Source organism: Pelosinus sp. UFO1 (assembly GCF_000725345.1).
Lineage (GTDB): Bacteria > Bacillota > Negativicutes > DSM-13327 > DSM-13327 > Pelosinus.
On sequence record NZ_CP008852.1, the window covers coordinates 3,181,370 to 3,239,040 of the forward strand.

At 39.1% G+C, this 57,671-nt stretch carries 54 protein-coding genes and 9 tRNA genes (2 of these 63 running past the window's edge); 4 read left to right on the forward strand and 59 right to left on the reverse strand.

Annotated features, from left to right (window positions below):
* The 4 genes from clpX to UFO1_RS15115 form a co-directional block, all read right to left on the reverse strand.
* Nucleotides 1-635, reverse strand: partial view of an ATP-dependent Clp protease ATP-binding subunit ClpX gene (gene clpX, locus UFO1_RS15100; protein ID WP_038672116.1) — the 5' portion only. It extends 628 nt beyond the left edge of the window; only the first 635 of its 1,263 coding nucleotides appear in the window; it begins with the start codon at nt 633-635; the stop codon falls past the left edge of the window.
* A 12-nt stretch (nt 636-647) separates the two neighbouring features.
* Nucleotides 648-1,253: an ATP-dependent Clp endopeptidase proteolytic subunit ClpP gene (clpP, locus tag UFO1_RS15105; protein WP_038672118.1), complete on the reverse strand. Its 606-nt coding sequence runs from the start codon at nt 1,251-1,253 to the stop codon at nt 648-650.
* A 34-nt stretch (nt 1,254-1,287) separates the two neighbouring features.
* On the reverse strand, nt 1,288-2,577 hold the full coding sequence (tig, locus tag UFO1_RS15110; protein ID WP_038672120.1) for a trigger factor: 1,290 nt from the start codon (nt 2,575-2,577) through the stop codon (nt 1,288-1,290).
* Nucleotides 2,578-2,804: 227 nt separating this feature from the next.
* A tRNA-Gly gene (locus tag UFO1_RS15115) sits at nt 2,805-2,879 on the reverse strand.
* Nucleotides 2,880-3,039: 160 nt separating this feature from the next.
* On the opposite strand from UFO1_RS15115, the gene UFO1_RS15120 reads away from it, so the two are divergent.
* Entirely contained in the window at nt 3,040-4,290 is a 1,251-nt protein-coding gene (locus UFO1_RS15120; protein ID WP_038672122.1) for a radical SAM protein, read from the forward strand.
* A gap of 10 nt (nt 4,291-4,300) precedes the next feature.
* Here the strand turns inward: UFO1_RS15120 and UFO1_RS25280 are convergent, their stop codons facing one another.
* A complete protein-coding gene (locus UFO1_RS25280) occupies nt 4,301-4,666 on the reverse strand; it encodes a hypothetical protein (protein ID WP_038672124.1) in 366 nt (121 codons plus the stop codon).
* A 406-nt stretch (nt 4,667-5,072) separates the two neighbouring features.
* Between UFO1_RS25280 and UFO1_RS15130 the strand changes: the two genes are divergently transcribed.
* Both UFO1_RS15130 and UFO1_RS15135 read left to right on the forward strand, forming a co-directional pair.
* Entirely contained in the window at nt 5,073-6,917 is a 1,845-nt protein-coding gene (locus UFO1_RS15130; protein WP_038672126.1) for an APC family permease, read from the forward strand.
* 266 nt (nt 6,918-7,183) lie between these two features.
* Complete coding sequence (locus tag UFO1_RS15135) at nt 7,184-7,672, forward strand: spore coat protein (protein ID WP_038672128.1); 489 nt, start codon at nt 7,184-7,186, stop codon at nt 7,670-7,672.
* 117 nt (nt 7,673-7,789) lie between these two features.
* On the opposite strand, the gene mce is transcribed toward UFO1_RS15135, so the two are convergent.
* The 48 genes from mce to UFO1_RS15360 all read right to left on the reverse strand — a co-directional run bounded on the left by mce (nt 7,790) and on the right by UFO1_RS15360 (nt 50,864).
* Nucleotides 7,790-8,197 (reverse strand): methylmalonyl-CoA epimerase, encoded by a 408-nt coding sequence (gene mce, locus UFO1_RS15140; protein WP_038672130.1) that lies wholly within the window; start codon nt 8,195-8,197, stop codon nt 7,790-7,792.
* A 17-nt stretch (nt 8,198-8,214) separates the two neighbouring features.
* On the reverse strand, nt 8,215-9,156 hold the full coding sequence (meaB, locus tag UFO1_RS15145) for a methylmalonyl Co-A mutase-associated GTPase MeaB (RefSeq protein WP_038671995.1): 942 nt from the start codon (nt 9,154-9,156) through the stop codon (nt 8,215-8,217).
* A 65-nt stretch (nt 9,157-9,221) separates the two neighbouring features.
* A complete protein-coding gene (locus UFO1_RS15150) occupies nt 9,222-9,614 on the reverse strand; it encodes a cobalamin B12-binding domain-containing protein (RefSeq protein WP_038671997.1) in 393 nt (130 codons plus the stop codon).
* Between the two features lie 19 nt (nt 9,615-9,633).
* The gene (locus tag UFO1_RS15155) at nt 9,634-11,280 is read right to left on the reverse strand and encodes a methylmalonyl-CoA mutase (protein WP_038671999.1); all 1,647 of its coding nucleotides are present in this window, start codon (nt 11,278-11,280) and stop codon (nt 9,634-9,636) included.
* Nucleotides 11,281-11,299: 19 nt separating this feature from the next.
* Complete coding sequence (locus UFO1_RS15160) at nt 11,300-12,805, reverse strand: acetyl-CoA hydrolase/transferase family protein (protein WP_038672132.1); 1,506 nt, start codon at nt 12,803-12,805, stop codon at nt 11,300-11,302.
* Nucleotides 12,806-12,858: 53 nt separating this feature from the next.
* Nucleotides 12,859-13,401, reverse strand: coding sequence for a hypothetical protein (locus UFO1_RS15165; RefSeq protein ID WP_038672134.1), 543 nt, complete (start codon nt 13,399-13,401; stop codon nt 12,859-12,861).
* A 124-nt stretch (nt 13,402-13,525) separates the two neighbouring features.
* Nucleotides 13,526-14,902: an SLC13 family permease gene (locus UFO1_RS15170; RefSeq protein ID WP_038672137.1), complete on the reverse strand. Its 1,377-nt coding sequence runs from the start codon at nt 14,900-14,902 to the stop codon at nt 13,526-13,528.
* A gap of 108 nt (nt 14,903-15,010) precedes the next feature.
* Nucleotides 15,011-15,145 carry a hypothetical protein gene (locus UFO1_RS26025; RefSeq protein WP_256380518.1) on the reverse strand — a complete coding sequence of 45 codons (135 nt, stop codon included), beginning with the start codon at nt 15,143-15,145 and terminating at the stop codon, nt 15,011-15,013.
* 19 nt (nt 15,146-15,164) lie between these two features.
* On the reverse strand, nt 15,165-16,322 hold the full coding sequence (locus tag UFO1_RS15175) for a sodium ion-translocating decarboxylase subunit beta (protein WP_051788962.1): 1,158 nt from the start codon (nt 16,320-16,322) through the stop codon (nt 15,165-15,167).
* Nucleotides 16,323-16,402: 80 nt separating this feature from the next.
* A complete protein-coding gene (locus UFO1_RS15180) occupies nt 16,403-16,825 on the reverse strand; it encodes a biotin/lipoyl-containing protein (RefSeq protein ID WP_038672139.1) in 423 nt (140 codons plus the stop codon).
* 18 nt (nt 16,826-16,843) lie between these two features.
* The gene (locus UFO1_RS15185) at nt 16,844-17,122 is read right to left on the reverse strand and encodes a hypothetical protein (protein WP_038672141.1); all 279 of its coding nucleotides are present in this window, start codon (nt 17,120-17,122) and stop codon (nt 16,844-16,846) included.
* 23 nt (nt 17,123-17,145) lie between these two features.
* Entirely contained in the window at nt 17,146-18,675 is a 1,530-nt protein-coding gene (locus UFO1_RS15190) for an acyl-CoA carboxylase subunit beta (protein ID WP_038672143.1), read from the reverse strand.
* A gap of 319 nt (nt 18,676-18,994) precedes the next feature.
* Complete coding sequence (locus UFO1_RS15195; RefSeq protein ID WP_038672145.1) at nt 18,995-19,699, reverse strand: response regulator; 705 nt, start codon at nt 19,697-19,699, stop codon at nt 18,995-18,997.
* Nucleotides 19,692-21,302: a DcuS/MalK family sensor histidine kinase gene (gene dcuS / locus UFO1_RS15200; protein WP_038672147.1), complete on the reverse strand. Its 1,611-nt coding sequence runs from the start codon at nt 21,300-21,302 to the stop codon at nt 19,692-19,694. Before dcuS ends, UFO1_RS15195 begins: the two co-directional genes overlap by 8 nt.
* A gap of 293 nt (nt 21,303-21,595) precedes the next feature.
* Nucleotides 21,596-21,793: a hypothetical protein gene (locus UFO1_RS15205; protein WP_038672149.1), complete on the reverse strand. Its 198-nt coding sequence runs from the start codon at nt 21,791-21,793 to the stop codon at nt 21,596-21,598.
* Between the two features lie 245 nt (nt 21,794-22,038).
* Nucleotides 22,039-22,122 (reverse strand) — tRNA-Leu (locus tag UFO1_RS15210).
* A gap of 14 nt (nt 22,123-22,136) precedes the next feature.
* Nucleotides 22,137-22,212 (reverse strand) — tRNA-Lys (locus UFO1_RS15215).
* A gap of 4 nt (nt 22,213-22,216) precedes the next feature.
* Nucleotides 22,217-22,292, reverse strand: a tRNA-Gln gene (locus UFO1_RS15220).
* A gap of 24 nt (nt 22,293-22,316) precedes the next feature.
* Nucleotides 22,317-22,393, reverse strand: a tRNA-His gene (locus UFO1_RS15225).
* 435 nt (nt 22,394-22,828) lie between these two features.
* Entirely contained in the window at nt 22,829-24,796 is a 1,968-nt protein-coding gene (locus UFO1_RS15230; RefSeq protein WP_038672151.1) for a methyl-accepting chemotaxis protein, read from the reverse strand.
* A 224-nt stretch (nt 24,797-25,020) separates the two neighbouring features.
* A tRNA-Arg gene (locus UFO1_RS15235) sits at nt 25,021-25,097 on the reverse strand.
* A gap of 95 nt (nt 25,098-25,192) precedes the next feature.
* Nucleotides 25,193-26,128: a cysteine synthase A gene (cysK, locus tag UFO1_RS15240; RefSeq protein WP_038672154.1), complete on the reverse strand. Its 936-nt coding sequence runs from the start codon at nt 26,126-26,128 to the stop codon at nt 25,193-25,195.
* Between the two features lie 325 nt (nt 26,129-26,453).
* On the reverse strand, nt 26,454-27,392 hold the full coding sequence (locus UFO1_RS15245) for an N-acetylmuramoyl-L-alanine amidase (RefSeq protein WP_038672157.1): 939 nt from the start codon (nt 27,390-27,392) through the stop codon (nt 26,454-26,456).
* 160 nt (nt 27,393-27,552) lie between these two features.
* The gene (locus tag UFO1_RS25285; RefSeq protein ID WP_158442834.1) at nt 27,553-27,699 is read right to left on the reverse strand and encodes a hypothetical protein; all 147 of its coding nucleotides are present in this window, start codon (nt 27,697-27,699) and stop codon (nt 27,553-27,555) included.
* Nucleotides 27,700-27,768: 69 nt separating this feature from the next.
* Entirely contained in the window at nt 27,769-27,891 is a 123-nt protein-coding gene (locus tag UFO1_RS26030; RefSeq protein WP_256380519.1) for a hypothetical protein, read from the reverse strand.
* Between the two features lie 131 nt (nt 27,892-28,022).
* Nucleotides 28,023-28,955, reverse strand: a complete 933-nt coding sequence (locus UFO1_RS15250) for a hypothetical protein (protein WP_038672159.1) — start codon at nt 28,953-28,955, stop codon at nt 28,023-28,025.
* 446 nt (nt 28,956-29,401) lie between these two features.
* Nucleotides 29,402-29,478 (reverse strand) — tRNA-Arg (locus UFO1_RS15255).
* A 21-nt stretch (nt 29,479-29,499) separates the two neighbouring features.
* Nucleotides 29,500-29,573: transfer RNA gene (locus UFO1_RS15260), tRNA-Gly, on the reverse strand.
* A gap of 22 nt (nt 29,574-29,595) precedes the next feature.
* Nucleotides 29,596-29,672 (reverse strand) — tRNA-Pro (locus UFO1_RS15265).
* Between the two features lie 228 nt (nt 29,673-29,900).
* On the reverse strand, nt 29,901-30,659 hold the full coding sequence (sdhB, locus tag UFO1_RS15270) for a succinate dehydrogenase iron-sulfur subunit (RefSeq protein WP_038672161.1): 759 nt from the start codon (nt 30,657-30,659) through the stop codon (nt 29,901-29,903).
* A gap of 17 nt (nt 30,660-30,676) precedes the next feature.
* Nucleotides 30,677-32,383 carry a succinate dehydrogenase flavoprotein subunit gene (gene sdhA, locus UFO1_RS15275; RefSeq protein ID WP_051789118.1) on the reverse strand — a complete coding sequence of 569 codons (1,707 nt, stop codon included), beginning with the start codon at nt 32,381-32,383 and terminating at the stop codon, nt 30,677-30,679.
* A gap of 67 nt (nt 32,384-32,450) precedes the next feature.
* The gene (locus tag UFO1_RS15280) at nt 32,451-33,065 is read right to left on the reverse strand and encodes a succinate dehydrogenase (protein ID WP_038672165.1); all 615 of its coding nucleotides are present in this window, start codon (nt 33,063-33,065) and stop codon (nt 32,451-32,453) included.
* Between the two features lie 305 nt (nt 33,066-33,370).
* Complete coding sequence (locus UFO1_RS15285; RefSeq protein ID WP_007930657.1) at nt 33,371-33,928, reverse strand: Fe-S-containing hydro-lyase; 558 nt, start codon at nt 33,926-33,928, stop codon at nt 33,371-33,373.
* Nucleotides 33,929-33,942: 14 nt separating this feature from the next.
* Complete coding sequence (locus tag UFO1_RS15290) at nt 33,943-34,788, reverse strand: fumarate hydratase (RefSeq protein ID WP_038672167.1); 846 nt, start codon at nt 34,786-34,788, stop codon at nt 33,943-33,945.
* A gap of 264 nt (nt 34,789-35,052) precedes the next feature.
* The gene (locus UFO1_RS15295; protein WP_038672169.1) at nt 35,053-36,456 is read right to left on the reverse strand and encodes an aspartate ammonia-lyase; all 1,404 of its coding nucleotides are present in this window, start codon (nt 36,454-36,456) and stop codon (nt 35,053-35,055) included.
* Between the two features lie 119 nt (nt 36,457-36,575).
* Complete coding sequence (gene citC / locus UFO1_RS15300; RefSeq protein WP_038672171.1) at nt 36,576-37,625, reverse strand: [citrate (pro-3S)-lyase] ligase; 1,050 nt, start codon at nt 37,623-37,625, stop codon at nt 36,576-36,578.
* Between the two features lie 2 nt (nt 37,626-37,627).
* The gene (citF, locus tag UFO1_RS15305; RefSeq protein ID WP_084159844.1) at nt 37,628-39,169 is read right to left on the reverse strand and encodes a citrate lyase subunit alpha; all 1,542 of its coding nucleotides are present in this window, start codon (nt 39,167-39,169) and stop codon (nt 37,628-37,630) included.
* Nucleotides 39,169-40,041, reverse strand: a complete 873-nt coding sequence (locus UFO1_RS15310) for a CoA ester lyase (protein ID WP_038672175.1) — start codon at nt 40,039-40,041, stop codon at nt 39,169-39,171. The genes citF and UFO1_RS15310 overlap by 1 nt, the downstream gene beginning before the upstream one ends.
* Complete coding sequence (gene citD, locus UFO1_RS15315; protein WP_038672177.1) at nt 40,041-40,334, reverse strand: citrate lyase acyl carrier protein; 294 nt, start codon at nt 40,332-40,334, stop codon at nt 40,041-40,043. Before citD ends, UFO1_RS15310 begins: the two co-directional genes overlap by 1 nt.
* A gap of 112 nt (nt 40,335-40,446) precedes the next feature.
* Entirely contained in the window at nt 40,447-41,352 is a 906-nt protein-coding gene (locus tag UFO1_RS15320) for a lantibiotic ABC transporter (RefSeq protein WP_038675273.1), read from the reverse strand.
* 30 nt (nt 41,353-41,382) lie between these two features.
* A complete protein-coding gene (locus UFO1_RS15325) occupies nt 41,383-42,633 on the reverse strand; it encodes a methylaspartate ammonia-lyase (protein WP_038672179.1) in 1,251 nt (416 codons plus the stop codon).
* A gap of 89 nt (nt 42,634-42,722) precedes the next feature.
* Entirely contained in the window at nt 42,723-44,177 is a 1,455-nt protein-coding gene (locus UFO1_RS15330; protein WP_038672181.1) for a methylaspartate mutase subunit E, read from the reverse strand.
* Nucleotides 44,178-44,182: 5 nt separating this feature from the next.
* Nucleotides 44,183-45,565, reverse strand: coding sequence for a methylaspartate mutase accessory protein GlmL (gene glmL, locus UFO1_RS15335; protein WP_038672183.1), 1,383 nt, complete (start codon nt 45,563-45,565; stop codon nt 44,183-44,185).
* Between the two features lie 13 nt (nt 45,566-45,578).
* Nucleotides 45,579-45,995, reverse strand: a complete 417-nt coding sequence (gene glmS, locus UFO1_RS15340) for a methylaspartate mutase subunit S (RefSeq protein ID WP_038672185.1) — start codon at nt 45,993-45,995, stop codon at nt 45,579-45,581.
* 48 nt (nt 45,996-46,043) lie between these two features.
* Nucleotides 46,044-47,000 carry a GntR family transcriptional regulator gene (locus UFO1_RS15345; protein ID WP_038672187.1) on the reverse strand — a complete coding sequence of 319 codons (957 nt, stop codon included), beginning with the start codon at nt 46,998-47,000 and terminating at the stop codon, nt 46,044-46,046.
* A 290-nt stretch (nt 47,001-47,290) separates the two neighbouring features.
* Nucleotides 47,291-48,370 (reverse strand): type II asparaginase, encoded by a 1,080-nt coding sequence (locus UFO1_RS15350; RefSeq protein WP_038675275.1) that lies wholly within the window; start codon nt 48,368-48,370, stop codon nt 47,291-47,293.
* 186 nt (nt 48,371-48,556) lie between these two features.
* Nucleotides 48,557-49,414 carry a response regulator gene (locus UFO1_RS15355; protein ID WP_038672189.1) on the reverse strand — a complete coding sequence of 286 codons (858 nt, stop codon included), beginning with the start codon at nt 49,412-49,414 and terminating at the stop codon, nt 48,557-48,559.
* A gap of 103 nt (nt 49,415-49,517) precedes the next feature.
* Nucleotides 49,518-50,864: a HAMP domain-containing sensor histidine kinase gene (locus UFO1_RS15360; RefSeq protein WP_236639215.1), complete on the reverse strand. Its 1,347-nt coding sequence runs from the start codon at nt 50,862-50,864 to the stop codon at nt 49,518-49,520.
* A gap of 295 nt (nt 50,865-51,159) precedes the next feature.
* Here UFO1_RS15360 and UFO1_RS15365 point away from each other — a divergent pair, with 295 nt between their 5' ends.
* Nucleotides 51,160-52,413 (forward strand): dicarboxylate/amino acid:cation symporter, encoded by a 1,254-nt coding sequence (locus tag UFO1_RS15365; protein ID WP_038672191.1) that lies wholly within the window; start codon nt 51,160-51,162, stop codon nt 52,411-52,413.
* A gap of 83 nt (nt 52,414-52,496) precedes the next feature.
* On the opposite strand, the gene UFO1_RS15370 is transcribed toward UFO1_RS15365, so the two are convergent.
* The 6 genes from UFO1_RS15370 to UFO1_RS15395 form a co-directional block, all read right to left on the reverse strand.
* Nucleotides 52,497-52,976, reverse strand: coding sequence for a metallophosphoesterase (locus tag UFO1_RS15370; RefSeq protein ID WP_038672193.1), 480 nt, complete (start codon nt 52,974-52,976; stop codon nt 52,497-52,499).
* Nucleotides 52,973-53,569: an XTP/dITP diphosphatase gene (locus UFO1_RS15375; RefSeq protein WP_038672195.1), complete on the reverse strand. Its 597-nt coding sequence runs from the start codon at nt 53,567-53,569 to the stop codon at nt 52,973-52,975. Before UFO1_RS15375 ends, UFO1_RS15370 begins: the two co-directional genes overlap by 4 nt.
* Complete coding sequence (rph, locus tag UFO1_RS15380) at nt 53,566-54,309, reverse strand: ribonuclease PH (protein ID WP_038672197.1); 744 nt, start codon at nt 54,307-54,309, stop codon at nt 53,566-53,568. The genes UFO1_RS15375 and rph overlap by 4 nt, the downstream gene beginning before the upstream one ends.
* Before the next feature lie 29 nt (nt 54,310-54,338).
* Entirely contained in the window at nt 54,339-55,655 is a 1,317-nt protein-coding gene (locus tag UFO1_RS15385; RefSeq protein ID WP_038672200.1) for a histone deacetylase, read from the reverse strand.
* On the reverse strand, nt 55,655-57,313 hold the full coding sequence (locus UFO1_RS15390; protein ID WP_038672202.1) for a hydantoinase/oxoprolinase family protein: 1,659 nt from the start codon (nt 57,311-57,313) through the stop codon (nt 55,655-55,657). The genes UFO1_RS15385 and UFO1_RS15390 overlap by 1 nt, the downstream gene beginning before the upstream one ends.
* Before the next feature lie 174 nt (nt 57,314-57,487).
* Nucleotides 57,488-57,671, reverse strand: the end of a protein-coding gene (locus UFO1_RS15395; protein ID WP_038672204.1) for a coenzyme F420-0:L-glutamate ligase. Its footprint extends 485 nt past the window's final position; only the last 184 of its 669 coding nucleotides appear in the window; the start codon falls outside the window, past its right edge; the stop codon is at nt 57,488-57,490.

Below are 57,671 nucleotides of genomic sequence, written 5' to 3' on the forward strand. Positions count from 1 at the left end.
AAAATTTTAAGTAAGGCTTGCTGCACACCTTCCCCTGATACATCGCGAGTTATGGATGGATTCTCCGATTTACGGGCAATCTTATCAATCTCATCAATGTATACAATACCCTTTTCGGCTTTTTCTACATCATAGTCAGCAGCTTGAATGAGTTTTAGCAAGATATTTTCCACATCTTCTCCAACATATCCAGCTTCTGTAAGTGAGGTAGCATCTGCAATGGCAAAAGGTACATTTAACAATTTTGCTAAGGTCTGCGCTAATAGTGTCTTACCACTACCTGTTGGCCCAAGCATCACGATATTGGACTTTTGAAGTTCAACATCATCATTTTTACTACCGAAATTGACACGCTTATAATGGTTATACACCGCTACAGCTAATGTTTTTTTCGCAGAATCTTGACCAATAACGTATTGATCTAGAATATCTTTAATTTCTTTAGGCTTTGGAACATCACGAAGCTCAATATCAATATCTCCGCTTAGTTCTTCCTCAATAATCTCATTACATAGCTCAATACATTCATCGCAAATGTATACCCCAGGACCTGCTACCAATTTCTTGACTTGTTCCTGTAGCTTACCGCAAAAAGAGCATTTGAGTTGACCTTTGTCATCCCCAAATTTTAACATACTATCACCTCTTTATTTGGGACTTTCAAGACGCCTATCTCCCCGAACAACCACAGAATCAATAATACCATACTCTTTAGCTTGTTCAGCAGACATGAAGTAATCTCTTTCCGTGTCATGTTCGATTTTTTCTTTACTTTGACCAGTCTGATTGATCAGAATTCCGTTAAGAAGTTCTCTGGTTCTTAATATTTCTCTGGTATGGATTTCAATATCAGTAGCCTGACCTTGCGATCCACCCAAAGGCTGGTGAATCATCACACGTGCATAAGGAAGTGCATAGCGCTTACCTTTTGCACCTGCTGACAACAATAAGGCTCCCATACTTGCAGCTTGCCCCATACAAATTGTAGAAACATCTGGTTTAACATACTGCATGGTATCGTATATAGCCATACCTGCAGTCACAACGCCACCTGGGCTGTTAATGTACATATGGATATCCTTATCTGGATCTTCCGATTCCAAAAACAGAAGTTGGGCAATGACTACATTTGCCACATTATCATCAATGGGACCACCAATAAATATAATACGATCTTTTAAAAGTCTAGAATAGATATCATAAGATCGTTCTCCACGACTAGATTGCTCTACTACTATTGGTACAAAATTCATAGTATCACACCTCTATTGGTTTATTATTTTTTTATTACTCTTTTTCTACACTACTAATAATTAGCTCAGCAGCTTTTTTGCGTAATATGGAATCATATACAGTAGACATTTTTCCTTGTCCGCTGATAATTGCTTTCACATCCGCAACTTCAGCACCGTATCCTTTAGCGATAGTAGCAATTTCGAAATCTACTTCGTCAGGGCTTACTTCTAATGCTTCTGCTTTTACGATTGCTTCTAAAAGCAAATCAGTTTTAACATTTGCAATAGCAGACTCTTTGTAATTTTCGCGTAGTGCTGCCATGTCTGTATTCATGTATTTCATATAATGATCAAGCTGCATTCCGCGACTTTCTAAGTTAGCACCTAAATCTTCAATCATTTTAGAAATGCGTTCTTCTACCATAACTTCTGGAATATCTACAGTTGCGTTTTCAACAGCTTGCTTAATTGCTTCATTACGGAAATCGCGTTCTGCTTTTTCTGCAGCAGCCTTTTCTAACTTATTCTTAATGTCGGCCTTTAATTCCTCAACTGTGTTAAATTCGCTTACATCTTTTACAAATTCATCATCAAGCTCTGGTAATTCTTTACGTTTTACGTCGTTAACTTTTACCTTAAAGACAGCGTCTTTACCTGCTAAATCAGGAGCATGATATTCTGCTGGGAAGGTTACCTTAACATCCACTTCAGAACCAGCTTTTGCACCAATTACCTGCTCTTCAAAGCCAGGGATGAATGTATTAGAACCTACTTGTAATGGATACGCTTTGCCTTCTCCACCTGGGAAAGCTACGCCGTCAACAAATCCTTCAAAATCAATAATAGCAAAATCGCCATCTTCAACGATTGCGTCTTCTGCAACTACCATTTTTGCATGACTATTACGCATAGTTTCTACTTCGGCATTAATTTTTTCTTCTGTAACAGCTTCTGCTTCTACAGCAATTTTTAAACCTTTATATTGTCCTAAAGTAATTTCTGGTTTGGCAACTACAGTGGCTTTGAACACTAAATCTTTGTCTTCTGCCAATGTTACAACATCAATTTGAGGACGGCTTACTGGTTCAATATTATTATCTTCAAGAGCTTTCGCATAGGCAGGACTTGCCATGATTTCAAAAGCTTCATCTAATAATGCTTCTTTACCAATATGTAATTCTAAAATACGACGAGGTGTCTTTCCCTTACGGAACCCCGGAATGTTCACTTTATTAGCTAATTTACGATATGCCTTATCAACCGCTTTTGCTACTTCCACCTGAGGTACTTCAATTTCAAAAACCACTTTATGATTGTCTATTTTTTCTACTGTTGCTTTCATTTTGTATTGTATCCTCCCTATGTAATTACTTGGCGACATTTATGTGTAACGCCAAAAATAGTATTACCATTTTTAACATGCTTGCTATGTTATTACTAATGATTTTCTTACTTTGGACATAAAAATCACACTTTAGAATGTCATAGCCCATATGATACCATAATTATATAACAAAAACAAGATATATGCAAAAAACCCAGCAGTATCTGCCGAGTTCAATAATTCTATGGAGCGGAAGACGAGATTCGAACTCGCGACCCTCGCCTTGGCAAGGCGATGCTCTACCGCTGAGCTACTTCCGCATGTTTTGTTTTTTATCACCAACAACGTTATTAATTATATATTTAATCATTTTTTTTGTCAAGATCTCATATAATTTAACTTTTGTCTTTTTTAATAACGCACACCTCGCCCCCTTAATTGCATATTATGTAATAAATCACCGTAAAGGGGGATGAACTGTTGTATTATTGCTTACAAGATCATTGTAAATTGGTGAAAGGCGCCAGTAGAGGTGCAATTTATAATTTTAAAACAGGAAAGGTGCACTCAATCAACCCCAGTGCCACTCAATTACTTAGTGCCTGCCAAGGTAATGCCATCGAAACCCTGTGGGATATTACCTCTCCTGATAGCGAGCAGTATATGAATTTCTTAGAGAAACTAACAAAAACAGAATTGGGTTTGTTTCAGGAAACTGCTCCCACTTCTCTACCCGAGATTTCCTCACCCGCAGATCCTATAAAACTTGGTTTTCTTTGGTTAGAATTAACCTCGGCCTGCAATAGCAAATGCCTACATTGTTACTCAGAAAGTGGTCCTTCCCGTAAAGAGCTTGACAAAGTACCTCATGAGCGTTGGCTCTCGCTTATCGATGAAGCTAAATTAGCAGGTGCCACGGATATTCAATTGATTGGAGGAGAACCCCTCCTTTACCCTAAATGGCGGGAATTAGTTATTAAAGCCCATCAGGTTGGCTATGAATACATTGAAATTTTTACTAATGCTACTTTAATAGATGACGACTGCATTGACTTTTTTAAGCAATATAATGTTAATATTGCAACTACGATTTATGCCAATAATGCGCTTGTCCATGACCGTGTTACATTGCAACCCAATAGCTTTAATAAAACCATGAATGCGATAAAAAAATTGATGGCCGCAAATATTCCTTTACGAATTGCTTCTATTATTATGAAGGCAAATGAAGATGAAGTTGAGAATATTCTTGCATTATATGACGAATTAGGTATGACAGATTCCTATCCAGATGTTGTTCGTCCTACTGGTAGAGGAGATGATCAAGACTTACTCCCAACAACCTATTCAAAACCTCCTATTAGGCCCCCCTTTTATACAGATGAAACCTCCTTTACCACTGCGCATACTTATTGCCAATGCCTTGCAGGGAAGATTGCGGTAACTTCTACAGGCGATGTCATCCCCTGCATCTTCGCAAGAAATCAACTCTGCGGTAATATCTTGACAAATTCTCTGGCTGATATATTAGAAGGTCAGCCTCTGTTACAATGTTGGCATACAACAAAGAATCAGATCCTCAAATGTAAAGACTGTGAATATCGTTATTCCTGCTCGGATTGCCGCCCCTTAGCCCAAGGCAGTGACCTTGAAAAGCGCTGGTTAGCCTCGCCAACTGATTGCTCCTACAACCCTTATACGGGCACGTGGGAAGACGCAAAACCAACGTAACCCAATATACTTAAAGGAGGATCATAACATGTATTATGATGATGATGATGGTAATGAAAGAAAACCTAAATGGGACAGACCAGAAATGGATGATTGGGACGATGATTACAATGATGACGATGACGAACGTGTCATAGTAGGATGCAATCCCTCTAGTTTTTGCTTCCCTCGCCAAAGCTGTTTCCCTCGCCAAACTTGTTTCCCCCGTCAAACTTGTTTCCCCCGCCAGACTTGTTTCCCTCGCCAAACTTGTTTCCCTCGCCAAACTTGTTTCCCTCGCCAAACTTGTTTCCCTCACCAAACTTGTTTCCCTCGCCAAACTTGCTTCCCTCGCCAAACTTGCTTCCCTCGCCAAACTTGCTTCCCTAACCAGCATTGTTCCCCCCGCTTTTGCAACCCGACTTCTTCTTGCTGGCCTCGATAATATACATTTTTTCAAAAAGGCACCGGTTTTTCCGGTGTCTTTTTAATGAATTTCTCCCATCTTTTCTTATTAGAACCTCTAATATTCTACCAACCTGCTCCTATTTGCTACTTTACTGCTAAAAAAGCTAGAAAATACCGCTAATCAGGAGTATATTAACCACAAATCGCATTCTTGAACAAATACATTACTTTTTCCTACAAAATGCGTCAAAATGCTACTTTCCTTTTACTATAAGTACTGTATAATTGATTTCATGCCCAATTTTATAATTTTCCAAAAGATGGCTATACTATGTCGAGCATATTCCGCTACTATGCACAAGCACACACAATAAATATCGGAGGTAGATTCAACTATGATGCGATTCGTTCGGCGAATCCTTATTGGCAAACCCTTACATAATCAAGAGATGAGCCACGAAAAACTCCCAAAGTGGAAAGCACTTGCTATCTTTTCTTCAGACGCCTTATCCTCAGTGGCTTATGGCCCAGAGCAGATTATGCTGATGCTGACACTTCCAGGAATTTTAGCCTACGGTTATTTAGCACCAATCTCGATCGCTATTTTAGCTCTTTTAGCAATTGTAACTTTTTCTTATGTACAAGTAGCCAAGGCGAATCCAGGGGGTGGCGGTTCTTACTCCGTTGCTATTACTCACTTGGGCGAATTACCAGCCCTTACGGCAGCAGCTGCCCTATTTGCAGATTATACACTGACCGTAGCGGTAAGCGTATCTGCAGGAACAGCTGCTATTATTTCAGCGTTTCCTACACTAGCGCAACATGAAGTTCCCATCGATTTAGCTATTTTATTTGGCATTTTAATGCTAGTGAATTTACGGGGCGTTCGGGAATCTTCTACTGCATTTGTGTTTCCAACTTATGCATTCATTTTTGGTATTATTGCGTTGATTGTTACGGGAATTTTCCAAACAATTACCAACCATACACCTGTTATCCCTCCTGAATCCCTAACAAAACAAATGGATTGGACCGTTGTCGTACTTATTCTACGTGCTTTTGCAAATGGTTGCAGCTCGATGACTGGAGTTGAGGCTATCTCTAATGGCGTTCCTATGTTTCGCTCCCCTGAGGTACGCAACGCTACATTAACAACTTATTGGATGTCAGGAATCCTTGGACTTATGTTTATTGGTACTTCTTTCTTAACCATGCATTTTCACATTTTACCTTTAGAAGATGTAACGGCTTTATCACAAATCGCAGAATTAACTTTTGGACGTAATTGGGCTTATTATTACATACAAATTACTACTATGCTGGTATTATATCTGGCTGCTAATACTTCCTTTAACGGTTTGCCTCCCCTGCTATCTATTCTAGCAAAAGATGGTTATATGCCCCGCTATTTAGGGGTGCGTGGTGAACGTTTAAGCTTCTCTAATGGTATTGTACTCCTTAGCATTATTGCCGGCATTTTAATCGTTATCTACCACGGCAATACGGAACATTTAATTTCCTTATATGCCATTGGCGTTTTCCTTTCCTTTACCATTGCTCAGGTAGGGATGGTGGTTCACTGGCGAAAAGAACGAAGCCCTGGCTGGATTGTACGATCTACTGTAAATTCAGTAGGTGCCCTTGTAACTGGAATTGTTGTACTTATTATTGCTATCACGAAATTTTTCTATGGTGCCTGGTTAGTTCTTGTATTTATACCTGTGATGATTTTCATCTTCAAAAAAATTCGTTCTCATTATAATGATATGGCTGAACAGCTGCACTTACCAGTAGAAGATTTCAATCCAGAAGAGGAAGCAAATCTTAAAACTGGTAGAAATGTAGTTATTGTGCCTATTTCTACCCCTACTGGTGTAGTAGCGCAGACCCTTAAATATGCGAAAAGCATTAGTAATGATGTCATCGCTCTGCACATTGCAACGGATGAAGAAGTTGGTAAAAGAGTAGAAGTAAAATGGCAGGGATGGAATCCTGGTGTTGAATTAGTCACCATTTACTCTCCTTATCGTTTAGTGATCCAACCCCTCTTAGATTATATAAGTAATTTAGAACGTCAAAGGAATCCAGAAGACTATATTACAATCTTAATTCCTGAATTCCAAACTAAAAAATTGTGGCATCGTCTTTTGCACAATCAAACAGGCTGGATTCTTCGGACCTTACTAATTTTGAAGGAGAACGTTATCGTAACCACGATTCCCTTCCACTTAAAAAAATAAAAATTTTATAAAAGTTAAGCTGTACAACAAATTGTACAGCTTAACTTTTTTTACGGAATCAGAATTTATAAGTTTCTAGTTAAAAAGATTGAACCACAAAGACACAATGCCGCTATCGCGGCACACAAAAAAGATGGGAATGAAATGGATAGAACCCCTTTGTGACCTTTGTGTCTTTGTGGTTCAAAAAGGACGCGTAGCGTTTTTCTTATATCCATGAATATTATGGGGGTATTTTGACAAAATACAAGTAGGAGGTGTTACATATGACACTAAATTTAAGCCAAAAAGAAAAGATGTTATTACAAGATCAACAAAATCATGAGAAAATTTGCATAGAAAAATACCAATCCTATGCGAACCAGGCTCAAGATCCTCAACTAAAACAACTATTTAGTTCCTATGCTCAGCAAGAACAGCAGCACCTAAATACGATCACCCAAATGTTAAATGGACAAAATCCAAATATGTCGTCCTCACAACAACAGGGCCAACAACAAAGCCAAAACACTATGCAAAGTAATATGCAAAATTCAACCTCGGCAAGCTCTTCTTCACAAACAGCAAGCCAAAATGATAGCACCCTATGTACAGATATGTTAATGACGGAAAAATTCGTTTCTGGAGCTTATGATACTGCTATATTTGAGTTTGCTGATCCTAACGCTCGCCAAACTCTAAATCATATTCAAAAAGAAGAGCAAAAACACGGCGAAGGAATCTTCCAATATATGCAAAGCAAAGGCACGTACTAAAAAGATTTTATCTTCTTGCCTAAATAAATAGAATGACCATTGTTAATAAAAACAATGGTCATTCTATTTATTTAGCGTTTTATAGATTTTGCCTCCTTCTTAGAAGGTAGGTTTATCTTATTTGCGCTGTGATAATTCAAGCAAAATCCCGCCAGTAGCTTTTGGATGAACAAAAGCAATATTCGCACCGCCAGCACCATAACGAGGTGTTTCGTCAATCATACGAACGCCTTTTGCTTTAAGATCAGCAATGGCTGCTTCAATATTGTCTACACGAAGAGCAACGTGCTGCATGCCTTCGCCATTTTTTTCAATGAACTTAGCAATAGGGCCATCTGGTGAGGTAGATTCAAGTAATTCTACTTCACTATCACCGCAAGGAATAAAGCAAACTTTTACTTTTTGTTGTTCTACTGTTTCCTCACCCATTACTTCCATACCAAGCACTTCGGTATAGAATTTTTTTGCTTGTTCTAAATCTTTTACTGCAATACCAATATGGTCTACTTTTAATGTTTTAAACATCAAAAATCCCTCCTAACTTACTTTTGCAAAATAGTTGCCATTATATCATTGACAACACCATATGGATTCTTTTCACGACTTTCTACACTGGCTACTAGTTCATCAAATTTTCCATAGTTCTCTAGCTGCTTTCTTACATACCGGCCAACTTGTTCATCAAGCATAACCAATAGCTCGCTTTTGGTGCGATCTGTACGACGCTCGACGAATTGACCGGATTGTCTCGATTGGGCAATCTGTTCTTCTATGGAGGCTAACAAATCGGTAATGCCTTCTCCCCGATTTGCAATGACACGTTTAATTGGCGGACGCCAATCGGTCATTTTTTGATTTAGGTCTAACATCATTTCTAGTTCCGTATGTAGACGGTCTACACCATCATGGTCTGCTTTGTTAATGGCAAATACATCGCCAATTTCTAATATACCTGCTTTGATGGCTTGAATGTCGTCACCTAAGCCAGGTACAAGTACGACTAAGGTTGTATCCGCGGTTTTGACAATGTCTACTTCCGATTGACCAACGCCTACGGTTTCCACTAGAATTACGTCTTTACCCGATGCATCTAGGATTTTTACGGCTTCGGCTGTTTTACGGGATAAACCGCCTAAACTGCCCCGCGTACCCATGCTGCGGATAAATACACCTTCATCTAATGTCAATTCATTCATGCGTATCCGGTCACCTAAAATAGCCCCACCCGAAAATGGGCTTGTGGGATCAATCGCGATGATACCGACTGTTTTTCCCTGCCGACGATATTCTTTTGCCAATTTATCGGTCAAGGTGCTCTTGCCTGCTCCCGGTGGACCGGTAATGCCTATTATATGAGCATTACCGGTATGAGGATATAGTTGCTGCATAATGTTTACTGCATCATCATATTCGTTCTCCACCGCTGTTATCGCCCTTGACAAGGCTAAGCGAGAGCCTTTTAATAATTCTTCTGCAATGTTCATTGGTTACACCACCTCATGTTACTATACACTCCCAAAACCGGGGGCATAGTGCAACATACAGCTATTTACTTTACGTTTGCATTGATGTAATCAATGATGGTCGTAGTGGGTGTGCCTGGTGTAAATACTTCTGCGATACCAGCTGCTTTAAGCGTTGGAATATCGGCATCAGGAATAACACCGCCGCCAATCATGAGTACATCGGTCATACCTTTTCCACGAATTAATTCAACAATACGTGGGAACAAGTGATTGTGAGCTCCTGATAATAAGCTAAGTGCAATTACGTTTACATCCTCTTGCAAAGCCGCTTCTGCGATTTGCTCTGGGGTTTGACGTAATCCTGTATAGATAACCTCAAATCCAGCGTCTCTGAGCGCACGAGCTACTACTTTCGCTCCGCGATCATGTCCATCTAAACCAGGTTTTGCTACTAATACTCTAACACGTTTTTCCATTGTTACCCCTCCTATCCTCTTACAGTGTTGCATGCGCTTGGTATTCACCAAAGACTTTACGCATTACGCCACAAATTTCGCCTAGTGTTGCATAGGTCTTAACTGCTTCTAAAATAATTGGCATTAGGTTTACGCTCTCATCCTTACATGCAGCTTCTAGTTTGCTCAAAGCAGCAGTTACAGCAGCGTTATCACGTTTGGCTCTTAGATCAGCCAATTTTTTCTTTTGCAATTCGCCTACAGAAGCATCGACTCGTAAGAGGCCTTCTATTGGTTTTTCTTCGATTTGGAATTTGTTTACTCCAACGATTACGCGATCATTGTTTTCCACTTCTTTTTGCCATTTGTAAGCACTGTCTTGGATTTCTCTTTGGATATAACCTTCTTCAATGGCAACAACTGCGCCACCGATATCATCAATTTTCTTAATATATTCCCAAGCAGCTGCTTCGATTTCATTGGTCATAGCTTCTACATAGTAGGAACCGGCCAATGGATCGACAACGTCAGCAAGCCCACTTTCGTAAGCAACGATTTGTTGGGTACGAAGTGCTACACGTACAGAATCTTCTGTTGGCAATGCCAATGCTTCATCTTTGGAGTTCGTGTGCAAGGATTGTGTACCACCCATTACAGCTGCTGCTGTTTGCAAGGCAACACGAACGATGTTGTTTTCAGGTTGTTGTGCAGTTAGCATGGAACCTGCTGTTTGTGTATGTACGCGAAGCATCCAAGATTTTGGATTTTTTGCGCCAAAACGTTCTTTCATGACTTTTGCCCATACACGACGGGATGCACGGAACTTCGCTACTTCTTCTAATACGTTGTTGTGTGCGTTCCAGAAGAAGGATAAACGACCAGCAAAGGCATCAACGTCAAGGCCTGCTTTAATCGCTGCTTCACAATACGCAATACCATCCGCAATGGTGAAAGCGATTTCTTGGGCAGCAGTGGAGCCGGCTTCACGGATATGGTAACCGGAAATGGAAATGGTGTTCCAGTTCGGTACATTCTTGGAGCAATATTCAAAGATGTTAGTGATTAAACGCATAGAAGGTTTTGGAGGGAAAATGTATGTACCACGTGCTGCATATTCTTTCAAAATATCATTTTGAATGGTACCGTTTAATTTGTCAGCTCCAATGCCATTCTTTTCAGCTACGGCAATGTACATGGCAAGTAATACGGATGCAGGAGCATTAATTGTCATGGAGGTGGATACTTTGCCTAAATCGATTTGATCAAACAAAATTTCCATATCTGCCAAGGAGTCAATCGCTACCCCAACTTTACCGACTTCGCCTTCGGAGATGATATCATCCGAATCATAACCAATTTGGGTTGGTAAGTCGAAGGCGCAAGAAAGGCCTGTGCTGCCTGATTCTAACAGGTAGCGATATCTTTTGTTGGATTCTTCTGCTGTGGAGAAACCTGCATACATACGCATGGTCCAGAAACGACCGCGATACATAGTAGGTTGTACACCACGAGTGAAAGGATAAGAGCCTGGTAATCCTAGATCACGCTCATAATCTTGTCCCTCAAGGTCTAATGGAGTATAGAGTCTGTTATACTCCAGGTTTTTGCGTTCTGGGAATTTTGCACTTGCTTTTTCTACTTTGGCAGTATACTCCGCCACTTTTGCTTTCAAACTTTCATTATCCATACTAAAAATCCTCCTTCACTTACTTTTTCATGCTACCAGTTTCTAAGAAACGGGTATGCCATGAAAGGGCTTCTGATAAAATATGTGGTGTATGGGCACATTTGGTAGCTGCCTCGGCTCTTTCCAAATAGTCCATAAGCATTGGCTTATAGTCAGGATGAGCACAATTTTCTATAATTACCCGCGCCCGTTCTCTTGGACTGAGTCCACGGACATCGGCTACACCCAATTCTGTTACAAAGATATCCACGTCATGTTCGCTATGGTCTGCATGCGATACCATAGGCACGATGGAGGATATGGCGCCATTTTTGGCGGTGGAGGTACTAAAGAAGCAGGTCAAATAGGCATTACGAGCAAAGTCTCCTGAGCCGCCTATACCATTCATCATTTTGCTTCCCATAATATGTGTGGAATTTACATTCCCATATATGTCAAGTTCTATCGCAGTATTCATGGCAATAACACCAATGCGTCTAGCTACTTCAGGGCTATTGGCAATTTCTTGCGGACGCAGCATCATGATTTTGCGATAGGAATCAATATTCTTGTAGAATCTTTCAAGGCCTGCAGGTGATGGTGAGAAAGAAGTACCTGAGGCAAACTTTAACTTCCCAGCATCCGCTAAGTCTAGCATTCCATCTTGGATAACTTCTGTATACACTTCTAAATCAGTAAAATCAGATTCAGCAAAGCCACTGACAACCGCATTGGCTACCGATCCTACACCGGATTGTAACGGTAAGAGTCCTTTTGGCATACGTCCCGCTTTAATATCGGCTTTCAAAAAGTCAATGAAATGTTTACTCATGGCTCTAGCATCATCGTCAATGGCTGCTAAATCACGAACATCATCACGGATGTCGCAAGGAACGATATAAGTTATCTTGTCCAAACCACATGGAATATATGGAGTTCCAATACGATCATCTGCTTTTGCAATGTTAATGGGTAAACGATGAGGAGGATCAAGAGGAATATACACATCGTGCATCCCTTCAAGAGCCAATGGCTGGGATGTATTGATTTCAACAATAACAATATCAGCACTTTGTACAAAAGATGCAGAATTTCCCATAGACGTCGTTGGTACGATATGTCCTTCTTCGGTAATCGCACACGCTTCTACAATGGCTACATCCACTTTACCGCCCAAAAATCCATATCTGGATAGTTGTGCTGTTTCGCTTAAATGCAAATCGCAATATTTAACGCCACCGGAATTCAGTGACTTACGGATTTCATTATTTGTTTGATAAGGTAACCGTTTATTGATCCCATTTACTGCTGCTAATGCGCCATCTAGCTCTTTACCGACTGACGCACCAGTCCAAAGGTTGATTTGAAAATGATCTTTCTTGATTCTTTCAGCTAGAGCCATTGGTACAGCTTTTGGGTAACCAGATGGTGTAAATCCACTAGTTCCGATATTCATTCCCGGCTTAATAATTGCTGCAGCTTGCTCTGCGCTTACAATTTTTGCATGAAGCGCTTTGTTACGCACACGATCTTTGATATCAATCATTTTAACATTTTCCTCCAAACATTTATAAAATGGGAACTACATAATCTGAGGAATCATTTAGATCCTGCTATATCAGCAAGAATCACTCTTTCCTCATTTATCATTACTTTACCCGGTAGCACTCTATGAAGTTCACCTAAGAATAAATCTCCGGGCTTGAAATAAATTCGGCAATTTTCTTTTTTTCCATTTATTGTAGTAACTGTATATGCAATGGTCCAAACATCACTTGCATCCAGGGCTGAATGGAGCCTATAGGTTCTGCGAAACTTCGTAATTTCTACAAGTTTAGGCTGATACTTATAAATTCCTATTATTGAAGGATAAAATATATCATACCGTTTTTTACCCCAAAGACTAGATTTATTAAAAACCAAACATTTATCATACATCTCGCAAGTATATTTTGCGTTTATGCGATTAAATAATACAACTAAAAAAAGAGCATCGAAGGCAAATTCTAGTGGCTGAAAGATATTCATCGTAACTAGTTTTATGATATTTAAGGTTAATAATACAGCGAAGAATGTGATTCCAACCATCATTATAATTGTATTTTTTTTTGTAGATGTGGATGTTACTCGTAATCTGTTCATATTAGCATCCCCTCACAGATATTCTTAGATAAAAGGGGGAGAGTTGAAACCTTCGTTTCAACGCCCTCCCCCTTTAAGTAATAACTTCATTCAGAATGAAACCAGAATGGAGAGCAAGGAGGAATTACAAACCAAGCAATCCGAAAAATACGTAACAAAGAACGGCACCAACCACAGACATGGAGAATCCCCAAATTAACAATTGTCGGAATAACTTACCCTTATCTTCCTTCTCATCAGCACAAGCGATACAAATTGCACCGAAAAGTGACAATGGCGAAGTGTCAACCATATGAGAACCAACATTAATCGAGGAAATCATGGATATGGCATTACCACCGCCCAGTTGTTCAATTAAACCTGGCACTAGCGGCAAGAACATTGGCATTACCACTCCGGAAGAACTCGAATAGGCAGAGATAACACCGGTTACTAAAGCTAATACACCATTGACACTAACTGGATTGGATATAGCGGCAATGATACCTACAAGAGCATTTAATCCACCAGCCTTGTCCATAACATCAATTAAAATTCCCATACCACCTACCATGATGATAACAGACCAAGGAATTGATTTAACAGCAGCTTTGCTGTCCCCAGCATTGGCAATTAAAAGAACCGTAGAAAGCAAGAAGGCGACAGCTCCTACATTGGTTGCTTTACCAGTACCAATAAGATTCATTATTGTTGGGGTAAATAAACTTTTTGTTATTGCTAAGCTTGGTAGAATAACTAAAAGGATTAATATCCCTACACATCCAAGAGTCAGCCATTGGCTCCTGTCAAAAGGTTCTGGTTTCGGCGCAATGTCATCAATACTTAAAGTAGAATGACGTTGTCTGCGTATCCACGCCCAACCGCCAAATACCATAAAGCCACCAACGTTGCCAACAACTTGAGCAATTTCAGAATTTAAATGAATTTTCCAAGCCAGCATATTTAGGTCCCCTAAATGCTGTCCCATCGCTTCAAGTTGAGGTACCATTTTCAAAAGAAAAGAATTCGAGATAATCCCAGTAGGAGCGATCGGCGAGAAGGCTGCACCATTTGCTGCTCCAACAACTAAGAGGGTCATTAAAAAGGCGTTCATACCAATGCGACCGGCAATGGACATAACTACAGGTGCCATCAGTGTTACGGTCGCGATGTTACCAGGACCAATGGTCGTTATAATTGTAATTAACACGAAAATAATTAAGGGAATTAATGCCGTATTACCTTTTGCCAAGCGTATGGCATTGGCAGTTAGTTTTTCCATCGTTCCGTTGGTAGTAGCAATACCAAATAGGAATGTTACACCTGTTAATACCATAAACAAGTCTAGAGGCCATGCTTGCATAACCTTAACAGCGGAAAGATCTGCAAAAATGGCACCAATACCAATACCAAAAGCGATAGCAACGATGCCGACATTTAAGTCTTCATTATACATGGATATACCAACTACAATAATAACGCCGATTAATGAAGCAATAGCTGCAGTAGACATTTCGAGCATAGAAGTAATCCTCCTTGTATTATTATTTTTCCTGTAAAAGAACCTGATCCTAAATGGTCTTTAAAATTGCATTAATACAATGACTGCCACTCAATTTCCAGTTCAATGTTAGTCTTCATCCTCACCCGCTGGAAAAGCCTTATGCAATAATGTAGTTGCCAGCATAAAGATACCAATAACAACAAACATTGTTGGTAACGCAATCCCCATCATAGTGACCGCTTTTAAAAATGCTCCATCCATTAGAATAACACCTCACTTTTTATTTGGTTAACGCAGGTATTAATGCTAGTACTAAGCCACCAGCTACAACTGATGCTACCTGGCCAGCCACATTAACTCCAATTGCATGCTGAATGATAAAGTTGGTTGGATCTTCCTTTAATGCCATTTTAGCAATAACCCGACCTGACATAGGGAATGCAGAAATACCACAAGCGCCAATCATAGGGTTAATTTTCTCTTTGCTAAACAGGTTTATTAATTTCGCAAATAATACTCCACCTGCAGTATCGAAGACGAAGGCAACTGCACCAAGCCCCATAATCATTGCTACTTGTACAGTTAAGAAGTTGTCACCGGACATAGTACCCCCGATAGTAATACCTAAGAGTAAGGTTACCAAATTTGCTAGCTCGTTTTGCGCGGCATTGGAAAGATTGTCGACCACGCCTGAAACCTTAATAATATTCCCAAACATCAAACTACCAATTAGTGCAACGGATATAGGAGCTACGATACCTGCAATGAGCGTAATCATAACAGGGAATAAAAACTTAGTAGTTTGCGAAACCGGATCTTCATCCGAATAGCCCATTTTAATCTTGCGTTCTGCTTCCGTTGTTAAAGCCTTGATAACAGGCGGCTGAATAACGGGAACTAATGACATATAAGAATAGGCTGCAACTGATAATGGCCCTAGCAACTCTTGAGCAAAACGGCTAGCAACATAAATTGTTGTAGGACCATCAGCAGCACCTATAATACCGATCGAAGCTGCATGTTCAAAAGAAAAACCCATTAAAGTTGCAAAAATAGCTGTAGCAAAAATTCCGACTTGAGCTGCAGCAGCAAACAGCATTACGATAGGTCGTCTAATTAGCGGTGTAAAATCACACATAGCACCAATAGCGACAAATATCAGTACAGGGAACAATTCATTGGCAATGCCCCCCTTGTATAAGACCCATAGAAATCCTTCTTCTCCCACTACCTGTGAAATAGCTGACGAATGTGGAATATTGGCCAATAGAGCACCAAAGCCAATCGGTAAAAGTAAGGCAGGTTCATAGTCGCGCTTTACAGCAAGATAAATAAGCAAAGCACTAATGCCCCACATAACCACATGCTTCCATGTCAAGCCAATAAATCCCATAAGCAGTTCATCTAACCAAGGATACTGTAATAATAAAGACTCCATTGCTATTCCTCCTTATATCGTGTATAGAAAATTCCAAGTCTGATGCACTATTGTAAATGTTGTGCATCAAATTTCTTGATCTAGTTACCTATAATTATTAAGACTTGTCCAGGTTTAACATTATCATCATTGTTTGTATTCACTGACTTTACAGTACCATTTACTGGTGAGGCAATTTCATTCTGCATCTTCATGGCTTCAAGAATTATAAGTACATCGCCCTTTTTAACTTTATCTCCGACCTTAACATTTACTTTACTTACTTTACCAGGCATTGGAGCTGGAATGGTTGTATCACCAGCAGCGGCAGCAACCTGTACAGGTGCTGCTTTAGGAGCAGCAGGAGTAGGAGCAGGAGCAGCGGTTACTGTAGGGGTAGCAGTAGCAGCCGTAGTAGTAGCGGCTGCTGCAGAAAAACCTGTAGCTCCGGTTCCACCTGTTTTTTCAACTTCCACCAAGTAAGAAACTCCGTTGATACTAATTGTAAGATCCATTTTATTCATGTTCTAAATACCTCCTATTTAAGATTGGGGAAAACTACGAGCATCCATTAACTTTTGACGGCCCGTTGCGGCCCATGCATTACTTATGCGATTAATTTTAAAAGAAATACCTGGATTTTCAGCAGTAAACATGACATACGCTGCAGCCGCGATTACAGCTACAATTTCGGGACTTATCGCATCAGGTGATAACTGTTGTGCTTCTTCTGTTTTAGTGCTAGCTATTTCTTGTGAGGTATCTTTTTCCTTTTTACATTTTGATTTATCCTCACCAAACAAGAATGAAAACATCCCCATCTTTGCACCTCCTTTTATACCAATTACAAGGGTATGTTCCCATGTTTTTTAGCTGGGCGCGTTTCACGTTTTGATTCAAGCATACTTAAAGATGTAATAATATAAGGTCTGGTTTGTTGAGGTTCAATAATAATATCAACAAAACCACGTTCAGCTGCTTTATAAGGAGTAGCAAACTCTTCTATATATTTTTCCGTTTTTGCTGCAACCTCTGCATCGCCTCGGAAAATAATGTTTGCTGCACCAGCAGGCCCCATTACTGCAATTTCAGCGCTAGGCCATGCCAATACTTGATCGGCACCCAGATCCTGAGAACACATTGCTAAATATGAGCCTCCATAGGCTTTACGTAAGATCACTGTAATTTTGGGAACAGTTGCCTCCGAATAGGCGTAAAGCATTTTTGCACCATGTCTTATAATCCCGTTAAATTCTTGGTCAGTACCAGGAAGGAAACCAGGAACATCCACTAAATTAACAAGAGGAATATTAAAAGCATCGCAGAACCGAATAAATCTAGCAGACTTGTCCGATGAGTTGACATCAAGGCAACCTGCCATTACTTTCGGCTGGTTAGCAATAATCCCGACTGTTTTACCGTCAAAACGTGCAAAGCAAGTGATAATATTCTGTGCATAATGTTCGTGAACTTCACAAAATTGTCCACTATCAACAATGGATTGTATCACATCTTTCATATCATAAGGTTGGTTTGGATTATCTGGAATAACTGAGACCAAACTGTCTTCCATACGGTTGGAATCATCGGTCGTTTGTATTAGAGGAACATTATCAAGATTATTAGCAGGTAAAAAGCTTAGGAGATTTCTAATCTGATTAAGGCAGTCCTCTTCATTTTCTGCAGCAAAATGTGACACCCCAGAAATACTATTATGAGCCATAGCCCCACCAAGTTCCTCAGCTGTAACCTCTTCACCTGTTACCGACTTAATTACTTGTGGTCCAGTAATAAACATCTGTGAAGTATTTTTTACCATGAAAATGAAATCCGTCAGTGCAGGAGAATAAACCGCACCGCCAGCACACGGTCCCATAATTACTGAAATCTGAGGGATGACTCCAGATGCTAGCGTGTTTTCATAGAAAATTTTTCCATATCCTGAAAGTGCATCTACTGCTTCTTGAATGCGTGCACCGCCAGAGTCATTAATGCCAATAATAGGAGCGCCCATCTTTACAGCAAGTCTCTGTACTTTGACTATTTTAGCAGCATGCATTTCTCCTAAGGAACCACCGACTACAGTAAAATCCTGTGCAAATACATATACTAAGCGACCTTCAATTGTACCATAGCCTGTTACCACACCTTCACCCGGAGCTTCTTGCTTCTCCATACCGAAGTTAGTACAACGGTGAGTTACAAATCGGTCAAGCTCCACAAATGTATTTGAATCTAATAATTTTTCAATACGCTCACGTGCAGTCATTTTACCTGCGGCATGTTGTTTTTCAATACGTTTAGCACCGCCACCTGCCATGATTTTGTCACTGTACTTTTGCATTTCTTGGATTTTCTCGATTGTTGTAGACAAATATTCCACCTCCAGCTGATTTTATCTTAATACAATATGCCGTCCAATTTACCAGCTATCCTCCCCTCAAGTAATTGAATTTTTTGTATTTTCCTGTCTATTTAAAAATACACAATATACAGAATATTTGCTAGCTTATGTAACTTCTAAAACAACTCTGTAATTAAAGTTAATAAAGTAAGTAAAGTAAATCACAAATAATAAAACCGACCTTACGGTCGGTTTATAATATATAAAGAAGATTTAACATCATCGAAATATTTTATTACGTTATAAAAAGGTAAAAACAAACAATAAATCCGATCAATGTTACTAAAAACTATAAATAACGTTTTATATGGTTATTCACAGAATTTACACATCGATATTTATAAACAGGTCTCCCTACAGTTCCATAGATGAGTTCTAGCTTCAAAGAACCTATCTGCCTCAGAAACTCCAAATATTTACGCATAGAAACTCGAGATATTCCAATATACTTAGCCATTTCCTCTGTTGAAAAAAGACTTCGATCTAACTCCTTTATTTGTTCCCATGTTACTTTTAGGGTATTCCTATCGATACCTTTCGGCAATTGCATGGACAAAGGTTGTTCCTTATATAGTACACATTGATCCAATTCAACCTGGCTTAATCTATCTTGATCCTCCATTAAGATAGCAAGACCTTTATAAGCAAGTAACGCAGAATTTAATCTCTCAAATTCGAAAGGTTTAATGATATAATCTACAGCGCCAAATTGCAAAGCTTTTTTTATACTATGTCTATCGCATGCAGCTGTAATAACAATTACATCAACACCTTTGCCTACCTGCCTAAGTTGGATTAATAAGTCCAAACCATTCATGCCTGGCATAAAAATATCTAATAAAATTAAGTCGACATCAACCTTATTCAAAATCTCAAGTGCTTCATTAGCCGAATGGACAATAGCTTCAATTTTAAATCCTTCCACTAATTCTACATAGCGACGATTAAATTCTGCTACCATCGGATCATCATCTACAATCAAAACTTTAATCAAAATATCCCTCCTTACTCCAATAGGGTAATATTACTCTAAATACTGCCCCATGGCCTACCTCTGAAATGACAGTGATTTGCCCACCAAGTCGTTCTAAACTCCTCTGAATTAAATACAATCCTAACCCTCGATCAGTCCCTTTTGTCGAATAACCTTGTACAAAAATTTTATTTTTTACTCCCTCATCAATTCCTGAACCAGTATCACTCACCTCAATTGTCAAAATATCGCTGTCCCAAGAAAAATCAATATTTACACACTTACATGTTGATGTTTCTACTGCATCCAAAGAATTATTTATCAAATTTCCAATTATTGTAATTAATTCATGAACTACCTCAGGTTCAGCTGGTTCAGGTAAAAAACTCTCCTCAGATACTGTCATTGTTATACCAGCTTCTCTAGCTAAACTAATTTTTCCAATAATAAAACCCGCCAATACAGGATCTTTAATTTTTTTAACTAAAGAACCAACTTCAGCCTGATATCTACTAGCAATTTGATTTACATAATTATTCAATCGATCATAATCTCCCAAACGAACCATACCAAGAATAACATGCAATTTATTCATAAATTCATGGGTCTGCGCCCGTAGAGCCTCTGCATAAATACTAACGCCCGTAAGCCTTTCCGCCATCTGCCTCATTTCCGTTTTATCACGAAAAGTGGCAATAACTCCAACAATTTCACCATCTACAATTATAGGAACACGATTAGCTAGAATTGTTATCCCATTAAGATCCTGCTCTTGATCTAATTCGGCTTCTCCCGTCTCTAAAACCTTCTGCAAGCGTGTATTTGGAACATACTCATCGACCTTCTGCCCAATGGGATTATCACTAATACCTGCTTGTTGAAAAAGCTTAATTGCTGCCTCATTGACAATGGTCATACGTGAATCTTTATCAACTGCCAAAATACCTTCCCTTACTGATTGCAGCATGGCACTGCGTTCTTCAAATATTTTGGCGATGGCAAAAGGTTCTAAGCCAAATAAAATTTTCTTTATTCTGCGGGCTAATACTAAGGACCCTAACACACCTACTAGCATCCCAACTCCAACACCACCATAGATTCCTGATCGACTATCATCTACTGAGGCTTGTATACTTTCCATCATAACTCCGACAAGTACAGCTCCGACCTGCTTTCCGTCAGGCGCAAAAACCGGTGAAAAAGCACGCAAAGAAACTCCTAATGACCCTTTGTTTACAGACGTAGTTTCTTGTCCTTCAAAAACAAGATTGGCATCCTCTTCTTCATAATATTCTCCTATTTTTTCAGGATTAGGATGTGATTTTCGAATTCGATTCATGTCCATCACTGTAATAAATCGAACTTCGCTTACGCTCAGAACTTTCTCGGTAAATACCTGAATCTCCCTTTCATCTCTATTGCCAGTTAACGCTTCCATTATTAAAGGAGTATTGGCAACAATGCGAGCAATTTCAATTGCTTCCTCTGAGGAATTAATACGAGCATTTTCCGCAATCCTCTCGTTAATAATAATATCGGTTACTAATAATGCCAAGGCAACAACAATACAAGCGAATACTGCAATGGTTGTCTGTAAACTAAATAAAGGCTTCTGTTTTTTCATAGCATTTTCGTCCTTCCACAGCTACATCACAATTTACTTCGACGTATTTTGGTAATTCCCTACAAAGTTCTTCGTTTTGTTCGAAATTTTCACATTTTTTATAAGAAAAGACTTGGCCTGCCAAATCCTCGGACGCAGGCAGAAGCCTTAGTCGTTCTTACTTGGAATCAAGAAAGTGTTATACTTTCTGATTCCGTAAAATTAAACCCTGTTTGAGAAAGATGAGAAAGTCTTATTTTTCCATCATCCCCAAGCAGGGTTCAATTTACTTCATTATGTAGAGTATAAAGGAATTATTTCTTAATTAGCCATCGTATTAACTTACTTAACTTCCCTGTATTTAAACCTTCAGATAGATCTAGGATTATTTTTGTATTAGTCTCTACTTGATTTACCTGAAAACCAAGTAACTCCTTTGCTCTTTTTTCGGCTCGCTGTCCTTTTTGCCAAATTAGCTCACTCCAAAAATTTTTAGCAAAATGCTCTCCCATTATCCCACTCCCTTTTTAATTTGAGTAAATTTATATTTTCTGAACAATGTAAGAGTCTTCAGCGCACAAAAACTCCCCTGCTCCCTCTATTATATTCAGTAAAGAACCAAATGTTTGGCTTATGGCAAAAATTCATAGAAAACAAAATCCTATTTTTCTTTCCTCTAAAAAAAATAAAAGCCCCATAGGGCTATAGGAAAAATAAAAAGACCTCAGGATAATCCCTGAAAGCCTTGAACTTTTGATGGTGCGGGAGAGGAGACTTGAACTCCTACACCTTGCGGCGCCAGATCCTAAGTCTGGTGCGTCTGCCATTCCGCCACTCCCGCATAATTAAGTTAAATGGTGGCTCACCCGCGGCTCGAACGCGGGACACCCTGATTAAAAGTCAGGTGCTCTACCAACTGAGCTAGTGAACCATAATGGCAGGGGTAGCTGGACTCGAACCAACGCGTGCGGGAGTCAAAGTCCCGTGCCTTACCAACTTGGCTATACCCCTACATGCTTTTTGCTAGTTATTCAATGGGGTGGCTGAAGGGGATCGAACCCTCGAAATAACGGAACCACAATCCGCCGTGTTAACCGCTTCACCACAGCCACCATATTTTATCTTTAAATGTTCTTCAACATTCCCTAGCGACAAGATTTATTTTACCATGTTACCGTTATTATGTCAAGCACTTTTTTCAACTTTTTTTAAGTTGTATTTACTTTGACATCTTGTTTTTGCTAACTCGCAACAGCAACTTTATTAATATACCAGATTTTTTATAATATAACAACCGTGATTATTATTAATTATTTCAATATAGCTCTTATTTTTCAGCTATTTCTTAATAATACTCACTTTTTCAATAAATTTAATGAATGTTTCTTCGAAGAAGTATCAATATCTTAAAAGACACTTATTATATTGAAAAGTTATAAAGAAGGCTTCAAAAGAAGAAAACCACAAAAACACAAGAGCCTCTAGAGCGTTCTTATCAGCGCGCTAGTGCAATGTGTTCTTGTGGTCACCCCTTTGATCACAAGATCTTAAACTTTAAATTTATGCACAACTTCTTGTAACTCGCTGGCCATAGTTGCTAAACCAGAAACAGCTGTTACAATTTCATGTACGGAAGCATTTTGCTCTTCACTAGCTGCAGCTACTTCCTGAGAACTAGCTGCATTCGTTCTAGATGCATCCGCAATACCATTAATTGACTGACCGACTTGTCCACTACCAGTTAGTTGAGTATCCATTAATACAAGAATTTTTTCTACTCGTTTTCGCATTTCTTTAACATCTACATAAATTTCTTCAAAGGCTACCTTAGATGCTGAAACCACCTTAACACCTTCTACTACCTCGTGGCTTCCCTTATCCATCGCTTCTACCGCTTGAATTGTTTCACTTTGAATAGCGCCAATAATTTCAGCGATTTCCTTAGCTGCTTCTTGAGATTGTTCTGCTAGTTTACGCACCTCATCTGCTACTACTGCAAAACCACGACCTTGTTCACCAGCTCTTGCCGCCTCAATCGCAGCATTTAGCGCCAATAGATTCGTTTGACCTGCAATATTGGTAATAACCTCAACAATTTGGCCAATTTGCCGTGATTTTTCGCCAAGCGCATTTATTTTTTGGGCCGCATTGCCTACATCTTCTTGAATGCTGCTCATTAGCATAACAGCATGATTAACTTGTTTTAAGCCATGTTCAGCAGATTGTTCGCTGCGTTCAGAGGCCCCCGAAACGTCACAGGCAGCTTCTACGGCATCAGCAATACCACTTTGCATCTCCGTCATGATAGCGGCTGACTCATCCGATAACTGTACTTGGTTCGTAGCACTTTGTGCTACATCCTGAATGGTAATTGCTACTTCTTCTGAAGCACGTCCTACTTCAGTGGCAGATGCTGTCAATTCCTCAGCTGATGCTGCTACTGATTCAGAAACAGATGAAGCATGGCTAATCATTTCCCGCAAGGCAGACATCATATGATTTACGCCCCGAACCAACTGATTTACTTCTAAAGCCCCTTCGGCAACAAGCGCTTGGGATAAATCTCCCCCAGCTACCAGTTGAACTGAATCAACTACCTTCTGTAAAGGAGAAACTATACTGCGAGCTATGTAAAATGCTGTCACTGCTGCAAGCAATAAAGATATAAGTAAAATTGCCATAAGGATATATGATGCGGATACAGCTCCGTTATGAACATCTTTAAGTGGTTCATTTACAATAACTCCCCACTTGTATTTGTTCACTGGGGAAAAGGTAGCAATTGTTGTATCACCACGGCTTGATATAGAGTCCATTGAGCCAGTTTGCCCACCTATTACTTTTTTCACATATTCTAATTCAGCAAAACTTTCTTTCTTTAAGACTTTCTCATGATCCGGATATGCTATGACCACACCGTTATGATCAACGATTTCAACATACCCGTTCTTTCCCACCTTAACATTCTCTGCAATCGACCATAAAGCTTGCAAACCAATGTCCGCAGCAAAAACACCGATACTTTTCCCTGCAGCATCCTTGATTGGTACAGAAATTGTTACACTAGGTGCATTGGTAAAAGATGATATATAAACATCTGTAAAAAAAGTACTGCCTTTCATGGCTTCTACAAAGTAAGGTCGATCGCCACGATTTGCTAATGTACCTGCAGTCCTTGCAACCTGCATGCCGGTCTTATCCATTACGTAGATAAGCTCAAACTGAGGGTTTTTTTGTTGAAAGTTTACAATCATATCACGGATAACCGCACCATCCAAAGAACGTGCTGTTGGACTGGCTGCCAATCCTTCCGTCATTCCTTTTGAATCATCTAGCATAATTTCGATTTGTTTTGCAATCTGTAAAGTAGTATTACTATTGCTCTGTATTGTTGAATTTTTAGTTGACGTAACATTCATATAGATACTGATTGCTCCACCAACTGCGGCAGGAATAACTGCAAATAAAATAAAAAATATAATCAACTGTGTTTTTAAACTCCGCTGTCCAAACATAAAATTCCTCCTTATTACATGAAACTATTTTTTTCGACTTTACTTTTTCTATTTCTTTTTCTCCTCCTATATTATTCTAATTATTTTTACAATTTCCTTCCCGCAACTATCGTAAAAAAGCATATATAGTGATTAAAAATATATATTTTAATCACTACAGGTATTTAACATTATATATAAAAAAAACGCTTGAAGAGTTCTTCAAGCGTTCTAATGATCTAATATGGTGACCCCGGCAGGATTCGAACCTGCGACCTCTTGATTCGTAGTCAAGCGCTCTATCCAGCTGGGCTACGGAGTCGATTTGCGGTTGCCTTACTTGAGTAAGTATACTTGTTTTAATTGATAATGTCAACTATTATTTTAAATGTTTTTGAAGTATCTTGTAAGATTCAATTACTCTTCCTGAAATAAGGGAGTAGATAAATATCTTTCTCCGGTGTCAGGCAAGAGTACAACAATATTTTTTCCCTTATTTTCAGGGCGCAAGGCTAATTGAGTCGCAGCAAAAAGCGCCGCTCCAGAGGATATTCCTACCAACAACCCTTCCACTTTAGCTAATTCTCTAGCAGTTTTGAAAGCGTCTTGATTTTCTACCTTGATAATTTCATCAACCACTTTGGGATTGAATATGTCTGGCACGAAACCTGCGCCAATGCCTTGTATTTTATGAGGGCCTGGCTTCCCTCCAGATAATACAGGCGAATCACTCGGTTCAACGGCCACAATTTTAACCGCTGGATTCTTTTCTTTCAATACCTGACCTACACCTGTTATAGTACCACCTGTGCCTACACCAGCAACAAAAATATCTACGTGTCCTTCTGTATCTTGCCAAATTTCTTGTGCCGTCGTCTTACGATGAATTGCAGGGTTCGCTAAATTCTTAAATTGTTGAGGCATATAGGAATTAGGAAATTCCTCTAGTAACTCTTCCGCCTTAGCAATGGCCCCCTTCATGCCCTGAGTACCTGGAGTCAAGACTATTTCAGCCCCTAACGCCTTCAATAAATTCCTTCTCTCAATACTCATCGTATCTGGCATGGTCAAGATTAGCTTATAACCTTTTGCTGTAGCGGCGAAAGCCAAGCCAATTCCCGTATTACCACTAGTAGGCTCAACAATAACAGTACCTTCACGAATTAGCCCTTTTTCTTCTCCATCTACAATCATGGCATAGCCTACCCGATCTTTTACACTGCCCATGGGATTAAAATATTCTAGTTTAGCAATTACCTTTGCGTTTAAATTTTTAGTTCCGTTATAATTACTAAGCTCAAGCAAGGGTGTGTTACCAATTAAATCTGTCAAACTCTTAGCAATTTTCATCATTACCACTCCTTATCTTCAAAAAAAACTATACTTTTTTATTATTTCCCATTTTGCTTGTAGAATCCTGCCTACAGTAAAAAATTGACCTAGTAAAATGAATCTTTTGCCAAGTTGGCTCTCAATGAAAATGTTTACAGGAAAGGCTTTAAACAAAAAAGCTTCCAACTCAGTTTTTACTGAAGGGAAGCCTTTATTTTTAATTTAAAAACACAGTACGACTCCATCGGTTTTCGTTTCCTTATCAATATATTAGGTAAGGATTATGTCTTTTAATACATAGGCAGCTAAATAATTCACTCCAATACATATACTGCTTTGGTATTGGTTAGAATATGCCAACCCCTTGTTGTTGATACCAGATTGCTTTTCCTCGCAAAACATTACCGCCTTCTCCTTTAGGAACACCTGGTATAAACCACAAGTCCCATCGTTCACAGCTAAAGCCAGGTCCATATTTTCCATCGGGATATCCGTTAACTTCATAATCTGGATTAAGGCCATCCATATTATTAGCAGCCTCTGCATGTGTCATTACCCGGTAAATATCAATTGTCAAATCCAATGCTTTGCATAATACAGCGATTACTTGACTCATTGCTTCAATCTGCATTTCTGTAGGAGGCTGATATCCAAGGCTATCTGTTGTCGCATTGTAACAACAAGCTAGGGATATACCAATTGCACCTGTATTACGTTTATATGTATGAGACTTAATTGTATGTAAATTACCACTACTTACATAAATACTAGCATCCTTATCAATATTGATATGATACTCATCAAAAAATTGTCCATAACGCCCGGCTGACCAATGAAGATATAACTTTACATCTCGCCCCACGCTTTGCGCTGCAGACCATAGTTCACTTTTACTCTGTAAAGCCAGCTGATTAAGTTCTAGCAGAGTTACTTTCCTCATCGCATTCCTATCCTCATGCAAATCGGGAGTATCTGTTGATTGCTGCATTTTACGAATTGCAGCAACCTCCGAATCAATAATCCAGCCAATTAGCCCCGTTGGAATTAAAATCTTTTGCCAACCTAAAATTTCATTAATTCGTTGTATAGCTCGATACCGTTTTTCTTCATTTTCCATTTGATCAGCAAATTCATCTAGCAGTAAAATTATACCCCGGATAGCAAGTTTTAGTCTACTGTCCTGCATTTTGGCAAATAGCACGAAAAGTGTCATTGCTAATACCTTGACCGACAAAAGTGCCCCTACAGCCCAGATAATAATTTGCAACTCATTGGAAATCCCCATATTTAACGCCCCCCTTTTTCTTGGTTTCAGTCCAAGCAATCGTCCTTCCATGTATGCTATGTTTCAAGCTTCTTAATTGTGAATCGACTTCTTGATTACTTATTACCAGGAAATATAGTAAGGACATAAAAAAACCGCCATCTGGGCGGTTTTTTTTGCGTTACTCAATTTCTTCAATTGATATTTTTACTGTACTTCCATCTAAGAAATACTCATCTAACATATTCCATAGATCACGGTCGCCTAACATCAATTTTGGCATTTCTGCATCCATGTCCAGTTTTCCTTCTAAAACAATTCGGTTCAAGCCATCGCCCCCAAAATGTTTTTTAATCCTTAATAATAGTAAAAGGTGGCTTACGCCACCTTCGTTATTTTAACAATCTTTTTGCTTTTTTTGTTCTTCTTTTCTTCTATTTTCATTGTTAGCAATTTCTTTTGCAAATTCAAGATTTTTGTTTTCTTTTCGTTGTTCTTTTTGTTTACATTCTTTATTCATATTTATCACCTCCCCAATACTAATATGTCCATAATTAGTATTGAAAAGTAGTGGAAATTATCCCCTGAAAATTATTTCCACTATCAATTATTAAACTACAGTTACTGGTTAGCAAAATAAAAATCCCGTGTTCAATTAGTTATTTTCTTTTTTCCCATGCAAGTCGCTCGAACTAATCCTTGTTTAAAATGATGTCTCATTCTCCTTATAACGAAATCTAAACTAACTCTTTGTCTAGTTACAATAAAAAATACCATTGTTTCACCTATAGCCCAAGTAAAGGCATATGCTAATGCCGCTTTTACCACTAAGGCAGATTGATATGGTATTGATCTTAGAATAAGAGTAGCAATTTCTTTTGAAGCCTTTGCTAAACTAAATAATAAAATAATTTCTAACACATGTTTTAATTGTATTTTTTCACCCATCAGACCTATAATTTCAAACATTAGCTTGATCTCATTAACGGTAAGAACGATGAAATCTGCAAATATTTCTAACGGTGCAACAATCATTCTATGGGGAGCAGGCAAAAAGCTGGGTAATGCAGAGATAAAGACCCAAGCCGCATTTTGAGTAGCTGTCTCTTGAATTTCAATTTTAGCATGCTCAGGACGAAAAACAGGAAAATTATGTGATAGGGTAAATCTTATCCTTTCATGATTAGCTAATATCTGAGATGCTAAGCCAGCGTCGTTGCTATCGAAAATATACACTTCTAAATGATGTTCCTTTACCGCATCGGCTAGACACGGCTCAACAATACAAAAATTTGAAGCTTTTATCAACTTTCCATTGATCTCGCCTCCTGCCGACGTAGGAACAAGTATGAGTCGCTTCATTACCTCTTTTTTATTGTATACATTATAATTTCCATCTATTGGTAAATTCAAAGAGGCATAAGGGAAACTAATCAACCATTTTATCATTTCTTCAATCATTTCCGAAGAACCTATAAGTCCAATTTGAAGATTCTGCTGACATGCTCGATTGATTTTATGCATATTTATTCCGCTTAATTCATCCCATAATTTCTTAATAATGAAAGTCTCTTCACTAGCCATTCTAATATCCCCCCTTCTGATAGGATTTGTATTTTAGCATTTTCTATCCACCATAATAGATAGTGATTTTTGGAAGATTCATCTCTATCTATTATGGTGGAAATGGAAGATCGATACAGAAATATGAAGCAACTTACAGAAAAACCAGGGACACAGGGCAACAGGCTTGAGTTTACTAGAGCGGGTCGTTGTCTTCTATACTTTTGGGCAAATACTATATGATATCTGCATTTTGTATGTGCTAAACTCCTGTTATCCATTTTGATGATCCTCCTTTGTTGAGTCATGCGGTCGGCAAGCTTGCATTCATTCTAACAAAAGGAGGGTCTTTTTTTCTACTCATAACTGTAAGCTTTTTGGAACCATACGCCTAGCGCGTGGTTTTCAATATACAACAAGAAAGCCTTCAAGGTTAATGCCCTTGAAGGCTTGAATTTATTGATAGTTGGTGTGCCTGGAGCGATTCGAACGCCCGACCCACGCCTTAGAAGGGCGTTGCTCTATCCAGCTGAGCTACAAGCACATATATTTTTATTGAAACAAATGGAGCGGGTGAAGGGAATCGAACCCTCGTAACTAGCTTGGAAGGCTAGCGCTCTACCATTGAGCTACACCCGCATATAACATGAAACTAATTTGATGGTCGGAGCGGCAGGATTCGAACCTGCGACCCCCTGGTCCCAAGCCAGGTGCTCTACCAAGCTGAGCCACGCCCCGTTAATCACATTATCTATTATACCGCAGTGTCAGTAGTTTGTCAACATCTTTTTTAAAAATGTTTTCTTTCTTCCACTCATAAATTAATTGTAATCAAGTTTTGTCTTGATCACCGCTAACTCACTTAACTATAATAACATAATGACTTTATTATGTCAAGAACCTTGTAAAAGAAAAATCTACATTGTATCCAAGGATACAATGTAGATTTTCTTCTCACCTTACAGCTTATTTATTAAATAAGCTCTTCAGTGCTTGCTTGTTTGTATCACGATTCAGTTTTGCGATATACTCAGTCAATTTAATCTCTTTCGGACATGCTTTTACGCAGTTTTGGCTATTACCGCAACTTGCTAAACCGCCCTTTTCCATCAATGCATCCAAGCGTTCTTCTTTCTGATATTCGCCAATTGGGTGGAGATTAAAGAGATGTGCTTGTGCAATAGGAGCAGGCCCAATGAACTCAGAGCCTTGATTTACATTTGGACAAGCATGCATGCAGCATCCGCAAGTCATGCAACGAGAAATTTCATAAGCGGTAGTTGCAGTTTTTGGATTCTGACGCGGAGCATCATTATGAACTTCCCAGGTTCCATCTACATCTACCCAGCCGTGTATGCGTTTTAAACTATCAAACATTACCGAACGGTCAATCGCAAGGTCACGGATAACAGGGAAAGTTCTAGCAGCACTCAAACGAATTGGTTGTTCTAGATGATCAATTAGAGCAGCACAAGCCTGTTGTGCTTTACCGTTGATGACCATCATGCAAGCTCCACAAACTTTTTCCAGACAATTACATTCCCAAACAACAGCAGTTGTCTTTTTGCCGTCTTTTGTAACAGGGTTCTTTTGAATCTCCATAAGAGATGCAACAACATTAAGCGCAGGACGATAGTCAACTTCAAATTCTTCTGTATAGGGTTGGGAATTAGGACCATCTTGTCTTTCTATGATAAAATGTACTTTTTTCTTTGTTTCTGCCATTATTATCTACCTCCTTCTTACTCTTTCTTAGCAACAGCATAGTTACGAGGACGCGGTTTAACCAATGAATGATCAAAATCATCATAACTGATCTTAGGCTCTGCTGTTGCCTGGTCATACTCAGCAACTGTTATTTTCATGAAGCGTTCGTCATCACGGGTTGGAAATTCGCGCTTGTAGTGAGCCCCACGGCTTTCATCACGCATACGTGCTGCTTTTGTTACAACTAAAGCGTAAATAATCATATTGCGGAGCTGTCTTGCGAACATACCTTCTTGGTTTGCCCAGTTTGCTTTATCGACTATACCGATATTATCCCAACGTTTAAGAATTTTCTTTACTTCATCGAAACAATAATCAAGGTCTTTGTTCACACGTTCAATGGTGACGTATTGGTTCATTAAATCACCAAGTTCATGGTGAAGTTCATGCGCATTTTCCGATCCATTCATTTTTAAAATAGCATCATATTCTTCTTGGCATTCTTTTGCTGCATTTGCTAACTCTTCATCAGTAAGTTCTGAACCTTTTTCTCCTTCTTTAGCCCAGCGCATAGCTTCCGGACCTGAAACAGTACCAGAATAAGCAGCGGAAAGAAGTGAGTTTGCACCAAGACGGTTTGCACCGTGGTATTGATAGTCACATTCACCAGATGCCATAAGACCAGGAATGTTTGTGTTATGTTTTGTATCTACCCAGATACCGCCCATGGAATAATGAACGGAAGGATAAATTTGCATTGGAACTTTACGTGGGTCATCGCCAACGAATTCCGAATAAATTTCCAAAATGCCGCCTAATTTACGTTCAAGATAATCTGCTGGAATATGGGAAAGATCAAGATATACTTTGTTTTCACCATTGATACCAAGTTTTTGATTTACGCATACATCGTAAATAGCACGAGATGCTACGTCACGAGGTACAAGGTTACCATATGCAGGATACATTTCTTCCAAGAAGTACCATGGTTTACCATCTTTATAAACCCAAACTCGTCCGCCTTCACCACGGCAAGCTTCAGACATCAAGCGGTTTTTATCGGAACCAGGAATAGCTGTTGGATGAATCTGAATAAATTCAGGGTTACCAATAAGAGCGCCTTGCTGATATACGGCAGATACTGCTGAACCATTGCAGATTGTCGAAGCAGTACATCTACCGAATACCATACCAGGACCGCCTGTTGCAAGGATAACCGTATCAGCACGGAAAGCTCTGATTTCCATAGAATTCATGTCTTGTGCTACAATACCGCGGCAAACGTTTTCTTTATTTTTAATAATTTTAATGAATTCCCAGAATTCATATTTCTTAACAGCACCTTTAACTTCCCAAGCACGAACTTGTTCGTCAAGTGCATAAAGAAGTTGCTGACCTGTTGTGGAACCAGAAAACAAAGTACGTTTATTTTTCTGACCACCAAAATTACGAAGGTCAAGTAAACCTTCTGGTGTACGAGTAAATGTAACACCCATACGATCGAACATTTTAATTAATTTTGGAGCGGCTTCACACATGCCTTTTATTGCAGTCTGGTCAGCAAGGAAGTCACCACCATAAACAGTATCATCAAAGTGTTCATGGACAGTATCATTTTCACCCTTTGTATCCATACAAGCATTCATACCGCCTTGTGCACAAAGGGAATGAGAACGTTTTACGGGGCAATACGAGAATAATTCTACTTCTCCGCCAGCTTCACAAATTTTAAGTGTTGCCATGAGGCCGGATAAACCGCCGCCAACAACTATAATTTTCTTTTTCACTAAGCTCTCTCCTTACTTTAAATTATTTCACAAAATGTGTAAGAGCTGTAAGTCCTACACTAGAGATGAGTACAAATAATGCCATAGTTGCAATGCTTACGATACGTTGTCCACGTGGTCCTGCAACAATGCCCCAAGTAATTGAAAAACCCCATAAACCATTGGTAAAATGGAAAACGGATGATAATAGTCCAATTACATATAAAGCAAAAGTTAAAGGATCAGACAATACTTTATGCATAAAGTCGTAGCCAATCAGATGACCACCCATTGCCTTGCCGACAATACGTAAAGTCCATACGTGCCATATAATAAAAACAAAGGCAATATAGGCAGTTATACGTTGTAAGTAGAACATCCAGTTGTTCCAATACCCATACTGAGTAGGATTATTTTTCGCTTTCAGAGCATATACCACACCTAATATACCGTGGAATGCGATAGGCAAGCCGATAGCGATAATTTCAATTGGAACCAAAAACGGCATAGAGGCAAGTGCCGCTACTGACTTATCAAAGTTAGCTGGCCCCCCAATTACTGTTGAAACAGTAAATATATGCTCCAATAAAAATGCACCGATTGCGACAACACCTGAAAGAGAATGAATACGACGGATCCAAAAATCAAAATTGTTCATGCTTTTACCTCCTGTAATATTTACATAGTTGACATATAAGATTGCCAACATACTGTACAAATAATGCTATTTCGACGCTAGTTTGGTTTTTCCTTCAACGGTTTTATAGAAATGTGAAATTATTCGCAAATAATCATTTCCAATTACTGAAGTTTTATTAATATTGCGGGAGCACCTTAGTAGCTACTTGCAACACCGCAGGTATCCACTAAGGTACTCCCGCAATAAAAAATTTTAAAAGGCGCTAACGACAGTTAGCTTGTCCTAGTACAAACCGATATATTTACTTACAATAGCAATTACTACTATATTTTGCGGTAAGGTTTTTGACCTTCTTCATAATAATTGTTGCCATCACAGTCAATCGCTACGATTGCAGGGAAATCTTCCACAGTTAGTTTAGCTAATGCTTCTGCACCTAGCTCAGGATATGCTAACACTTCATAAGCTTTAATGGTTTTTGCGATCAATGCTGCTGCTCCGCCAATGGCTACCATGAAAACAGTACTGTTCTTTTTCATAGCTTCCACGACTTCAGGAGAGCGATAGCCTTTACCAATCATACCACTAAGACCTTGTTCGATCATTTGTGGTGTATATTTGTCCATGCGACCAGCAGTGGTCGGACCAGCTGAACCAATAGGATCTCCAGGTTTAGCTGGAGTAGGTCCTAGATAATATACAATCTGATTTGTAAAATCTACAGGTAATTTCTCACCACGATCTAATGCTTCTGTCATAACCTTATGGGCTGCATCACGGGCACTAAATATAGTTCCAGTAATTAGAACACTATCACCAGCTTTTAAGGAACGAGCCATTTCTTTTGTTAATGGAGTGGTAATACGTTTTACTTCTGCCATTTTATCTACACCTCCTACAGTTCAACTTCAGCATGCCTTGTGGCATGGCAGTTAATATTAACAGCAACTGGTAATCCAGCAATGTGGGTAGCAAAATATTCAACATTTACTGCCAATGCAGTCGTTACGCCACCTAAGCCTTGAGGCCCTACACCCGTTTTATTAACCATTTCCAGCAGCTCTTCTTCTAATTTAGCATAATCAGGATTTTCATTACGTTTATTCACAGAACGTAATAACGCTTTTTTTGCTAATATTGTGGATTTTTCCATAGTGCCACCAATACCAACACCTATGACCATCGGAGGACAGGCGTTAGGACCAGCTGTCTTCACTGTATCAAGAACGACTTTTTTCACACCTTCAACGCCATCAGCAGGTACGAGCATTTTTAAAGCACTCTTATTTTCGCTACCGAAACCTTTAGGTGCTAATTTAATCTTAACTTTGTCACCAGGAACAATGCTAGTATGTAAAATAGCAGGGGTATTGTTGGTTGTATTTTTACGGTTAAATAAAGGTTCGCCAACAACTGATTTACGTAAATAGCCTTCTGTATAGCCTTTGGCAACACCAGCATTTACTGCCTCTTCCAAACTGCCACCTACGAAATGAACATCTTGTCCTACTTCCATAAATACTACTGTCATCCCTGTATCTTGACAGATAGGTCTTTGTTCATTTTTAGAAATATTAGCATTTTCCACTAGTTTCCCAATAATTTCTTTACCAAGGGCTGATTCTTCTTTTCTTCCAGCTGACACTAACGCATCATAAACGTCCTCGGATAAATAATAGCAAGCATCCATGCACATCTTTGCTATCGCCTGAGTAATTTGCTCTACCTCAATTGTACGCATGCTCATCCCCCTATTCTAATATACAAGTGTATTATATCACAAACTTTTCAGGTAAACCACTTAATTGCTATGATAAGATAAAATTTATAGAATATTTGCGTTATGTAATTTCTACCATAGCAACGAAGAAATGTTTAACTTCCATGGCTACCTGGCAGCATTTTGACCAATGTCACTTAAATATTACAAATTTGCGGTCAAAAAGTACTACCACTACAGTAAGTATCCCTTTTGACCGCAAATATAATTCATCATATCATCTAGTTATTTTAAAAATTGTTTACCTGCAATACCTGGTTGTGTCATTTCACCTGGCGATAAAATAATTTCTAATTGATCTGCGGTAAGTAACTTTTTAGAAATAACTAACTCTCTAACAGAAGCTCCTGTTTTTAACGCCTCTTTTGCAATAATTGAAGATTGTTCATAACCGATATGAGGTAATAATGCGGTAACAATGCCAACACTCTTATCAATCATTTCACGGCAACGTTCTTCATTGGCTTCAAGATCTTTCACACATTTGTAATTAAAAGTATTAATTACATTCGTTAAGATCGTTAAGGAATTAAAAAGATTATATGCCATTACTGGCTCCATAACATTAAGTTCAAACTGTCCATTTTCTACAGCCTGGCTAATAGCCAAATCATTGCCCATAACTTGATAAGCTACTTGGTTCACAGTTTCGGGAATAACAGGATTTACTTTCCCAGGCATAATGGAAGACCCAGGTTGTTTCGCCGGCAAGGATAGTTCCCCTAATCCACAACGCGGACCTGATGCCATAAGCCTAATATCATTAGCAATTTTACAGAATGCTAACGCAGTGACCTTTAAGGCACTTGAAAACTCAGCAATTTGATCTGTATTTTGGGTAGCATCCACTAAATCAATGGCTGATTGAATCTCTTCACCTGTTAGCTTAGAAAGTTCTTCTACTACATATTTAATATATTCAGGTTCTGCATTTAGACCCGTACCAACTGCCGTAGCTCCCATATTTACAAAATGCATATTCCGCACATTTTCTTTAACCCTTTTAACCGCACGCTTTGTGGCTTGCGCATAGGCGTAAAACTCCTGACCTAAAGTAATGGGCACAGCATCTTGCAAATGAGTACGTCCCATTTTTAAAATATGATTAAAGCTATCACCTTTTGCTGTAAAGGTAGCTTCCATTTCTTCTAACGCAGCAATTAGTTTTTTTGCTTTTGTAATTGTACAAATACGCATAGCTGTTGGCATTACGTCGTTTGTAGATTGAGCCATATTTACATGATTATTAGGTGAAATCAGAGCATAATCCCCTTTTTTCTCACCTAAGATTTCAAGGGCACGATTGGCAATTACTTCGTTGGCATTCATATTCATGGATGTACCTGCTCCACCTTGAATACAATCAACGACGAATTGGTCATGTAATTTGCCTGCAATGATTTCTTCTGCAGCTTGTACGATGGCATTACCAATTCTGCTAGGCATACGTCCAGTTTTCATATTCGCTTTGGCCGCTGCCGCCTTTACAATACCAAAGGAAATGATAAAATCATCATTTAATCTATGTCCAGTAATCACAAAGTTTTCTAATGCTCTAGTTGTTTGTACTCCGTAATAAACTTCATCTTTTATTTCAATTTCGCCAAGAAAATCATGCTCTAAACGCACAATACAGCACCTCCACTAGTTTTTTCACCTTATTATAGCATGGCCTATGTATTTTGTATACAATATTCTTTCAATTCGTTACAAAATTCATTCTATTCTAATAAGAGAAAATAACCTTCTCAATGTCGTGATGCACTGGCTTTTATTTTCTCTATAATTTGGGTGGCTGCCGGTGAACGTAAATACTGATAGGTAGTCTCAGGTACTAAAGTTCTTATTTCTTCCCATCCATCTTGTCTGATAAGCTCCCGCACTCTAGAGGCACTTACAACACTGCCTTGAATGGCAATCCTTGGCATTTCGAGCACATCAATATGATAAGTTGGTAAAATAGAGAGCATTGCTTCATTATATGCTCTTGTTACCGCACAATAAGGTTCATCTCCCACATACCGGCGGGTAATGCCCATAGCTGGCGCTATATATTGAGCAAATACAGTAACATCGAGTCTAGTTTGCGCTGTTACCGTTTCATCTCCCCTTGTAAAGTAACCAGGGAAGGTTGCGGCAGATACAATATATTTACCGCCAGGAATAACCATTATATTATCATAAGCAGCCAATCCTTCCTTTACCAAGCGAAAGCGAACATCAAAAGGAAACAAGGAACCTTCCTCACTTACTACCAATACAATAACAGCTGCATTTTCTTTGGCTGCTTTTGCAATGACTGCCTGATGCCCTAAAGTAAAAGGATTACAATTTACCACTAAAGCTGCCCGATTTCCTGCAGGTAAATTGGCCACCTGAGCAGCCAATTCCTTGCAATAGGTAGTAATTGATCCAATACCAGATTCCAATAGGACTGCGAAAGGCAGAGCCCTAGCGATTTCCTTGAAACCTAATTCTTTAAACAAATGTGCTTTGTCCGGTTTGGTGAAAATGAAGTAGTGATAAATGCCACGCCGTCCAGCTTCCTGCATTAAATGACTGATTACTGCTGATGTCAAACCCTCTCCCTGCAGGGATTCGTCAATGGCGATATTTCTCAATATTTCTCCTGACAAAGAACCTGTAGCTACGATCTTATCTTCTTTATATAAAGCCATAGTATAATCTACTTTTTCGTTAAAAGTCAGTGAAAACCGGGATAAGAATTCCCTTACAGCGGTAACCTGTCTATCATTATTGAGGTTAATCACTCGCTCTTCTATATTACCCCATAACATAATTAGGCCTCCACTTGACGCACAACATCAATAATTGTGCCATCACGATACTCTACCACCGCAACAATATTTTCTCCAGTTTTTAAGTTTTTAGGTGTTCCTGCTATTTTCTCGGCTAATTGTTTTAGTTCGCTTATATCTTTAACAGGTAGGCCAGCCGCAACTAACCTTTCTCTTAGATCGACTCTTCTAGGATTGACAGCCACACCCCGTTCTGTAACAAGGATGTCAATGGTCTCACCAGGCGTAGTAGCAGTCAGCACTTTATCCACAATAATCGGCAGACGACCACGCAATAAGTTCGCCACAACAATAGTTACTTTTGCACCAGCTGCCGCATCCGCATGACCACCTGAGCCCCCCATAATGACACCATCAGAACCAGTAACTACATTTACATTAAAATCAGTATCCATTTCAGTAGCGCCTAAGATTACCACATCTAGCTTATTAACGGCACAACCTGCATTAAAAGGGCTGGCATAAAAATCTGCACCAACTTCCAAGTGGTTTGGATTTTCTGCTATCGAACGAATGGCTTCTAAGTCAAAACCTTGAACATCCATTAGTTTTTTGAATAAGCCTTTTTCCAGCATATCTACCATATAGCCTGTAATACCACCTAAGGCAAAACTACCTACAATATTATCTTTTTCCATCATTTTGCGTACAATAGAAGCTGTTGCTAAAGAAGCACCACCTGCTCCTGTTTGGAAGGCGAAACCATCTTTCAAAAGCCCAGTAGCTTGAATGACTTTTGCTGCTGTTTCCGCAATTTTAAGTCCAACTGGATCTTTGGTAATGCGAGTTGTGCCCGATACAATCCCCTTTGGATCACCAACACAATCAACTTTTACTACATAATCTACCCGGGTTTGTGGTATTGAAATAGGGGACAAAGGATATTCGCCGAGAAAATCCGTAACAGCCACTACATGATCTGCATATTGGGCATCAGGAAATGCATAGCCTAATGATCCACAAGCGGCAGGTCCTTGCACACCATTCAAATTTCCGTATTCATCCGCTGCAGGTGCAGCAATAAAAGCGACATCGATTTTAAGCTGCCCACTCTCAATGGCCCTTCCACGTCCGCCATGGGTGCGCAATATTACTGGTTTTTCAAATAAACCGCGAGATACTGCCTGTGCGACTGGACCGGACATATAGTTGGTATCTAGTGCCGTTACAACACCATTTTTTACATGTTCAATCATCGGAGCATGAACAGGGAAAACAGAACTTAACGCCACTTTCAGATTTTTTAATCCTAACTGGGCAGCCGTTGCTAATACCATATTAACAACTCCATCTCCATTTCTAAAATGGTGATGGAAAGATAATGTCATACCGTCTGTTACTGGTATCTTTTTAAATACTTCTACTAAATTATCTACTAGTTTATTATCTGTAGGGCGCACACCTTTGACACTAGGTGCTTGCCTATTCATGTCTGGCTTTGTAGCAAAGGCACCCGCAAAAGGTTTAATTTTTCCAATGCCGGGAATATTTTCAGGTATTTCACGTCCAATTGCATTTTTCATTATTTTACCTCCTCAATCAAACCTAAAAGCCGTGCCAAATGTAAAATACGCTCTGCACGATTCACGATAGGTAAATCAACCATCTTACCATTCAAAGAAGCTACACCAGATCCTTCAGCTTCCGCTTTACGAATGGCGTGGATGACTTGCTCAGCCCAGTCAATGTCACTCATACTAGGATTAAAGACATTGTGAATTGTATCAATTTGCCTAGGATTAATGGACAATTTCCCTTTAAAACCAAGACTTTTAGCTAGTTTAGTATCAGCAAGTAATCCTTTCTCATCGTTAGCATCTGTGTAGGGAGTATCAATGGATTGAATCCCTGCAGCAGCTGCCGCATTAATCACAAGGGTACGTGCTGTAAAAATTTCATTTCCTTCTCTGGTACGCATAGCACCTAAGCCTGCCGTGTAATCTTCTGCTCCTAGGGATAGAGCAACCACTCGCTTATCCGCCTTCGCAATCGAATAGGCTTCGGCAATCCCACAAGGTGTTTCTAATAAAGCAATAATTTTTACTGGAGTCTGCCCTGGTTTTTCTACTGCCGCAATCATGGACACTACTTGATGAATATCTGCTGCACTTTCTACCTTAGGCACTAATATTGCATCAGGACAACAAGGAACAATTGCTTTAATATCTTCGGCAGCAAAAGTATCTAACGGATTAATCCGAACCACCTTTTCGCTAGTTCCATAATCCACTGTTTGTAAAGCATGAGCTATTAAAAACCGAGCCGCATCTTTTTCCATTGGAGCTACTGCATCTTCTAAATCCAGAATTACTGAATCTGCACCAAATACACCACCATTTTGTAACATGCCCGGATTATTTCCTGGAATAAATAACATACTTCTTCTCAAATCCATTACAGCATTTCCTCCTTTAGCACTGCACCAGCACGACTTAAGGCTGCCAGTAAACGAGCGCAAATCGTGCAATCCAAAGCTCCCCGATCCACTGCTTTTATATAAATATCTGTTATATCCTGTTTCTGAACCGTACTAAGTAAAATGGCTTTTATGTCTTCGCCATATTGGGCTAATACTATACTTTCTACTTCTATTACAATACCGCTATCTTTTGCACCAGGTGTAACTGTAATCATAACGTCGCTTGATTCTAACGTACCCGCTTGAGCCGTTTTGCTAATACTTGCCATTGATGTAGCCTCCTTATATAAGAAAAAACGAAATATACTCTAATGTTGATGCTCTTATGGGTACTGCCTTCAAGATGAAGACAGTACCCATTTATAGCTTAATTATACACTTTTACATAGAAGCATGATAGATCATGCCGGAAAAACCATCGAGATTTTCCACCTGAGGTCCTACTAAACCAATAATGAGATAGGTTTTGGTTTTCGGATCATATTTATATTCATACATTAATCGGAAGCCTTCAATATCTTCCGTGTTGTGTACGTGAGTACGAGGGCCTGTGCAAGCCCAAGAAACATCACCAATTTGAATATGACCTTCATCGGAATAACAAACCTTTACACCTTCATCAATGATGGCCCCGACCTTTTTTTCTACTTCTTTAAGATTCGCATCAAGTTCTACTGGATATTCTAACACAAAACCATGATGAACATCCCGATGTCCGAAAGGTAAAATAGCACCATAGTCTTTTAACAAAATACTTTCTGTTAAATCTTCAGCTGTATGAGCCATTTTACGATATCGTAATGTCTTGATTACCACGTCCGCAATTTCTTGGGGAAAAGGACCAAAAACATTAGGACGAACAACAATTACTTCTCCGCCTACACCTAAGAGTACATCTGCATTCATGCCCAGAATAGGATATAGTAAATCAAAATGCTCTACAATTACCCTCTTATCGTGAGAGAGTGCTTGCTTTATCGCCTCTGCTAATACATGAATTTGTGTGAATGCTAGTTCGAAGCGAACATCAATATGATAGGTATGACTGGTAAAAAAATCTTTTTCAATATTTTTCAATATTGGTAAAGGCCGTACATTCACCCCATCATCATCATTTGTTAATTCTAGCCCAGGAAACATCCCTTTAATTAAGGAAGATTTTCCTGCACCAGGACCACCTACGATGCCAATTAGCCGATCAAGGGGTGACAAATAGCGTTCGCTAATCTGCTGCCCCAAGACAAACATTCGATTGCGTCCTCTTGGTGCAAAATAACTAGCGTGCATTAGTTGTTCATGCATTAACATTCTCATATATTATGCCTTACGCGCCTGACGCACTGCTAAAATACGTTGCATTTCGTTATAAACGATCATTACACCTTCATCTACACCCATACCTGGTTTAGCCAACATTTGTACAGGTTTGGTTGCCATAGCAAGATGCACGCAAACTTGTGCTGAACGATCAGTTTCGTTGCAAGTACCGCCTTGGTATGCACCTACACCTTTTTCTTTACAATACAAGACAGCTTCAATAGTGTTATTAATACCACCCAAATCAGGAGTTTTAATTTGCAGCATATCGCCAGCATTGTTGTCAGCAAAATATTTAATATCTTCTAACGTATTACACCATTCATCGGCAACAACTTCTACATTGATTTTTTCTTCATGCAAGCGAGCTGTTATTTCTTTTAAAGCTAACATTTGTTTTTCGCGATCTTCTACATCCATAGGTCCTTCAATTCTAAGTTTCAAAGGAGCTGCAGCTTTTTCTAATTTTGCAAAATAGCTTACCATCTTTTCAGTATCAAGATTAAACGCTGCGCCAATTGTACCATATACATCAATATGAAGTACTGGATTATAGGACTCGCTAGTACGCAAGCTCAATACACGATCTTTAAGCCATGTAACATATTCTAGTAATAATTCGCCGTTTTTACCTAGTTTTTCTTCTACATTATTAATCAAAGCGTGAGGCAGAACTTGAGCACCTTTGATGATCATTTTGTCAGCGTTATCATAACGATTGTCCCCTGATTGAGTAAAGATGTTGATTTCTTCTTCACTAACTGTAGTGTTGTATTCTTCAGCAACTACTTCACACATCAATTTATGTTTTGCTTTGGATACCGCATCTAAGATAGCTTGGGTTACACCATAACGTAATGCAGTATGAATTAATTTGCCTGATTTAGCATCTTTCATGCTATCAATTTCTTCAGCTAATTCTCTGAAAGAATTTAGTTCACGTCCTACTAAACGAGGTTTAATTTCTTGCTCAATTACAGGAATAAAATCTTCTGCTAAAAATAAAGGATCACGTCCGCCTGCTCCGCTATATTGTACTGCTGCGCAATCTCCATATGCTACTTGTCCATCTTCCAGAAGAATCATAACAGATACTGCTTCACCAGACTGACGAATAGAGTGAAATCCTGGAGTAACGGGATCCCCTACATACGTAAAACCATCATGTTGAGCACCAGCTTTAATAGCCCGTTGATCATCAAAATAAAAACCTGTACGACCTTTAGAACATACAACGTTTACAATTTTCATTATTACACTCTCCCTACTTATTTTCATGATGACAGGCAAAAAGTACAGTACTTTTTACCTGTCATTCTTAATTATTTGTTGTTCTTATCTTACTTGTTAGGTCTGCCGACTAAGCGACCTTTTGAAATGGCATAAATGTCATCAATAACCATTTGGAAACTTGCTTTACGGCCTTCAGCTTTAGCACGCTCATCAATTTTACCTTTATGGAAATCAATTATATCTTGCGTGAATGGCAGATTTCCTACATCAAATAAACGTACAGCGCCATTATTATCACGAGCTGGCAAAATTTTATTCAATGAATATTGGCTAGGAGCGAATGGTACGTCAAGTACGCCTGCTTCAAAAGCACGAACGCTGCCGACTGCATAATCTCCGTTACCAAGTGCAAATACTTTATCTAAAATACAACGTGTTTCCGCTTTGATCATCGCTACTTCTATATCTACTTCTGCAGTCATAGGGAATGGCTGATCTGCCAGCATATTAATTAATTGTTTTGTTGCACGAAGCCCCATAGCATTCGCTTCTTTGGTTGGAATACCTAAAGCTTCATGAGGAGTCTTAACGATAACTTTTGTAGCTTTCGCTAATGCAGCAGCTGCCGCACCCCAAGAAATTACAGCAAAAGCCTTCGCTTCATCTTGCGGGAAGCCCCCCATCCATTGATGGAATACAGTTGTTAATACACAATCGCCATAACCGTGTTTTGCTAAATATTCTTCAGCCAATTGTTCCAATGCTTTAATGGCTGCGACATCCTGGAACAAGTTACCACATTGGCCATAGCCCAAAGTGATATTTTTAACACCTTGTTCAGCTGCTAAAATACCTTCGATAATAGCTACTGCATGGGAAACACAAGGTGGTACTAAGGTACCAGTTAATGGTCCAAATGGCTCACGATTAATTTCAATACCATGCTCTGCATAAATACCCACTAAGCGGTCATTATACTGCCAGTCTAAAATTGTTTTTTCTAACGATACACTTTTTGCATAAGGGATATTGTAGGAAATACCGCCACCTTCGTAGGAGGTAAAACCACCAGCCAAAGTAATTTCCGTTAATAAACGAGCATCAGGAGTACCATGACGTACTTGTAAAGGACCATCAACACTTTCTACTAATTTACGTACACCATGAACACCATGATTTACTGCAGGAAAGCCATTAAGTAGAGAACGACCAGCTTTCATGCTTTCTTCAATCGCATTAGCACAATTTTCGTATTGATTTTGACGAGTATAACTATCAATAGTAGTAGGCAGAAGATCAGCTTCCCCTTCTTTACGTAAGAAATTTAGAAGATTAATATGTTCATCTAATAACGCTACCCCTGCTCTAGGTTGTGTTAATGTTTCACCATTCTTTTTCGCTTTTACTAAACGTTTTGCAAAATGTTTTTTAGCTGGAATCGTTTCATGATATTTTACGGCTTCCTCAAAATTTACATCTGCACCTGTTGGCCAATGATTTATAATCTCTTTGCGTACAGCATAAAATTCATCATGGGTCCACTTCTTATTTTTTAATTCCACAACTGTTACCTCCGCACAATATATTTTTTCATCATTCTTACTGCAATATCAGGATATTCTTCACCTAACAGCCCCATAGATGCCATAATATAGTCTTCGTCAATTAAGAACTTAGGACATCCTGGTTTTAACATAGTCGGTGTACTTTCGCTATATGTCGCGCCTTTTAAAATCTCATTGGGTTGTTCATGGTGGACAATCACACCACCAGTTCCTACCACTGTTTGTACCTCACTTAGGTCTTTCCCTTTTTGTACATAAGCGGAACCAGCTAGAGTAAATACAGTTTCAAGTTGTCCGACATGACGTTCTACCGCCAAGCAGGTACAAACTCTCCCCATAGAAATTTCCACTTTTCTTTCTACATCATTTTGCGGTAAATATTCGATATTTTCTTCAACTTTTTTCACATAGGCTGCTACATCGTCTTCAGAAACGCCCGCATAATCTGCAATTCTTTTTACACTGGCTGCTCTGACTAAGGCTGTTGCGCTATAGCGCATTCCTAGGTCGCCTTCTACTGTACGTTTAGCAAAGGGTTCTGGCAGGCCTCTTAGGGCAACATTGTTTTTGGTTGGATCACCTTTGGCTATAGAATATACATCCGTAGTGGCCCCGCCAATATCAATTACCATAAGATCTCCCAAACCTGATTCGTACTGGGTACCTTTTCCTAATAATTCAGCAGCCTTTAGCACTGCAGCTGGTGTTGGCATCACCATGCGGTCCACAAATTGATTCGCCCGGTTGAGACCCTTTGCTTCCACAATACGTCTTAAAAACACACCGCGGATAGTTTCTCGGGCTGGCTCAATATTTAATTCATTTAGCTTAGGCATTACATTTTCTGTATGTACCACCTCTGTCATACTTTCGGATAAAATTCTAACAACCTGTGGTGCTACAGACTTATTACCTGCTACAATGACGGGAATATCTTTACCAAGATTCGTCAGCATTCTGGCGTTATGCAATATAACTTCCTTATTACCACCATCTGTACCGCCAGCCAATAAAATAATTTCAGGATTTAAATCAGCTATTTCTTTTATTTCATATTCATTTAATTCATTACCATAAACACCCATTATCTTGGCACCAGCCCCTAAAGCAGCTCTTTTAGCTGCTTCCGCTGTAAGTTCAGGGACTAATCCGACGGCTACCATTTTCAAGCCACCAGCTGCACTAGAACATCCTAATACCTTTATAAATTCAAGCTTACCAGTTTTTGAAAATAATTCGCCTAAAGCTTGATTAAGTCCTTCCATAATATCAGTTTCTACAGTGGTAATACCACGAGCAGTACCTAATACTATTTCTTTTTCAATATCCACTGCGGTAATCTTGGTGTAGGTACTACCAAAATCAATCAGTAAAATATTTTTCATCACAAAGACTCCCTTACATACCTAAATCATTCTTTAAATCAATCACGACTTGATCTGGAAGTATGCCTGGCTCATATACTCTGTCATAACCCATTTCAATAAATTTATTGTGTACTTCAGTAAAATCAGTTTTACCAACTACCAAATTACCACCAACGTACAAGAGAATATCGCCTAGACCAGCCTCACGACAACGATCTTTCAATCCACGGCAATCAATTTCTCCATGTCCATAAAGAGATGCTACTAGAATAGCCTTTGCATCTGTTTCAATAGCGGCATTTACAAACTCTTCTTGTGGAACGAGTACCCCTAAATTGATTACTTCAAATCCTGCGGCACTTAACGCATAATTTAAAATTTTGTTACCCACAGCGTGACAATCGGCTCCAATAACTCCCAAAACCACTTTAACTTTACTGTTTTCCATCCTAACTACTCCTTTGTCATTAAATTCTACATGTAGTATTTTCATCATTTAGAGTGCCTGGCTAATCAATTTCATCATAACCTGATTTAAAGATCCACGATCAATTTCATAATAGAAAGTAATAACTTCGTGAACATCACTAACCATTTGGCGTACGAGCATCTCACGCTCTTCACTAACAATTACTACCTTATAATCAGCAATAAAAGCACTTACCTCTGCATAGTCACTTGATTGTATCACTTTAAAATCTAGGTGATTGATCGCCGTTTTTTCCAATAACTTCTTTAGATTAGCTACGAATTCATTGGATTTCGCTACAATTGGCACTTGGGTATTGGCAGGTAAGCGAGCTAATTTGATAACCGCTTCCAGATTTGGTACAGTAGCTACCCCAATGACCTTGTGTGCATTACCCATTAAACCAACTACTGTTGTTTGGTGCACCAGAGTAGTAACAACCAAATCACATGCCTGTAATAATTCAATAGGTATTTTTCCTGCTACTAATTCAGATAATATTACCGTTTCAAAACGCACATTTGCAATTTGCCCAATCTGATTAATAAAACGTTGAATATATTCTGAAGCACAGTCGACGACAGCTACTCGCAGCTCTTTTACTGCTTGATTTTTCTCTATAGCTCGTATACTGGCAATAGCAGCAAATTGATCCACTGTAAAACCTAGTTCTACTACTTTGGACATTGCCTCATCAATAATTTTAACCAGTCGTTCTCTTTTGCCGCCCACTACTGTGTCGTTTGCATCATCAGTAGTGTTTTTCACATAAGTTCCCCGCCCTTGCTGTGCTTCCAGCACACCTTCAAGCAGCAATTCCTTATACGCGGCACTCACAGTATTCCGACTGACTTCCAATATAGTGGATAATTCTCGCTCAGTTGGAATCTTGGCTCCAGGAAGATACTCTCCAGATTTTATTTTGTCCAAAACATAACTTTTAATCTGCAAATAGATTGGAATACCCACTCGCTGTAAAATCATTTCTGCACCTTCCAAATTGGATTAATCCATTGATCCAATTTATTGTTCATGTCTTATTATGTCATATCTTTTAACAAAAGGCAATATCTTTTTTACTAAATTGGGTAAAGAATCTGAAAAATCTAATTGTTAATTTTGTATCCTTGTTCTATAAATAAATCATAGATTTTATTATTAAATACTAGGATACCTATCAAATAAAGGGTCCATGTTAACTCAGCACTAGGCTGGTAACATGGACCCTTTATACTTTTAGCTATTCTTCTATTTAGAATTTACTTAAAAGCTTTTTAATATTCCCAAAACATCCGTTGGATTTCTTTTACATCATTTGTTTTGGTGAGCGCTAGCATCAATAATATGCGGGCCTTTTGAGGATTTAAGTTATCACTAGCGATGAAACCATATTTATCATCATCTGCTTCCCCATTGCGAGCAATAATGCCGCTGCCAACGCGAGCACTTCTTACTACTACTACACCTTTTTTAAGAGCATTTTCAATTGCTGGGTATTCCGCTTTACCAATACTACCATCACCAGTTCCAGCATGGACAATACCTTTTGCGTCTGCATGTACAGCAGCATCAATCATCGTACCAGCGTTACCAGCATAGTGGTAAACAATATCAACACGAGGTAGCGTAGTCAAGTTCGTAACATCAAATTCTGTAGCAGTAGTATTTTTACGTAAGGATTGGCGATAGAATACAGGTTTGTCACCCGTGAAAACACCAAGTGCACCAATAATAGGAGCTTGGAAGGTATCTACGCGGTCCGTAATTGTCTTTGTTACTTCCCGACCAGCATTAATGGTATCGTTAAGCATAACCATTACACCTTTACCAGCAGCTTCCTTTGTACCAGCAAGAATTACAGCACGGTACAGATTGAGAGGACCATCAGCACTCATAGCGGTGCCAGGACGCATGGATCCAACTAGGACAACAGGTTTATCACTTTTTACCACTAAATCAAGGAAATATGCAGTTTCTTCTAATGTATCAGTACCATGAGTAATAACAATACCATCTACATTATCTTGAGCAAGAAGTTGATTAACGCGTTTTGCTAAAGTAAGCCAAATGTCCATTGTCATGCTTTCACTAGCAATTTGAGCCACTTGCTCTCCGCTTACATTTGCCACCTTTGTAAGCTCAGGAACGTTGGAAATAAGCTTGTCTACCGGGGTTACAGCAGCGGTGTAACCAACTGTTGTGGTACTAGTAACACCTGCACCTGCAATGGTGCCTCCAGTCGCAAGAATTACAATATTAGGTTTTGCTGGGGCCTCTGCCGCAAGCACGACAGCTTGAAAACTAAAAACCAGTAGACATAATGTAACGAAAATTCCTAGGATGCGTTTGTTAATCATAATACCACTCCTCTTTAAAAATTTTTAATCGTCAATTTGACAATTAAATAGTATTTCTTCAGTACTTTTGTAAATCCTTCCAACCTAAGTAGACAATTTTATAAAATTTTAAATTTTCAATTAAATATATACAAAAATAATGATCCTAACTACTTACACTCAGGTAGTAGCCAGGATCGAGCTTTAATGTTCAGCAATAAACAATAAACCTTCAATAAACTTCTTTACATTGATTTTTCCACGGTATTGACTTTTTCCTTGAATAAAATTCATTTCTTGCCTTACCTCTTTGAAGTCAAATAAGGAAGAACTATGAGATTGGAATGTTTCATTATAGTAATCATCAATTCCAACATTGGCAAGGTTGTGCAGCCCTTTCATAGTGGTGCGTCGCACACGTTGTTCAATGGATTTTGCATCTTGTCCTAATTCTTCTGCCATTTCCTGATATATATCAATTAATTGATAGGACTTGCTTTCCGTTCCTTGCTTAATAAGTAACTGTACCATCCGGTAAATATCCTTTACCCCCGCCTCCCCAATGATTCCTAGATCCGAGAACACTTTGTAAATACGGCTCTTTTGTGTATTTTTAGCCCCCTCATCCACTGTCCGAACATGGGAAAACTGTGAAATGGTCTCTTGCATTAAAGACATAAGCTGTTTCAATTTTCGATGTTCTCGCACTTTATTAATAACAGAGACAGTTTCGATTACATTAATTGGCTTATGTATAAAAAATTCGATCCCCGCTTTGTAAGCCTGGGTAATTAGCTGTTCACTAGTGGCCTCTGAAACCATAATAAAAGAGGTGTTCGTTCCGGCTGCTGTCACTTTTTCAATTAATTTTACGCCATCTTGTCCTGGCAGCAGTAAATCAACTAGTGCAATGTCAGGCTGACATTCTTGTATCACTTTTTCCCCTTTTAATCCATCATTGCACTCCTCAATTACGACTCCTAATTCATTTTGTTTAATAATTCGTTGAAGTATCCTACAGATACCAGCATCATCATCCACAATTACAAAACGTAAGGACATTGTAACGCACCTACTTTCTAATAAAAAAAATACCAATCCCAAATTCCGAATTGTTGTTTCACTAACAGCTAATACTATGAATTGGAATGAATTATTAAATTTGCTATTTATTCATGTCATTTCCCTCTACGATTATACTAGAGCGGGGAAGTGCAATAAAAAACCTAGTGCATATACCCGGATTCGATTCTACCCGAATAGTACCACCGAATAATTCAATATAATCTTTCACATGAGCTAAACCAAGCCCAGTTGATATTTTACCAGTCCGTGGTGAAAATTTTGTGGAATAGCCGGGGTTAAAAATCAAATCAAACTCTTCTTGATCAATACCCGTGCCGTTATCTTCTACGCAAAAAAACACCTCATCCTTTGATGTGGTTTCCGTCACTCTAATCATTCCATTGTCACCGCAGGCCTCAATGGAGTTGATAAGTAGGTTGTCCAGTATAGAGACTAAAGTATAATGCCTGTCGGTAATAAAATCTTCTGTTTGTTCATAGGTCACACTAATTTTTTTATTTATGACATTAAGGTAGCGTATCGTATTTTGTTCAATAATATACAAAATATCAGACAGCTTTATCTCTTGCGCCTTACTTGTTGTCTTGAGAATGTTTTCAATTCCTGTCTTAACACGGTAATAATCTTTTTTCACCTCATGAATTTCTCTTGCAACTCCTAAAGCCTGGTCAGCTAATAATGGCTGGGCTTGATGGATTTCTTGTTTTTGAGAATTCAATTGTGTATAAAGTAAATAGGCTTTTTCCATAACATCTTCAATGTCTTGGGATGATTTCTCAAGATAAAATAATTCGCTCTTCAATTTGGCTACCATAAGAGTCTGTTCAATGTAGCGTTCTGCTTGCTCATTAGCTAATATGAAAGATTGATACTGTTTTAACACATAGTAACCAATGGTAGCTAAAATCGCTCTTACAACCGCTACTACTATAATACTGGGTAGAATCAGAGCAAATTTAGCAGGGATTAACTCTGAACGGAAGAGAAGCTCTACCACATTACTGATAATATCAGTCATACTTAAAAGCAGAATCAATTCCAGTATATTATCGGTACGATCGCGAACCGATAATAGATAAAACAAGGAACCAAAGGAAATATAATATGCCAAAGCAGGTAAATTCGTTAAAATGGCACCTGTGTAGCTATTGGCACCCGATAAAAAGTCAATTGTTGTCCGAAAAATTAAAATTACCAATCCTGTGATTACTGTGCCAGAAACGATGGGTAATTGTTCAAAGAATAATAAGAAGGTTGTCAATAATACAATAGCTAAGGTAAAACGAAAGTAACTACCAAAAGGATAAATATATACTATGCTAGTTAAGGTTACAAGCAACACTGTGCTTAATAAGGGTTTCTTTTTTTCCCATACTTCTTTGATAAAATTGCTGACCTTATTCACTTTTTCTAAGAAAGAAACCAATTTGAACAATCTCCTTTTCCAGTCCTCTTCTTTTACTATTTCGACAGCTAAGAGTAGAACCCCTACTACAATGCATACTATTTCTTTACAATTCTGAATTGCATGATAATAATTCAGAATTGCATAATAACTTTTTGTTGTTTGCTGTAGTTTACTAATAGTCTCTATATTATACTGAACGCAGTTAATATTGCAACAATCCCAAACTGGACGCAAAAGACATTGACCAAGGCAATGCCTTGATCGATATATTATCCTTAGTAACAAGATATCAAATTAAAAGGGGGATTGCTTTATGGAAAAAGGTAAAAAGGGTATAGGTCTTACAACTCAAATTTTTATCGCTCTTATTCTAGGTATTGTTTTCGGTTATGTTTTCCCTGCCTATGGCCAAGCATTAAAACCAGTTGGTGACGCATTCATCCGTATGATCAAGATGATTGTTGTACCTCTAATTTTCAGTTCTTTAATCATGGGTATCGCAGGTACTGGTGACTTTAAAAAACTGGGCCGTTTAGGTGCGAAAGCGATTATCTGGTTTGAAGTAGCAACTACACTGGCATTATTTGTTGGTATGTTTGTTGCAAATACTTTCCAACCGGGCGTTGGTGTTGCTCTTGCAACCGGAACTGATGTTAGCAGCGCTGCAGCAGCAGCCAAGAAAACCATTAGTATGGTGGACATGTTCGTTAACATTGTTCCAACTAATATTGTTGATGCAATGGGTCGCGGTGATATGCTCCAAATCATCTTATTCTCTACTTTCTTTGGTGTAGCGGCAGCTCACATGGGAGCAAAAGGAAAACCTGTAGTTGATCTTGCGATCAGCGTAGCTGAAATTATGTTTAAATTTACTTGGTATGTAATGAAGTTGGCTCCTCTTGGCGTATTTGCCTTAATCGCATTTACAGTTGGTAAATTTGGTTTAGGTATGCTGATTCCTCTAGCTAAACTCATCGGATCTTTGTATTTCGCTTTAATATTGTTTATCATTCTACTTTTAGCATGTGCATCTCTTATCATTCGGATGAATTTCTTCCAGCTGTTAAGAGCAATTAAAGAACCAATCTTGATTGCCTTCTCTACTGCATCTAGTGAAGCAGCATTGCCGATTGCTATGGAAAAATTAGAACAGTTTGGTGTTCCTAAACATATCGTTACTTTCGTATTACCTACAGGATATACTTTTAATCTAGATGGTTCTACATTATATAGTGCATTGGCAGTTATCTTTATTGCCCAAGTATATAATATTGACTTCCCAATGTCTACTCAGCTAGTTATGCTAGTCACTCTTATGATGTCAACAAAAGGTATTGCGGCAGTACCTGGTGCATCCTTGATTGTTATTGCTGGAACAGCTGCAGCCTTTGGCTTACCAGTAGAAGGTATTGGTATTATCCTTGGTGTTGACCGTATTCTTGACATGGCTCGTACAGCTTGTAACTTAATTGGTAACTGTGTAGCTGCAGTAGTTGTAGCTCGCTGGGAAAATGAATTACCTGACGAAGTTCTCAAACTAGCTTATGCAAAAAATTATGACGACTAAAAAATAATATAAACAATTCTTAAAAAAAGCGCCTTACGGCGCTTTTTTCTTTTAACAAACTAACTTGAATACTGTTCGTTTTTTTATAGACCAATTTCAATAATTTGTTCCGTTATTTTACCCTCATTAGTAATTTCTATAACACCACAAGTCCCAGAACCTACACGTGGCTCAGCGGCACTACCTGGGTTAAAAATTAGTAAACCTTCATACCAAAGCTGATCTGGTATATGCGTATGTCCATAAATAATAATGTCCACCTCATACTGCCTACCCCATTCTATCAAATCACCCGCACCTTGTTTTACACTATAACGATGTCCATGGGTCAGCCAAATTTTCTTACCAGCAACTTCTATAAACTCATCGATTTTTGCAGAAGTCTGCCCATCACAATTTCCTTTTGCAGCAAACACAGGAACAGCTACTAAACTAGCTAAATACGCTGCATCCTGACTATAATCACCAGCATGTAACCACATATCGGCATTCGGAACTACCTTAACCGCTTGTTTGATTGATGCTCGGTCACCATGGGTATCACTGATGACCCCTATTCTCATTTTAAATACTCCCCTAGTCTACTAGCCATACCTTTTAAGGCCTCTCCTCGATGACTAATCTTATTTTTTTCAACTTTTGAACATTCCGCCATTGTTTTTCCCATTTCAGGCATAAAAAACAATGGATCATAACCAAAGCCCTCTGCCCCCCGCATCTCTTGACCAATAACCCCTTCTTTACTCCCATCAACAGTGATAATCGTTCCATCTATATCTGCAAAAGCCAAAACACAGCGAAACCTAGCACTCCGCTTATTGCTTGGAACGCCTGCTAATTCTGCTAATAATTTTTGATTATTCATTGCATCATCTGCATCTTCGCCAGCATAACGTGCAGAGTAAATACCTGGCGCTCCACCTAAGGCATCTACTTCTAATCCAGAATCATCAGCCAAACAAGCTTTTTTAGTATAAAAAGCATAATGCTCCGCTTTTATCTTAGCATTTGCTGCAAAACTATCACCATTTTCCACCGCTTCAGGAATATCACCAAAATCACCTAGTGCCAATATTTTAACTGGTAACTTGGCCAACACCAATGCAATCTCAGCTATTTTGCCTTTATTGGTCGTTGCCACCACTATTTCTTTCATGGTTCACGTCCTACCTTCCACGACAAGGGTCCTAGTACATCTTTTTGATAATCAATCAATTGCTCAACCGCCTTTTCGGCAACTTCGAGCATTTGCTGTAACTCTTGACGGCTATAGGGACGTTTCTCTCCTGTACCCTGCACCTCGACAAATTGTCCACTCCCAGTCATTACAACATTCATATCTACCATGGCTGCCGAATCTTCCTCGTAACATAGATCAGCAATCACTGTGTCCTTTACCACACCAATACTCACAGCAGCCAAGAATTCTTTTACCGCAAATGGTTTTTCATTATTCGTATAAACGCTATTTATGGCATCTACCATAGCAACAAAAGAACCTGTTATCGCCGCCGTTCTTGTCCCTCCATCAGCCTGTATTACATCACAGTCAATCCAAATCGTCTTTTCACCTAGCGCTTTTAAATCTACTACACTCCGTAGAGCCCTGCCAATTAGCCGTTGTATTTCATGGGTTCGACCTGTCACTTTTCCTCTAGCCGATTCCCGAACGTTACGAACTTGTGTAGAGCGTGGCAACAGGGAGTATTCAGCAGTAATCCAACCTTCCCCGGTGCCTTTCATAAAATGGGGTACTTTATCTTCGATAGTAGCAGCGCATATCACTTTAGTATTACCAACTTCAATTAGCACTGATCCTTCAGGATATTTTAAATAATTGCGAGTGATCTTTACAGGGCGCATAGCACCAGCCTCTCGGCCATCCAATCGATTCATTGTTTTTTATTCCTCCTCAAATTTGACGCTTACATTATTTCCAGCCTATCTTCCATCTTATTTTGTACAAAATATAGCTGCTGCTTTCCTTGTTTCTTTGCCTTATATGCCGCATCATAAGCTGCCTTTTGACAAGTTGGACAAGCATAATTGGGGATCGTAGCAATATAAGCAGATTTATAACCAAACATACCATGTGCCTCTGTTTCTATCGTAACATATCCAGAACAGTTAGGACATAAACGTACCACTTCTTTTTGCCGTTCATCTATGCCGGCATCGTCATAATAGATGCTACGCTCTCTTTGCCAAAATTGACCGGCCTGGGCAATTGCCTCTTGTTGCAGTTTTTCTTTTGTAGCCCACATATTTTGCCGTTCTTTTATTATAGCAGTTATGGAGCGAGTGACAGCAGAAGATTGAACGGGGCAAGTAGCAATATCAGGCTCAATGACTTTACTATAGTCCATTCCAGCCATCGCTAATATAATTCCTACATTCACGTAAGGCAGAGCATTCTCAATCGAATACCCCCCTTCTAATACTGCAATATCTGCCTTTAATTTATCAGCAAGCCTAGCATATCCTTGCGCCGTAATTGCCATATTCGCCAAGGGATCACTATAATGATTATCTTGCCCAGCCGAGTTAATAATAATATCCGGCTTAAAGTCATTTAGGACTGGCAAAATTAAATGATCTAGTACCTCGTGAAGGCCAGCATCTGTAGTTCCAGGCGGCAGGGGAATATTTAAAGTCGTACCAAGTGCATTGGGACTACCCATTTCATTAGTAAAGCCAGTTCCTGGATACAGCGTACGTCCATCTTGATGAAAGGAAATAAACAAGGTATTAGGATCATGATAAAAAACATCTTGGGTGCCATCTCCATGATGTACATCAGTATCTACAATAGCAACTTTACCAATGCCATAGGTCTTACGTAAATACTCCACCATAATTGCCTCAATATTAATTGTACAAAACCCTCTCGTACCATGGACCACACGCATAGCATGATGTCCTGGTGGACGTACTAGAGCGAATGTCCTATCCACTTCGCGCCTCATTACTGCATCTGCAGCAGCAATGGCGCCGCCAGCAGAAACAAGGTGAGCATTTGTAATAAGTGACGATAAATCTGGAACACCAATATGTACTCGCTCTAAGTCTTTATACTGCGCTATTTGGGGTTTATATTCTCTTATACAGGGCATGTCGAGCAAACCCTCTTCCACAATTTGATCCCTAGTATATAATAACCTTTCTTCGCGCTCAGGGTGGGCTGGACTAATAGCCCAATCAAAAGCCGGGAAAAAAACTAATCCTAACTTTTGGTTAGCCACTAGAACACCTCCTTACTAGGCAACAATACACCGGGCTTAACTTGTAACCGGCAGGTTATAATCTTCCCCACCGTATTAAAACCACGGATTACATTAAATTCTTCTGCCTGTATTAATTCTGTCTCACCAAGAAAAATTCCGTTGACTTTTGCTAACTCTGCTAAATGCTGCTCAGCTAGTAAGGAAGCATCTTCTAAGGTAAATCTAGACTTTGGCAGTCTACTTTTTATATCTAGTTCGGCAACGGTATAATATCCCTCTACCGTATCTGCTCTTAACGTAAGGTCTAATGTAGGCCTAGCTACCGCTGCACCAATCGCATTGGCTACCATACCATGATCTGGAAGATGGTAACTTAGCCCCATCTTCTTGGCAACCAAAGGTATAAGCCCTATGGCTCCGCCTCCAACACCAAGAATTTGTTCAATATTTATTCTCCTGCCCTGCACAATATCTTCTACCCGATATACGGGCTCAGCCTCCTGCTCAGCCAACAAGGACATCACAGCCTGGTATATGCAAGTAACAGCCTCATCCAATGCCATATTTGCTACTTCATACGGTGTTTGCCCTTCTAAGGCTAACTCCTTCATAGCATTTATCGCCAATTGTTTATCACCAAACTCAATCAATCCAATAGCAATCATCGCATCGGTTATCGTTGGTTTAGACCCGCCGACAGCCATGGCAGGACCATAACGCACGGGACCAACCTTTAAAGCATTCTTTTCCCACCGCACGAAACTATCGCCACCGATTCCTATAGATTTAAGGCGAAACGCACGAACTGATGTTGCATAGCCAGCAACCTTAGCTCCCTGTTCAGCAAAAATAGGTGTACCTTTCTGCCATAATGCAATATCTGTAGTAGTACCTCCAATATCAAGTGAGACAGCAGGACCTCTCGTAGGATGCATGGACATAATACCTAGTACACTCGCTGCTGGACCAGTAAAAATAGCTTCTACTGGAAATTCGCGAGCAACTGCCAAAGGTAAGGTTCCACCATCTGCTTTTAATACATATACAGGGCCACAGATTCCCCTCGATAATAAAGCATCTTCCACCGCCGTAGCGAATTGATTAAAATGACGCCATACCGCTCCATTGTAATATGCTGAGTTTGTTCGCCGCAAGAAATTAAGAGATCCTGATACCCTTGCCCCTAAACTGATATGACTTGGTTTGACCTTTTCCCTGATCCAATCAGCAATCATCGATTCATAACTAGAGTTACGCACGGCAAATTTCCCGGAAATAGCAAAAATATCACATGACGAAAAATGACGACATGCTGCCATCACTTCTTCCTCTTTCGGCCGAGCAACCTCATGGCCACGGTGATCAATATAGCCCGATACAATATAGGGGGCTTTGGGTAACGCATCTTTTATATTCATTCCTGGCCCTGGCATAATGCATAAGCCAACCTTATCAATCTTGTCTTCAACTAAGGCATTGGTAACAATCGTAGTGGATAGTGCGATTCTTTCAAAATTTTTATTCCCAGTATCCAGAACTACTTTATCAATTGCTCTTAAGATGCACTCTAGAAGATTATTATGAGTTGTGGGGGTTTTTACTGTACTGATAATTTTTCCTGCCGACACCGCTACACCATCAGTAAATGTACCACCTACATCAAGCCCTAAGAACATATACTATCCCCTCTTTTTTTAGGAATATACAGATATACTTTCTAAAGACTGCCTTGATATCATTTAATTCTACAATAAAAATAAGAAAGAGGATAGTTTTTATTCTATCCTCTTTCTTAGCCTGTTAGTCAACAGACAAAAGATTTTATTATGTACTCTAGACAGAATCTATTTTTATGCTTGGCTTTTAGCCATTTTCGCAACAACTGCATAATTCTTAATAATAACGATTGGTGTTCGTTGAGATGCATTGCCAAAAGGATTATCAATCAAAATTTTCGCCAAATTTTTAGGATCAAGACCTTCTGAAACACCAAGTACTGCAGCTCGCTTTAGATCATTTACATCAGCTACTGCT

Bases quoted from the DNA above. Each gene is read 5' to 3' on its own strand.
- clpP (WP_038672118.1), bottom strand. From the start codon at position 1,253: ATGAATTTTGTACCAATAGTAGTAGAGCAATCTAGTCGTGGAGAACGA.
- tig (WP_038672120.1), bottom strand. From the start codon at position 2,577: ATGAAAGCAACAGTAGAAAAAATAGACAATCATAAAGTGGTTTTTGAA.
- UFO1_RS25280 (WP_038672124.1), bottom strand. From the start codon at position 4,666: ATGCTGGTTAGGGAAGCAAGTTTGGCGAGGGAAGCAAGTTTGGCGAGG.
- UFO1_RS15130 (WP_038672126.1), top strand. From the start codon at position 5,073: ATGATGCGATTCGTTCGGCGAATCCTTATTGGCAAACCCTTACATAAT.
- UFO1_RS15135 (WP_038672128.1), top strand. From the start codon at position 7,184: ATGACACTAAATTTAAGCCAAAAAGAAAAGATGTTATTACAAGATCAA.
- mce (WP_038672130.1), bottom strand. From the start codon at position 8,197: ATGTTTAAAACATTAAAAGTAGACCATATTGGTATTGCAGTAAAAGAT.
- meaB (WP_038671995.1), bottom strand. From the start codon at position 9,156: ATGAACATTGCAGAAGAATTATTAAAAGGCTCTCGCTTAGCCTTGTCA.
- UFO1_RS15150 (WP_038671997.1), bottom strand. From the start codon at position 9,614: ATGGAAAAACGTGTTAGAGTATTAGTAGCAAAACCTGGTTTAGATGGA.
- UFO1_RS15155 (WP_038671999.1), bottom strand. From the start codon at position 11,280: ATGGATAATGAAAGTTTGAAAGCAAAAGTGGCGGAGTATACTGCCAAA.
- UFO1_RS15160 (WP_038672132.1), bottom strand. From the start codon at position 12,805: ATGATTGATATCAAAGATCGTGTGCGTAACAAAGCGCTTCATGCAAAA.
- UFO1_RS15165 (WP_038672134.1), bottom strand. From the start codon at position 13,401: ATGAACAGATTACGAGTAACATCCACATCTACAAAAAAAAATACAATT.
- UFO1_RS15170 (WP_038672137.1), bottom strand. From the start codon at position 14,902: ATGCTCGAAATGTCTACTGCAGCTATTGCTTCATTAATCGGCGTTATT.
- UFO1_RS26025 (WP_256380518.1), bottom strand. From the start codon at position 15,145: ATGGATGGAGCATTTTTAAAAGCGGTCACTATGATGGGGATTGCGTTA.
- UFO1_RS15175 (WP_051788962.1), bottom strand. From the start codon at position 16,322: ATGGAGTCTTTATTATTACAGTATCCTTGGTTAGATGAACTGCTTATG.
- UFO1_RS15180 (WP_038672139.1), bottom strand. From the start codon at position 16,825: ATGAATAAAATGGATCTTACAATTAGTATCAACGGAGTTTCTTACTTG.
- UFO1_RS15185 (WP_038672141.1), bottom strand. From the start codon at position 17,122: ATGGGGATGTTTTCATTCTTGTTTGGTGAGGATAAATCAAAATGTAAA.
- dcuS (WP_038672147.1), bottom strand. From the start codon at position 21,302: ATGAAAAAACAGAAGCCTTTATTTAGTTTACAGACAACCATTGCAGTA.
- UFO1_RS15205 (WP_038672149.1), bottom strand. From the start codon at position 21,793: ATGGGAGAGCATTTTGCTAAAAATTTTTGGAGTGAGCTAATTTGGCAA.
- UFO1_RS15230 (WP_038672151.1), bottom strand. From the start codon at position 24,796: ATGTTTGGACAGCGGAGTTTAAAAACACAGTTGATTATATTTTTTATT.
- cysK (WP_038672154.1), bottom strand. From the start codon at position 26,128: ATGATGAAAATTGCTAAGAGTTTGACAGATTTAATTGGTAACACACCC.
- UFO1_RS15245 (WP_038672157.1), bottom strand. From the start codon at position 27,392: ATGGGGATTTCCAATGAGTTGCAAATTATTATCTGGGCTGTAGGGGCA.
- UFO1_RS26030 (WP_256380519.1), bottom strand. From the start codon at position 27,891: ATGAATAAAGAATGTAAACAAAAAGAACAACGAAAAGAAAACAAAAAT.
- UFO1_RS15250 (WP_038672159.1), bottom strand. From the start codon at position 28,955: ATGGCTAGTGAAGAGACTTTCATTATTAAGAAATTATGGGATGAATTA.
- sdhB (WP_038672161.1), bottom strand. From the start codon at position 30,659: ATGGCAGAAACAAAGAAAAAAGTACATTTTATCATAGAAAGACAAGAT.
- sdhA (WP_051789118.1), bottom strand. From the start codon at position 32,383: ATGGCAACACTTAAAATTTGTGAAGCTGGCGGAGAAGTAGAATTATTC.
- UFO1_RS15280 (WP_038672165.1), bottom strand. From the start codon at position 33,065: ATGAACAATTTTGATTTTTGGATCCGTCGTATTCATTCTCTTTCAGGT.
- UFO1_RS15285 (WP_007930657.1), bottom strand. From the start codon at position 33,928: ATGGCAGAAGTAAAACGTATTACCACTCCATTAACAAAAGAAATGGCT.
- UFO1_RS15290 (WP_038672167.1), bottom strand. From the start codon at position 34,788: ATGCGTACAATTGAGGTAGAGCAAATTACTCAGGCGATAGCAAAGATG.
- citC (WP_038672171.1), bottom strand. From the start codon at position 37,625: ATGTTATGGGGTAATATAGAAGAGCGAGTGATTAACCTCAATAATGAT.
- citF (WP_084159844.1), bottom strand. From the start codon at position 39,169: ATGAAAAATGCAATTGGACGTGAAATACCTGAAAATATTCCCGGCATT.
- UFO1_RS15310 (WP_038672175.1), bottom strand. From the start codon at position 40,041: ATGGATTTGAGAAGAAGTATGTTATTTATTCCAGGAAATAATCCGGGC.
- citD (WP_038672177.1), bottom strand. From the start codon at position 40,334: ATGGCAAGTATTAGCAAAACGGCTCAAGCGGGTACGTTAGAATCAAGC.
- UFO1_RS15320 (WP_038675273.1), bottom strand. From the start codon at position 41,352: ATGCACGCTAGTTATTTTGCACCAAGAGGACGCAATCGAATGTTTGTC.
- UFO1_RS15325 (WP_038672179.1), bottom strand. From the start codon at position 42,633: ATGAAAATTGTAAACGTTGTATGTTCTAAAGGTCGTACAGGTTTTTAT.
- glmL (WP_038672183.1), bottom strand. From the start codon at position 45,565: ATGAAAAATATTTTACTGATTGATTTTGGTAGTACCTACACCAAGATT.
- glmS (WP_038672185.1), bottom strand. From the start codon at position 45,995: ATGGAAAACAGTAAAGTTAAAGTGGTTTTGGGAGTTATTGGAGCCGAT.
- UFO1_RS15345 (WP_038672187.1), bottom strand. From the start codon at position 47,000: ATGATTTTACAGCGAGTGGGTATTCCAATCTATTTGCAGATTAAAAGT.
- UFO1_RS15355 (WP_038672189.1), bottom strand. From the start codon at position 49,414: ATGTCCTTACGTTTTGTAATTGTGGATGATGATGCTGGTATCTGTAGG.
- UFO1_RS15365 (WP_038672191.1), top strand. From the start codon at position 51,160: ATGGAAAAAGGTAAAAAGGGTATAGGTCTTACAACTCAAATTTTTATC.
- UFO1_RS15370 (WP_038672193.1), bottom strand. From the start codon at position 52,976: ATGAGAATAGGGGTCATCAGTGATACCCATGGTGACCGAGCATCAATC.
- UFO1_RS15375 (WP_038672195.1), bottom strand. From the start codon at position 53,569: ATGAAAGAAATAGTGGTGGCAACGACCAATAAAGGCAAAATAGCTGAG.
- rph (WP_038672197.1), bottom strand. From the start codon at position 54,309: ATGAATCGATTGGATGGCCGAGAGGCTGGTGCTATGCGCCCTGTAAAG.
- UFO1_RS15390 (WP_038672202.1), bottom strand. From the start codon at position 57,313: ATGTTCTTAGGGCTTGATGTAGGTGGTACATTTACTGATGGTGTAGCG.